Source organism: Fibrobacter sp. UBA3718 (assembly GCF_002371935.1).
GTDB lineage: Bacteria > Fibrobacterota > Fibrobacteria > Fibrobacterales > Fibrobacteraceae > Fibrobacter.
Map to the genome: position 1 here is coordinate 115,344 of NZ_DFHR01000004.1, position 48,172 is coordinate 163,515.

Below are 48,172 nucleotides of genomic sequence, written 5' to 3' on the forward strand. Positions count from 1 at the left end.
GCATCAGGCAATCGGGCTCGGGAACAGGATCACATCCTTGATTTCTTTTTTGCCGAGGGCAAGCATAAACAAGCGGTCAAGCCCGAGCGCCACGCCCGAGCAGGCCGGCATCCCGGATTCCAGGGCGGACAAGAAATTTTCATCGACAGGCGGAAGCGGTTTCCCCATCTGGCGGCGGATGTCGAGATCCGACTCAAAACGTCGACGCTGTTCGGCAGCATCGGTAAGTTCCGTATAGCCGTTGCAGAGTTCCACGTTATCCATGAAGAGTTCGAAACGGCGCGCCCAGGTGTGGCCATCTTCCCCGACAAACGTCTGCGCAAGCGCGGCCTGCGACTGCGGGTAGTCGAGGATGAATTCGGGGCCGTTTTTCGCAAGGGCAGGTTCCACCAAGAAAACCATCAGGTAATCCCACCAGTCTTCGCGGGCCATCCGTTCCGGGCCTTCGGGAACGGGCACGCCGCCGGATTCGCACGCTCCAACAAAGTTGTCCAAATCCTCGCAGAACGGGTCCACTCCCGCATAATTCTTGAACGCGTCTATCCAGCGAGTGCGATGGGCCTTGACAGGGCTTCCGACTATTTCGGACACGAGCGCTTCCACCTCGTCCATCAGTTTCTCCTGCGGCATGCCGACGCGATACCACTCCACCATGCTGAACTCGTTGTTGTGGTGGCTTCCGAATTCATCTTTGCGGAAGGACTTGGTTATCTGGAATATGTCCCCGAAACCGGATGCCAGCAGGCGCTTCATGTGGAATTCGGGACTCGTCATGAGGAAGCGCGCCGGCCGACCGTTCACCTCGAAATAATCGAGCTGGGGGTCGGTACCGCCCGCATTCGAGAGCACGGGAGTCTCGACTTCAAGCACGCCGCGGCTTTCAAAGAAGGCGCGCACCTTGCCCATCAAGGCTTGGCGCCTTATCCAGGAATCACGATTGCAAGTAGGAGCGAAGGACATGGCGAGCTCCTTCATCATCCATCAATCATCATTTATTCATCACGCAACGCACGGAAAGCCAGAAGTCCTTGTCGGCAGGCATCGACGTCACGTTCTTATCGGAGCTGAACATCGACTTCGCAAGGCCGCGGCCGTCCGCAAGCTGCTTCTCGGTCCAGAAGTAGGCCCCTTCGCCCTGGATAACGAAGTTCATGTTCTTGTTGGCATAGCCGCCGAACAGTGCGGTAAACGCATAATCGTCGCTACCGTTGCTGCGAAGTTTCTCGGCAGCCACGTCCGTGCCGCCAGCGAACGCTTCGAGGGACTTCCAGTCTTCTTCCGTCGAGAGATGGGTACCTTCGGGACAAGCGACCTTGGCGGCTCCCTGCGTATAGAGCTTGCCATAGGCCTTGCAGTTGTCTTCCTCGCGTTCATAGCAAACAGAGCTGCCTTCCATGGCGAAATTCAGGTTCTGGACAAACCACTTGGTTCCACCAATATCCTTGACCCTATATTTCTGATTGTCGCGAGGGTCTACAAATTCTTCGAACACCGGGCAGCGGGAACCATGTCCCTTCGTCGCAAGGATTGTTTCCACTTCGGACGGCCAAACCGCACAGAAGCGGAAAAGTTCGCTGCCAGGAAGCGGGGTCCCTGCAGCCTTGTGGCTTTCAACCCAGCGGCTCACGTAACCAAGACCGATAACAGCCGTATCCGGAATCGAGAGCGCCTTTGCGCTATTCTGCATAATCGTCGCAAAGCGGCCCGCTACAGATTTCGGAGATTTCCAGAAGGCTTCCGGCAATCCCTTGCGGAGCTTTTCGAACAAGGGAGACGGACGCGGAGCGTTGATAGTCGTGTCGGAAACAAAGCGTTCCGGCTTGGTTTCGCACAGGGCCTCGCGTGCGGCATCGAGCGTATTGTGAGCCTGTTCAAAACATTCTTCCATGCATTCGTTGCGGGCGCGGCCCTTCTTCGGGCACGGGACCCAGAGGGACGTATCGACAAGCATCTTGATAGGCTTCGCAAAAGCCTTGACCTTGACAGCCGCTTTTACAGCCGCTTCAAGCAGGTCAATCGCCCTGGCGTTTCCATTTTCGCCATCCAGGAGCAAGAGCGAGATGACCTCGTTACAGGCTTCCATCGCATTCGGATTGGAGCAAGTGTGCGTCCCGTAACCATAGGCAAACTGAGTCGGGCAGTTGGCAAAAGACTCGTCGGGATTCTTCTTGAAAATTTTTTCGTAGACCTGGACAGCCTCGTTCGGAGTGAGCTTTCCACAGTACACGTCCTCGACTTGGCCTTTTTTCACCATTTTCTGGGCGGTCGCCAAATCACCGGCATCGATGGCGGCATGCAATTCATCCTGGGCAAACGCACCCGTCGCAAAAACGGATGCCACAGCAAGGGCCAATATCTTACGCATATTTTTCATACTGTCCTCTCTTTCGTTTCGTTCCAATATAGCAAATCAACCTTTCGCAACCGAGTCCACCCCTAAAAAAAGCGCCGAAGAGCCGAACTTTTCTACATTTGGGCGCATGATTGATGCAAATTTTAATGCCGAAAAAATCCGTAGCGAATTTCCGATGCTTGTCGCAGGCGATAAAGATGCAAAGCCCCTGGCCTTTTTGGATAGCACGGCCACCACGCAAAAGCCTGCGTGCGTCATCGACGCGATGGACGACTTTTACCGCGAACACTACAGTTCCGTGAAGCGCGGTGTGTACCGTCTGAGCGCCCGCACCACCGAAGCGTTCGAAGCAACGCGCAAGAATGTCGCAAAATTTATTAACGCGAAAACGGAAGACGAAATCGTGTTCACCCGCGGCACCACCGAAAGCATCAATCTGGTGGCGTGGAGTTACGGCCGCAAGTTCTTCGAGGCGGGCGACGAGATTCTGATTAGCGGTCTGGAGCATCACGCCAACATCGTGAGCTGGCAGCTCGTTGCCGAAATGAAGGGCGCCAAGATCAAGGTGATTCCCGTTTTGGACAACGGCGATTTGGATTTGGCAGCACTTCCCGGGTTGTTGAATGCGCGAACCAAGATGGTGGCCGTCGCCCACGTGAGCAATTCCGTGGGCACCGTGAACCCGATTGCAGAAATTATCGCGACCGTTCGCGCCGCCGCACCCCAAGCGAAAGTTTTAATTGACGCCGCCCAGAGTTCCAGCCACATCAAGATTGACGTGCAGAAGCTGGACTGCGACTTTCTCGCCTTCAGCGGACACAAGATGTATGGTCCGACAGGTGTGGGCGTACTTTACGGCAAGTACGATGTTCTCGACAGCATGCCCCCCTGGCACGGCGGTGGCGAAATGATCAAGAACGTGACCTTCGAAAAGACGACGTTCGCCGACGTTCCCGCCCGCTTCGAGGCTGGCACGCCCATGATCGCCGAAGTCATTGGCCTCGGCAAGGCCATCGAATGGATTAATGAAGTCGGCATCGAGAACATCCGCAAGCACGAAGAAGAAATTACGAACTACGCGCTGGAACAGCTTGCGCAGATTCCGCAGGTGAAGATTTTCGGGGACCCGAAGGAACGCGGCGCCCTCATCAGCATCACGCTGGACGGCATCGCCGTCAGCGACGCCGCCATGATTCTCGACGAAGAAAATGTTGCCGTGCGTAGCGGACACCATTGTGCCCAACCTGTGATGGACCGCTTCGGTGTCGACGCCACGCTTCGTCTGAGTTTCGGTGCGTACACCCTGAAGCGCGACATCGACCGCTTTATCGCAGGCATCAAGCGCGTTCTCCGACTCTTCGGCTAACCGGGACTCGTATGGGAATCGAGAAAGGCATCTTTAACCGCACATCGCTCCTACTCGGGGACGATGTGATGGGCAACATCTACCAGAAGCGCGTCATCATCTTCGGTCTCGGCGGAGTCGGCAGCTGGTGCGCCGAAAGCCTGGTGCGTTCCGGCATCAAGGAACTCGTACTCGTTGATTCAGACCGCGTGTGCGTCACCAACGTGAACCGCCAACTGATGGCCACCACGAAAACCGTGGGGCAAGTCAAGGTGGACGTGCTGAAAAATCGCCTACTCGAAATCAACCCGCACGCCAACATCATAGCACTCCAAGACATCTACGAAGAAGCGAATACCGAGAAGTTCCAGCTAGACACCTTCGACTACATCATCGATGCCATCGACAGCCTCGAAAACAAGATGCAGCTATTGTGGCACGCCACGCGCACAAAGGCAACCGTATTCTCTTCGATGGGAGCGGCCCTCAAGATGGACCCCACACGAATCAAGGTCGCCGAATTCTGGAAAGTCGCCGGATGCCCGCTCGCCCGCGCCCTGCGCGACAAGTTCAAGAAAAAGAAAATGGCTCTCAAGAAAAAAGTGCTATGCGTCTACAGCGACGAACTCCTGAAAAACCGCGGCAAGAATTCCTCTTGCGGAACGGACGCCTGCATGTGCCCCAAGGTGCGCCACGAAAGAAGCGAAGCCGAACTCCAGAATGCAAACCTAGTCGATCACGAATGGTGCAGCAGCAAGGCGCAAATCAATGGCACCATGGCACACTCCACTGCTATTTTTGGATTCATGATTGCGGGCCTCGTGATGCAGGACATCTACAAGAAGGCCTTAGCCAGCGCGGAGTAACATGAAATTCCTAATTCAGCGAGTATTGAACGCCCAGGTGGATATTGCGGGCGAAACCGTCGGCAAGATCGGCAAGGGCTACATGATTCTCATCGGCGTGGGCGAAGACGACACGCGCGAAATCGCCGACAGGCTCATCCGCAAGATGCTTGCGCTGCGCATCTTTGCCGACGAAAACGGCAAGACGAATCTTTCCATCAAGGACGTAGGCGGCGAACTCCTGCTTGTATCGCAGTTTACGCTGTACGCGAACTGCAACAAGGGCAACCGTCCCACGTTCAACGGCGCCGGCAACCCGGCACTTGCAAACGAGCTCTACGAATACATCATTGCGGAATGCAAAAAGGAAATTCCCGTCGTGCAGACAGGGAAATTCGGCGCCGACATGCAGGTGAGCCTCACCAACGACGGCCCCTTCACGATAATGTTGGAATAAAAGCCCCTACACAATCCCCAAAAATGGCGTTTACACGTGAGTCCATTTATATGGTCGCAAGCGGTGTTTTATTTTCAGAAATAAGTTTATATTAGTATAACAATGAAAACGGTTATAAAATTTGCAATTCTCGGATGTGGCCATATCGCCACGAAGATGGCCACTGCGGTCAAGACACTTGAAAAGAACGGCATGGGCGTAGAATGTTACGCGGTAGCGTCACGCACGCTTGACAAGGCGAAAAAATTCGCCGACGATTACGGATTCGTCCGCGCCTACGGCAGTTACGAGGAACTGGCGCGTGACCCTGCCGTGGATTTGATTTATATTGCGACCCCGCATTCAGAGCACTACAGCAACATTCTGCTTTGTCTGGAACATGGCAGGAACCTGCTCGTGGAGAAGGCCTTTACCGCGAATGCGCTAATGGCATCGGAAGTACTAGCCCTTGCCGAAGAGAAAGGCGTATTTATATGCGAGGCCATGTGGACGCGATTCCTGCCTGCGGTGCAGATGGTAAAGGACTGGATTCTGGCAGGGAAGATCGGCAAGGTCGAAAGCGTGGAGGCCGACTTCTCGATGCCGCTTTCGCATATCGGGCGCCTGCACAAGCCCGAACTTGCGGGCGGTGCACTGCTGGACCTGGGCATTTATAGCCTCACGTTTGCGGATATTTTCTTGACTGACCCGAAAATTTGCAAGGGGATCCCCGCCTCCGCGGGGATGACATCGGGCGAGGAACGTGCGGGGATGACATCGGACGAGGAACGTGCGGGGATGACATCGGACGAGGAACGCGCGGGGATGACACCGGGTGGGGAATACGTTGCAAACCACATCGTAGAGACGAAGACGAAGTGCGTCAAGTTCCATACGGGCGTGGATGCGACCGACTGGATTGACCTCGTATATGCGGGCGGGCAAGTCGCACACCTCAAGACCTCGATGGTGGCCCCTCTCAAGAACGAGGGCGTCATTTACGGTTCCGAAGGCTTTATCCGCGTGCAGAACCTCAATGACATGGAAGAAATCCAGCTGTTCGATGTCGCCGGGACGCTCGTGGAATCGGTAAAGCCGCCCCGCATCGAAAACTGCTACGAATACGAAGTACTGGGCTGCAAGGCGGCCCTCGAGAAGGGACTCAAGGAATGTCCCGAGATGCCGCACGCCAAGACCATGCAGATGATGACGCAGATGGATAACCTCCGTGCCGCATGGGGAGTAAGCTACCCGTTCGAGCTCAGTCCGGGCGAAGTCTGGGATCGCAGCGGCGACAAGTCCTTCCTCGAAATTTTTGACGTCGAGACCGGCGAATCTAGACTGCTCAAGGAATTCGACAAGGTCATCGAAGCGCCCAACTGGAGCGCCGACGGCAGGTTCCTCACGTTCAACAGCGAAGGCCGCATCTACAAGATTGAAATCGAAAGCGGCAAGGTGACGGAAGTCCCGAGTTACTTTGTCAACAACTGCAACAACGACCACGTTCTCTCTCCCGACGGCGAGGGGCTCTATGTGAGCCACCACACCAAGGAAGACGGGCTTTCGCGCATCTACAAGATTTTCTTCGACGGACGCATGCCGGAACTCGTGACTCCGCTTGCCCCGAGCTACCTGCACGGCGTTACCGCCGATGGCAAGATGCTCGCCTACTGCGCCGAACGCAACGGAGAATACGACATCTACACGATTCCTGCTGCAGGCGGGAACGAGACGCAGCTCACAACCGCATTCGGACTGAACGACGGCCCCGAATATGACTGCGACGGTGAATACATCTGGTTCAATTCAGTGCGCAGCGGCCGCATGCAGGCCTGGCGCATGAAGGCCGACGGTTCCGAGCAGACGCAGATGACATTCGACGCACACTTGAACACCTGGTTTCCGCACATTTCGCCCGACCGTACAAAAGTCGTGATGCTCGCCTACCACGAGCGCGACGTACGCCCCGGCGAGCACGTTCCCAACAAGAACGTGGAAATCCGCCTGATGACAGGGTGTGACGAAACAGGCTGGAGTGAGCCCCGCACGGTTCTGCAGCTGTTCGGCGGCCAGGGAACCATCAACGTGAATTCATGGTCCCCCGATAGCCGCAGTTTCGCCTACGTGCGCTACGAGAAAAAATAGACGCCCGCAGATTACTTCTGCAAGTTGAGGCTCGCGTTCGCGGCGCCGTACAGGCTGATGCTGTAATCCTTGATGATGTACACCGGAATCTTGTTCAAGAGCGGACGGATGTTCGGGTTGTAGTTTTTCTCGAAATACTTCATGAACAGGTTGTCGCGCTCGAGCCAGCGCAGGTCCTTCTGCACCGTACCGCCGGCCAGGTAGAGGCCACCCAGGGGCAGGAACAGCGTAGAAGCGTCGCTTGCGAAGCGGGCGAGCATCTTCACGAACAAGCGCATCATCTCGGCGGCCACCGGGTCGGTGTCGCTCGCGCGGCTGATGTACTTCGGGCGATCGTTGGGTTCCGTTTCTTCAATCTTCTTGAAGGCCTCGTTATCGGGAACGCCGCGGGTTTCCTTCCACCATTCGTACATGTTACGGAGCCCCATGCCCGAGACGAGCGGTTCCACGCCAGGCACGGTGCCAATCTTCTTTTCCATGTAGTCGTGGAATTCCTGCGAATCCTTGTCGAAGGGGGCGAAGGTAGAATGCCCGCCTTCCGAAGAAGCGGGGATGTACTTCTCGCCGTCAAAGGCCAAGAAGCCGACACCCATGCCAGTACCCGGGCCGATAACCGCCTTGGTCGCCTTCTGCGGGGCGGGTTCACTGCCGTCGGTATGCGTGAGCTTGAAAATCTGCTTGGGGTCGTCCACGTCCAAGGTCGGGATACCGTAGCTGATGGCCATGAAGTCGTTGATGACAAGCGTCGGGATGCCCGTCGCCGCAGTGAGGGCATCGCCATCCACGCTCCACGGGAGGTTCGTCATGACGCACTTGTTGTTCGCCACCGGACCCGCGGCACTGATGCACACGTGGCTCGGCTTGAGGTCAGCACGGCTTTCCGCGGCAAGCTTGAGCGTCTCGCGGATAGGAGCGTCGAGCCCATCGATATCCTTGGAGGGGCACACCGTCTCGAGAATCAGCGTGAACTTGCCATCCTTGTAGCCCACAAGGCCAAGGTTCGTGTTGGTGCCGCCAATATCGCCTGCAAGAACGAGGCGGTCAAACTTTGCATCGGGATTAAGCCATTTGATTTCCATAATAAAAACTCCGGTAATTACGGAATGAATATAGGAAAAACGGCAGCGCTAAACCGACGAATCCAACATTTTAGGTATATTTTATGCAGGATGTTAAAGGAGGATGAATGAAGCATTCTGTGTTTAGACACTTGCCCGGCCTGTGCGTTCTAGCCACGACAACGATATTTTTTACCGCCTGCAGTGACGACGACAATTTCTCCCCGGTTTCGAAGAACCGCGGGTACGACTATGCGTTCAAGTCAAACAATGGATTTGCGGATTACCCGTGCAACGAGATGCGCGAGGGCCGCGAGGCGATTGTCGGACGCGACAAGGAAAGCTACTTCTGCGAGTTCGACGAGATTGACTCCGTGTATATCTGGGCTGGATACAACGATACACTCACGGCCAAGGGCAAGGAGTTTGTCCGCAAGAATGTTTCAAGCAGTTCACGCGAGTCGAGTAGTTCCGGAGACGATGACTCCAGCAGCTCGCGGTATTCGTCGAGCTACAGTTCTTCAAGCTACAGTTCGTCGAGTTCGTCGGCAAGGTCGAGTAGTTCCTCGCTGAGTTGGGAAGAACTCAAGCCACGCCTCACAAAAAAGGGCGAACAGTTCAATCCGGACATCGATTACGGCACCATGACCGACCCGCGCGACGGCAAGACGTACAAGACGGTAGATGTCGAGGGAACGATCTGGATGGCGGAAAACCTGAACTACACCGACCACGAAGTAGGTAAGTCCTATTGTTTTAAAGGTGACGAGGAAATCTGCAAACTGTATGGCCGCCTTTATAGTCGCGATGCCGCGATGAACAGTTCAAAATGCGAGTATGGAGCTAGCTGTCTATTGGGGAACGATCCTATTCAGGGCGTCTGCCCGGACGGATGGCATATCCCGACATATTCCGAGACGCAGACGCTGGTAACCCTTGCCGGCAAAAAGGCTCAACCGCTGATGTCGACGATAGGATGGGGAACCGAGGATTCGCTGTACATCAATCCTGGGATCGATACGTACGGGCTCTCCTTCGTGGGAACGGGACAATATGATACCAAGGACGGTTTCAACGACATCGGTGAATTCACATTCATGTGGGTCTATTACCAGTCGAGCAAAATGTATTACCTTCTCATAAGGGGAAAAGACAACGAGGCGTTCATCAATGATTTCGACGGCTACGAGTCGAACTTCTCCGTCCGTTGCGTGAAGGGTGACGGCGTAGTGCCGAGCTCGTCGAGCAGCGTTTCGTCCAGTTCCGTGAGCAGTTCATCGAGAACCAAGCAGGCAGGCGCCGAGCCTCTCCTGGAAGCCGCTGACGAGCAGTTCAACCCGGACATCGAATATGGCACCATGACGGACTCGCGCGACGGCAAGACATACAAGACCGTAAAAGTCGGTAGTGCAACATGGATGGCGGAGAACTTGAACTACGCCGGCAACGAAATTGGAGTATCTACCTGTTTCAACGATGACGACCGTTTCTGCGAACTATACGGTCACTTTTATAGCCGCAGCGCGGCGATGAATTCCTCCAGTTGTGCCTATAAATCTTCATGCGACCTGGGTACCGGCCACATCCAGGGAATCTGCCCTGACGGGTGGCATATCCCGACAAATAAGGAGGCGCAAGACCTTGTAAATCTTGCCAGCGGACACGCACTCCCGTTGATGTCGGCAAAGGGATGGAAAACAGGAATTACACCCGGGACTGATACATACGGGCTCTCCTTTGTGGGCACTGGATGCTATTGCAGTGATGATGGATTCCATTCTTTGGGTGAATATGGACGTCTATGGGTATATTATGCATCCTCGACCCAATACTACATTGTAATAAGGGGATCAGAAAATGAAGCGGAAGTATGGGACTATAACGACGAAGAGTGCTATAACCCAGTCCGCTGCGTGAAGGATTAAAATTTGTCCGGCTCACTCGCCGGACTTTTTAGTTCTTCTCGAATTCCAGGATGTCCGCCTGCACGGTGATATCGTCGGGGAAGTACTTCTGTGCGACTTTCAGCAGGCGGAGCGCCTCGTCGTCACGCTTTTCGGCATGGGCGTCGTAGGCCATGTTCTTGAACCCGTAGACAGATTCCGCGTTGCCCTGTTTTGCCGCAAGTTCATATGCGGATTCGGCGCGGTCAAGGAACTTCGCGTCGTAGGCGAGATTCCCGAGGAATATGGCGGCATCGCTAAAATCCGGCTTGATTTGTACCAGGTTGTTGAGCACGTCCATCGCGATAAACGGCTTGTTGTCTTCGGCGAGGACGTCTGCTAGTTTGTACATAGTGGCGGTATCATCGGGGCGGACACCCAGCGCCTCGCGGTAAGCGGCGGCACTTTCCTCGAACTGCTTGTTCAGGCGGTACACATCGCCGAGATACACGAGAAAATCCACCTCGTCGGGGTGCGCGGCATAGCCCTCGCGGATAACGGCTACGGCGCGCTCGAAATCGTTCAGCGCGATGTTCGCCTCTGAAAGCTGGTAGACGATGCTTATGTCTTCCTTGTCGAGCTGGTAGGCCTTCTCGATGGCACGCAGCGCGCCGACCGCGTCGCCGGTTTTACCGTAGGCTTCGCCGAGGTAAAGCCAGCCCGAAACGTTTTCGGGCTCCAGTTTCAACGCCCTGTGGTACGCCGCCACGCATTCGGGGTACTGCTTGAGCCTAAAGTACACGCTCGCCATGTTGAAAAGCGCAGGGGAAAACGCTCCGTTCGAGAAGTCGATAGCCTTGCGGTACGTGGCGGCGGCGTTCGGCAGGTCGTTTTGCTGGTAGTAGCTGTTCGCGATGTTGAAACTGGTGGCGACGGGGTCCGCGCCGCGGGATTCCGCCTTGCGGTAGAGCGTGATGGCCTGCTTGAATTTGCCGTCGCGGTAGAGGGCGTTCGCGCGTTCCATCAGGTCATATGCGGATTGCGCCGCGAAGGATGACACCGCAAGAAAAAGCAATGCACCTATTCCATTTTTCAAGCATCTTATGTTCAACATCTTTACCATCAAATTCCTCAGGATGACACACTTACATCACTCATCACACACTTCACACTACACATCGCATCAGTCCCTGAACTTTACCTCGAAAGGCTGTTCCATGCCGCAGAAGGGTACCGCCTTGCCCGCCTTTTCGGCAGGCGCGAATGTCATGCGCGATAGCGCCTCGCGGCCGGCGGCGGCGAGCCCGGAACCTGAGGGAGATTCCTCCAGCACCTTGATATCGTAAGCCTTGCCGTTCACGTCCACACAGAAACTGAGCCGCAGCATCGCATCGATTTCGCGGTCACGGATCTGCGGGGGCACCTGAAAGTTCGGATACGCCCTGCTTTCGGGTTTCTTGTCCACGTCGCCCTTTTCGGTCGAAAGCGCCCCGCCGCGGAAATCGGCCACCATGTCCTCGCTCACGGCGGCGCCGGCGTTACCCGATGCCGTCCCGAGATTCATCGCGAAACGCGGCCCCGCCTTCGGGGAACGCGAATTGGACTTCTGGCGGTCGGGCTTGCGCGCAGGCTTTTTCTTCTCGACCTTCTTCTCGACTTCTTCCACCTTCTTCACGGCAATTTCTGTCTTGTTGTACTTCTTTTCGTGAAAGACCTTGCCCGTCAAGAAGAGGTTCGCCATCGTCACGGAGAACACGAGCGCACAGCTCGCGAGGATAGCCGCGATGAGGATAGCAAAACGCTTCAACAATTTCTTAAAGAACTTCAACATCACAAATTCCTAGATACAGCTCCTGCAATTTCGTGCCACGCAATGCGCTCAGGATGACGCTTTGCGTCACTCCGCCTGCGCCGCGATGGAGACCTTCTTCACTCCGGCCAGGTTGCACATGTCGATTACCTGCACGAGCACGCCCGTCTCGGCACCCTTATCCGCAATCACTACGGCCTCGCGGTCGGGCGCCTTCGCGAGCGACTGCTTCAAGATATCCTGCAGGCTCGTAAGGTCCACCTGCCGCTCGTTCATGTGGATTGTCCCTTCGCGCGTAATCGCAATCAGCAGGTTTTCCTTCTCAAGCTGGCTTGCGGACTGTGCCTGAGGCTTCGTCACGTCCACGCCCGTCTCGCGGGTAAACGAGGAAGTGACCACGAAAAAGATGAGGAGGATGAACACGATGTCCATCAGCGGGCCCATCTCGATGCCCATATCCTTCTGCTTTCTTCTCGGCAAGTTGAATTCCATAATAAATCCTTCATTCCAGGATTGCCACGGCTTCTTTCGAAGCCTCGCAATGACGAATCACGGGCACTTCCTCTCTACAAAATAATTCTCTATAACGGTCGCGCCGAGTTCCATCTTCTGGCGCAGCATTTCTACGCGCTCGTCCAGGCGCTGTTTCAGGAGCGTGAGCGGGAATGCCACCAGGAGCCCGCTCTGCGTAGATATAAGCGCCTCCGAGATACCGTCGGCCATGAGCACCGGGTTCTGGTTCCCGTACAACGTAATCACCTCGAAGGTAGAAACCATTCCCGTCACCGTGCCGAGCAGGCCCAGCAACGGCGCCGCAGATGCCATCACGGATATGATGTGGTTTCCCTGCTCCATGTAGCGCACCGTCTTCATCATGCGCACCTGCATATAGTCACGGAAGCCCTCGGGATTGGTGCTCGCGACGTCAATCGCATAGCAGAGTTCCCGCGAGAGGAGCCCACCACGCTTGCGCAGCCTGCGGAGAGCCTTCTTCACGCTGGGCGGTTCCGCATTCTTCTCGTCTTCCTCGATTCCGCCGTTCAGGTCCACGCGCATGCGCTTGATGACCTTGTGGATGTCGGTGCGGAAAAAGTCGCTCCCGATGCGGAACCAGCTCGAAAACAGGTAGTAGAAACCCACGACACCCGCCAGGAGAATCGGGAGCATCACCACGCCGCCGGCATGGTACGTATTCTCGAGCGACTCGATAAGTATGTAGTGGGTGTTAGTCATGACGCGGAACTTATTCTTTCTTCCCGAAAATGCGGTTCAGGAGTGCGGTGCTCTGCACGTACATCTCGCTCGTGACCTTCTCGATTTTTTCGCTCAGGAGGCCGTGCAATATCATCACGGGGATTGCAATCACGAGGCCCGTTTCCGTTGTCACGAGAGCCTCCGAAATGCCGCCCGCAAGCACGCGAGCGTCGTTCGTGCCCACCTCGGTAATCACCGTAAAGAGCGTGATGATACCCGTAACCGTACCGAGTAGGCCGAGCAGCGGGGCAATCGAGCCCATCGCGGCAAGGAGCCCCATGCGGCGTTCCAGTTTCGGCTGCTCGCGGAGCAATGCCTCCTGCAGGGCGCGTTCCGCATCCTCGCGCTTGTCGCGGGCGCGGTTCAGCACCGCAAAAAGCACCATCGAGAGGCTCGTTTCCTTCTTGAGGCAGAGACCAGCCGCATCCTCGTAGCGGTTCTCCTTCACGAGGGCGTCGAGCTTGCGGTTGAATCGCCTGCTCAGATGCCCGCGGTAGCTGAGCACCAGGAAGCGCTCCAGGCAAAGCAGCAGCGCGAAAATAGCCACCAGCAGGAGCGGGTACATCACGATGCCGCCCTTCTTGAAGAACGCCTGGAATTCCTCGCGCCAGGTAAGTTCCTTCGTGTCGGTAATCGCGTTCTTGACCGCCTTGTTCTGCAGTACGTCCAGCGGGATAGAGACAACCGTGGAAGCCCCCGAGGCCTGCGATACGGCCTGCTTTATATTCGCGGCCATCTCCGGAGGGAGCGACGCGTTCCATTCGAATATCTTGCCCTGCAATGCACCCGAGCGGAGCAGCGCCTGCACCTCGCCGTTATCCTGCGCGACCTCGCCCAAAAAGACCGTACCCAGGCGCAAGCGGTTCACGTTCACGTCGGGGCGGTTGCCCACCTGCGAAGTCTCGCGCCCGTAGAATTGCGTGTAGGTCAGTTCATGACGCAGCAGCAGGTCGTTCATAAAATTCTGCACCGCGCCGACCGTATTCGGCACCTTCTTCTCGGCATCCTCGGAAGCCTGCTTCAGGCGGATTAGGCGTCCGTTCATGCCCACCGGGTAATCGCCCATCACGTCACCGAGAGTCTTGTCAATCGAGAGCTTCACCTGCGTGTTGAGCGCATCGTATGCCGATTCATCGGCCTGCGCCTTCTCCTCGGCATCGCCCGTCATGCTCCTGCTCGCCATGACTTCCTCGTTCACGCGGCCAAGATCCGTCGAGAGCTTGGAATAGCGGCCGTCAAGTTCACGCGATGCCGCCTGGTGCTCCTCGGTCAGTTGCGACTCGGCATAGCGCTTGCGCCAGTGTTCCGCCTCGAGTTTCTCGAGCGAGTCGGCCTTCTGCAGGCGAATGCGGGTAAGTGCCTCCACCTCGCGCTGCAAGCTGCGCACCTCTTCCATCTGCAGGGAATCCTTGATGCGCGCCTGGTCCTCGGCGGTAGACTTCTTTTCGCCCGAAGACCACGGCCATGCAAATGCAGAAGATGCAAGAAACAAGAAGGCAAATAATGCAAGCCTAGATCCTTCGACTACGCCCTGACGGGCTCCGCTCAGGATGACAAATCGTGATTTTTTCATCTTTCACCTCCCACGATAGAGAGGCTCACCAACCTTACAGTTCTTTCGTCTTTCGTCATTCGTCTTTCGTCTAATCTCATCTTTCACCTCCCACGATAGAGAGGCTTACGGGCAACTTCACAATCTGGGGCGGTTTCTTCGCCTGCTTCACGTCAAGCGCGAGCTTCACCGCCGCGCGTTCTTCCAGGTTCAATTCCTCGTTCCATTCGTAAACGACCTTCCCGTCTTCGACCTTGCGCACCAGCGCACCGAAAACCGTGCCGTTGTCATCGCTGTAGACCATCCACTGGTTCCCGATACGCAGAATCGAGGCGTTGATGAGTTCGCCGTTCTTGCGGGTGAGCGGACTGTTGATAATCGCCACCTCGTCACCGAACTTCGTCTCTTCGGCAATGAGCGACTTGAGACGCGAAAAGCCTTCCTCCTCGCTCGCGTTCCCGCTCTCGATATCGCGGGTAAGGGATTTTACGCGGTCGAGCCTGCTTTCGAGTTCCCAGGGCACCGTCTGCGCCACCTGTGACTCGAGCCTCTTGCTGATGCCCGCAAGTTCAGCGCGCAACGCCTTGCGCTTTGCGGCCACGTTGTCCGTGCGATTCTTCGCGCGGGCCTGCTTGTTGCGTTCCGTCTGGAGTTCGCCCGCAACCGCCTTTATCTTCGCGTTCAGGCTGTCGATTTCGGCACGGCGGCGTTCCGTGTCGGCCTTGTAGCGCTGTTGCAGAGTCCTGTAGCGGGAATCGTCCGCCTTGAGCATCGAATCCGTCGCCGAGATCTGGCGATTCAGCTTCTGGATTTCGGAATTCAGTTTTTCCTTCTCGAGCTTCAGGTCCTGAATTTCGGAAGCGCGGTCAGCAAGGGCCGGGCCCGAAACAAGCAGCACCATGAGCACCAAATGCACGAGGGGCAAGAATTTCAATCTTTTCATAACTTTCCAAATGAATTAGATATCAAAATTACATTATTATAACACTTGAACCCGCCAAAAGTGTCACCGCAATAGAAAAAATACCCCACAGGACAGCCTGCAGGGTTATTGACCGATTTGCCGGACTTAATTTTTTTACAAATTACTCCACGACTTCGACTTTCTTGGCGCTGAATTCCTTCGTGTCGATGCTCGAAATGGTGGAACCGTCACCAAGAGAAATCTTGCGGATTTCGCCAACGTCATACATGGCAACCCATGCAGTGCTGTTGTCGATAGCCACGATATCATAGGGATTGTCCTTGTTAAGAGCGGCCTGCCAGGCAACCGTCTTGGCGCTAGCGTTCACTTCAGCAATGCTACCCTTGTCGCCACGGTCCAGCACTATCAGCTTGCCATTCACATTTCTAATGACAGCGTCGGCAGAGAACTGAATGCGATCTTCATCATTGAATTCACCTTCTTCAAACCAGTACAGGGCACCAGAGCTATAGTCCGAAACATAGACGAACAGTTCTCCACCTGCGACGGCAATACTGTAAGGCTGATAGAGGAACTCATAGGGTTCTTCAGATGTCAACGAGGTAAACGTCGTTCCATCATAGGCGCGAACACCCATGTCACTCGCGTCAAGGGTTGTCCAATTCACGACGCCACGGTCACCAATGTAAAGGAGGTTTTTATCGGCATCAAAGAACAATCCGCCAGTCGCATCAACCTCCTTACCAACGCTCTTCACAGACTTGCTCGCCAAATCAACTTCTACAACAAAGACATCACCATAAGCCCTGTAAACAGCGACATAGGCCTTGCCTTCCTTAGCATTCACTTCCATGAGATTCACGCCACCACCGAGTTCCGCGCCGCTTACCCAAAGTTCAGACTTTTTGTTCTTTAGGTCGATTTTTTCGATACCGCGGTTATCATCGGCATCAATACCCCATGTAACAGGATTGTATTCTCCCTGAGTACCCACGTACACATTACCCTTCACGACCTTGACAGCCATCGGGTTCTTGGTCAGAAGCGGAATCGTATCAAGAAGGGTTCCATCGCTCAACTTATACATGGCGAGAAGGCCCGGATCCTGGAAATCTGCACCGCCAGTAACCGGAACATAGCGCTGGAACACGGCGAACAGCGTGTCACCGGAAACTTCTAGGTCTGCGGCGTTCGGCGTTTCAGAAAGGAAGGTCACCTTCAGTTCCACGGAGCTACTAGATTCCGGTTCTTCGGAAGAACTGCTTTCAGCTTCGGAGGAGCTAGATTCAACCTTTTCGCTGGAACTGGACTTGTCGTCCTTCGTGCTGGAGCTAGACTTATCGTCCTTCTTCGCGGAACTGCTGGACTTTTCATCCTTCGTGCTGGAGCTGGACTTGGCGTCCTTTTCGCTCGAGCTAGACTTTTCGTCTTTCTTGACAGAGCTGCTCGACTTGGTCTTCGAAGAACTGGAAGACTTCCCCTTCACGGAGCTGGAGCTCTCGTCGTCGGAAGCGCTGCTGAGATCATCGTCCAGACAGCTTTCGTTCTCGAGGCAATCCACGCCGGTGCTCGAGCTGTTGTCGTCACCGCAAGCGCTCATGAAGAACGCAAGCGACATTGAAGCAAGTAATGTGAGTATTTTCTTGTTCATGGTTTGTCCTTTCTGGCTTTACGCAATTACTTTGTCATAACCCTATGTACTCGGTAATGCGCGGGGGCTAGAACCCCTGTATGAGTGTAAACCTGTATTCTCGACCGGGCGCCGGGAAGGGCGTATAAATATTGCGATACGTCTCATCCGAAATGTTGTCTACCACGAATATAACCTGCGTCTTTTCCCACGGTTGCCATGCGAGCGAAGCGTTGTAGCGGGCAACCGGGGGCTGCCTCGTGAAATTCATGCGGTCACTGAAAATTCGCGTCCTGTAAGTCGTCTGGAAAATGGCCCTCAAATTGAGCGGCAAGAAGAACGTACCCTCGACAAAGTAACTGTGCACGGGTTCGCCCGGCAACAAGTTTCCGTTGTAGGCCCTGTTCGCGCCGTCATCACGCGGGTCCTGGATAGTCCCGCGCAGCACGGTCTGGAAAAATTTCGCCGGACGGCTTTCCAGTTCGAGTTCCACCCCACGGATAAGCGACTTGTCGACATTGAAGGCCTTCATCAAGTTGGTACTCGTAATCCAGTATATACCGTTCTCGACATGGTTCTCGAAATAGGTGGCACGCAATACCGAACGGTTCTTCGGGGTAGCAAACGAAAGGCCTGCCGCAAAACGCAAGGCCGATTCATCCTTGAGCGTGGGGCTAGAAAGGGTTCCCGGATACACGCCGTAGAGTTCCATCAGCTGCGGCTGCCTGTAGAAGCGCCCGAACGAGACGTTGCCGCCGATCCAGGAATCCTTCTTCCCGAGTTTCGCCTGCACCATTCCCGCAAGGCTCAGGTCACGATCCGTCGCCTCGTCCACCACCGCAGAGCCCGTAGTCATCAGCACCTGGCCACCACCGATATTGTCGTACGTTTTGAGGATGTTGCCTTCGGCAAACAGCGAGAACCAGTCCGTAAAGTTGTATTCCGCATTGCCCGCAATCGAACCCGCGAGGCGTTCCAGTTCAAACTTCTTGAGCGTACCGCGCGATTCCCAGAGTTCCGCGCTACCCGCAAGGCGCAGGTAAGCCTCGAACTTGTCCAGCAAGAGGTTCGCCGACATCTCGGGAATAGCCCTGTAACCCGCGAGCCCGTATTCCCTGAAATCGTTCGAGAGGAACCCTATCTTGTCGAGCGGGTAATACGACGAGGACATGTTCTTCTCGAACTTGCCGGTAAGACCCGCCGTCAGGAGCAAGATGTCGGCAACCGTCGGAAATTCCAGGCGGTAAGCCACCTGCATCATGTCGCCCGTAAATTCCGCCACGAAGGTCTGCAGATCTTCCAGGCCCGGGTTCCCCGCCTGCGTGTGCAACGCGCTTGCAGACAAAATAGAGAAGAACCCGTTTCCGTGGAGCATGCGGTACTGGAAGCTGCCGGAATATTCCGTGAACTCCGCGTTCCTGCGCCTGTCCTTGAAATCGTCCTCGTCGTTATAGAGCGTGCCGTTGCGGTTTTCAAACTCGTAGTCGTTGTCGCTATGGCGCATGGATGCCGTCGCGGAGAACTGCACGCTGTCCTTGACGCTCGCTGAAACCTGCACGGAACCCTCGAACGTGTTGTGCGAACCGTAACTCGCGATGACGCGCCCCTTCGGGTTCTTGCCGCTATGCAGCGCATCCTTCGTGACAAAGTTTATCGCGCCACCGAGACCCGCACCGCCGAACTTCGCCGGGACCCTGTCCTTGTAGACCTCAATCCTCTCGATATTGTTGAGGTCGATCGCCCCCAGATCGGCAGCACCGCCACCCGCATCGTTCAGGGGAATGCCGTCGATGCAAATCAGCACGTTACGCGCAGCAATCCCGCGGATGGATACCGTCTGGAAGCTGCCCATGCCGCCCTGCTTGTAACCCTGGATACCCGAAAGCGAAGAAATGACTTCGGAAGCCGAAAGGCCTAGGCCCTCCCATGCGGAAGGCGTAATTTCCATGTAGTCCGTTCCCGGATTTTCTGTCTCGGCGATAGCGTAGGATTCGACCTCCGAAACGCCCAGGTCCTGCACGGGCGCGGACTCATCGACAGTGGTTTCCTTGGAAGACACGGAAACTTGCGCATGGGCACTAGCCCAAGCACAGCACAAAAACACCGCATACATCGCGGCTTTGCAGAAAGATGTCGTTCGCATCGTTCCTCAACATCACGTTTCCCGCAGTTCTTCTGGCTCGGGGATCACCCTACTCCCGGCTCCTTCACATGCGATTTCTCGCACATTGGTTCATACCGGTTTCGTCCTCCCTTACAGCGGCGCGACCGCCCCCGGCTTTCACGGGGTTCTCTCCTTGCGGGCAACCGGGGCCACCTGCAAGAGCTTTTCAGGGCACAGGAAACTTTTTCGCCAAATATAAAAAAAGGGCATCGCCTTTTCAACGAATACGCATACCGAGCAACTTCCGACGCACAATTTGCGTAAAATAGACTATATTATTTGCATGCTGTTCATCCACCAATTTCCCGACTGGACGCGCTTCAGGTTCGACTCCGCGCGGGTGCTCGACGCACTCGGCAGGGCACGCTTCAGCGAGGGCAGACTCGCGGGCCTCCTCTCCTTCGCAGGCACCAAGGACCTGGAGACGGACCTCATCACCGAGGACATCGTTGCGAATTTTGCCATCGACGGGACCGAACTCGACGCCGACACCATCCGGACCGAAGTTTCGCTCCGCGCCCAGGGAAGCAGCGCCCATGTACAGAACTACATCGGCGCCATCGAAAACTACACGGTCCCCCTCTCTCAGGATCGCCTCTCCAACTGGTACGGCTCCCTGGTCGGGAACCGGGTGGCGGCATGGCGCAGCAACGTAAGCAAAATCTCGTCCGACACGGAAGGCCTGCACTTTACGGGACCGGGTCCCGAACGCCTGCCTGTCGAAATGGAAAACTTCCTGCGGTGGTTCGAGAATTCCTCCACGGACGGCACCATCAAGGCAGCCATCGCGCACTTCTGGTTCCTGACGCTGCGTCCCTTCGACAGGGCGAACGGGCGCATCGCGCGCGCCATTACGGCACTGCAGTTGAGCCGTGCACAAAAATCCGCACGCATGCACTATTCCCTGAACCGCCAAATCCTCAAGAACCGCGAAGAATACTTCCGCACGCTGAACAGAGCCCAATGCGGCAACGGGGACCTCACGGAATGGATCCTGTGGTTCCTGAAACAAATAGAGGAATCGGTACAGACAAGCGAATCGGCAATTGAATTCGAGACCAAGCGCTTTCGATTCCTGGCAAGACATTCGGGAGTGCAGACAACCGAAAGGGAGCAGCTGCTCCTGAATTCGGCCCTCACGGAAAAACTTCCCAGGAACTTCACCGCAAAGGACGTCGCCGCCCTCTTCGGCACAAGCCACGACACCGCATTACGCGAAATACAGAGCCTCATCGAGAAGGGGCTTGTTTCTGCAAACAAGAAGGGCGGACGCAGCCAGACCTACAGCGTCGTGGAATAGCCGCCGTTTTCGCGCATGCGCTTGCGGGCACGGCTGCCCGGGCGGTTGCGACGATGCTTATGGCGGGGCATACCGTTTTCAGGGCGCACGTCACCCTCGCGCCTATTACCCTCGTCACCCTCGCGTAGGCGAGGGTCTGTATGCTTCTGTTCGGCCCGACGCTCGTCTTTTTTCGGCGTTAAACCGCGGGCGGGCTTCTTCTCGCGGGACTTCTCGGCACGGGCCTGCGCTTCCCCGCGGTTCATGCGGCCGCGCGCATTGCGCATCTCGCTCTCGGCGGTCTCCTTCTGCGGGGGCGGCAGTTTCTCGTAAATCGACAAGTCGCCTTCCGGGATACGGATGCGCGTCAATTTTTCGATGGCGCGCAAGTCCTGTTCCTCGTCGGGAGCGCAGAACGAAATCGCGATGCCGTCCTTGCCCGCACGGGCCGTACGTCCGATGCGGTGAACGAACGTCTCGGGCACATCGGGCAAGTCGTAGTTGAACACGTGCGAAACGTCGTCCACGTCGATACCGCGGGCGGCAATGTCAGTCGCCACGAGCACGCGAATCTTTTCGTTCTTGAAGTTCCCCAGGGCTTCCTGCCTGCGGTTCTGACTCTTGTTCCCGTGAATCGCCGCGCACTTGACACCCGCCTTTTCAAGGACTCGCGTTATCTTGTCCGCACCGTGCTTGGTGCGGCTGAACACGAGCACCTTCGTCATCTCGGGATGGGCAAGTAAAAGTTCCTTCAGCAGGGCCCCCTTGCGGCGCTTGTCGATGCGGTAAAGTTCCTGGCGGATGCGTTCGATGGGCGTGCTCTGCGGAGCCACTTCCACACGCACCGGATCCGGGCGCAGGATTGTCGCCGCAAGCTTCGTGATGTCGTCGGGCATCGTCGCGCTGAAGAACAGGTTCTGGCGCACAGGCGGGAGCAGCGCCACCACCTTGCGGATATCATGGATAAATCCCATGTCGAGCATGCGGTCAGCCTCATCGAGCACAAAGAACTCGAGAGCCTTCAGCGACACCGCCTTCTGGCCAATCAGATCGAGCAGGCGGCCCGGAGTCGCCACGAGCACGTCTACACCGCGGACAAGGTTTCGCTTCTGGGAAGCATCGCTCACGCCGCCAAAGATGCACGCCGTCGAAATCGCGGTAAACTGCGCATATTGCTTAAAGCAATCCTCCACCTGGATGGCAAGCTCGCGGGTCGGCAGTAAAACCAACGCGCGGCAGGTCTTAGGCGCACGGAACTTTCCGGAATCGAGCAGGCGCTGCAGAATCGGGAGCGCGAACGCCGCCGTCTTCCCCGTCCCCGTCTGGGCAATACCCAGCAGGTCGCGTCCTTCGAGCAGGCTCGGGATGGAACGCTCCTGAATCGGAGTGGGTTTTTTGTAACCGACAGCGCGCACCGCGCGCTGCAGGGGATTTGCAAGGGGAAGTTCCGAAAATAGCATAACGCGCCCAAAGATAGAAATTTACGACGCACCGCCCATGCTTTTCATCTTAGTAAATAAACAACATCTCGCGATACTTCGGCAGAGGCCACATCTCGTCGGGCACAATCTTCTCGAGACCGTCCACCACCTTGCGGAGGCCAGCAACGGCAGCGATGATTCCCTCATGTTCGCCTTCGAGAGCCGTTTCAAGTGCAGCTATCGATTCGGTGAGCGAGCGGCAGCCTTCCCCGATGGACTTCACGTAGGTATCGAGTCCCGGGAAACCCTGGTTCAGTGCCATTTCGTTTGTACGCAACGACTTCTCGTAGGCTTCCACCACCTTCGGGAGAATCACGTTCTTCGCGAGGTCGCGGGCGACTTCACCCTCGATGTGGATTCTCTTGTGGAAGTCTTCCACGTTGATTTCGTAGCGCGAAAGCATCTCGCGGCGGTTCATCACACCGTACTTTTCGAACAGTTCCACGTTCTCGTCCTTCGTGAGCGCCTTGAGGGCCTCGAGAGACGTGCGGATGTTCGGGAGTCCGCGGCGTTCCGCTTCCTTCACCCATTCGTCGGTGTAGCCGTTGCCGTTGTAGAGCACGCGCTTGTGTTCCTTCACAATCTTCTGCAAAATCTTCTGCAGGCCCGTGTGGAAGTTCTTGTCGTCGAGCTTTTCGAGCTGTTCGGCAATCATGTCGAACGCCTCGGCCACAATCGTGTTGAGCACCACGTTCGGTTCGGAGCAGCTCTGGCTACTCCCCGGTGCGCGGAACTCGAACTTGTTGCCGGTGAACGCGAAAGGCGATGTACGGTTACGGTCGGTGGCGTCGCGCGGGAGCGGCGGCAGCATGTCGCTCCCGAGCTTCATCGCGCCCGCCTGCTTGCTGGACTTCGCGGAGCCCTGCTCGATCTGGTCGATAACGTCCATCAGCTGGTCGCCCAGGTAGATGGAGATGATTGCCGGAGGAGCCTCGTGCGCACCGAGACGGTGGTCGTTGCCCGCACCCGCGCAGGTCATGCGGAGCAGGTCGGCATGCGTGTCGACGGCGTAGATGATGGCACAGATCGCGGTAAGGAACACGGCGTTCTGGTGCGGGTCCTTGCCCGGATTCAGGAGGTTCCCCTTGCCGTAAGAAAGGCTCCAGTTGTTGTGCTTGCCCGAACCGTTTACGCCGGCGAACGGCTTCTCGTGCAACAGACAAACTAACCCGTAGCGGTCGGCCACATTGCGGAGCGTTTCCATAATGAGCATGTTGTGGTCGCACGCGAGGTTCACTTCCTCGAAAATCGGGGCAAGTTCAAACTGCGCGGGAGCGACTTCGTTGTGGCGAGTCTTCGCCGGAATGCCGAGCCTCCAGAGTTCCTTCTCCACGTCGTTCATGAAGTTCAGGATACGGCTCGGGATGCTCCCGAAGTAGTGGTCGTTCATCTGCTGGTGCTTTGCGGGAGTGGCACCGAAGATAGTGCGGCCGGACTGGTAGAGGTCGGGGCGCTGCAGGTAGAAGCGCTTGTCAATGAGGAAGTATTCCTGTTCGGCGCCAAGCGTGACGGTCGTCTTCTTGGGGCCCGCCTTGAAGCAGGTCATGAGGCGGCGGGTGGACTTGGAAAGCGCCTGGAGGCTACGGAGAAGCGGGGTCTTCTTGTCGAGCGCCTCGCCGGTGTAGCTACAGAACGCAGTCGGGATGCAGAGCGTGGCACCGTTGCCGTGGCGCTTGATGAATGCGGGGCTGGTCGGGTCCCAGGCAGTGTAGCCGCGGGCCTCGAACGTAGAGCGAAGGCCGCCACTCGGGAAGCTCGACGCGTCCGGTTCGCCGACGATGAGGTTCTTGCCGCTCAGCACCATGATGGCCTTGCAGCCGCTCGGTTCCAGGAAGGAATCGTGCTTTTCGGCGGTGGAACCGGTGAGCGGCTGGAACCAGTGCGTGAAGTGCGTCGCACCGCGGTCCATCGCCCACTTCTTCATGGCATGCGCGACATCGCCCGCGATGTTCGGGTCGAGCGGTGCGCCCTCGTCGATGGTCGCCAGGAGCTTTTCGCAGATATCCTTCGGGAGGTAGCTGCGCATGGCGTCGGCATTGAACACGTCCTCGCCGTAAAAATCGACATTGACGGGTTCGGCGGGTTTCGCGGGGGCCGGGGTGGCGGTCGCGATATCGTAGATGGCTTTTGTGCGCGTAGTGGACATTTTCACGTTCCTTTTCTTTATTACGCGGCAAAATTAGAAAGAGCGGGCACGCATTGCACGGAATTTTTCGCCTTTTTCAGCCCCGTTTTATTACATTTTTGTAAAATTAGACCATTTTATTACGTTTTTGTAAAGCGCAAACAAGAAAACCGGCGACAAACCCGTGGAAACAACGTATATTTTGGGCATGGAAACCGAACGCATCGAAAAGGAAGCCCTCGAAAAAATCAAGCGTGAACTGCACGGACGCTCCGCGCGGGCCCTTTCCGCGCACATCCACGACGTTCTCGACAAGGCATTCGCCGACCTGCGCGCCGCACACGAGGCGGAATGCGAAAAGATCCGCGGCATCGTGGAAGGCCGCGCGGGCGACATCATCGGCAACACCCGCGAAATGCAGGAGGTCGCGCGGCAGGCAAGGCACATCGCCCCCACCGAGGGAGTCGTTCTCGTCCGCGGCGGCGCGGGCACCGGCAAGGAACACGTGGCCCGCTACATCCACGAACTTTCAGACCGCAAGGCAAGGCCGTTCACCATCCTCAACTGCGACACGCTCGAAGGCAACACCACCAGCGCGTTCGAGGCGGAACTGTTCGGCTACGAGCGCGGCGCGTTCACCGGCGCCACCAGCAGGCACATCGGCAAGGCCGAGCAGGCAAGCGGCGGCACGCTATTCCTGGACGAAGTCGCGGAACTCTCCCCCGCAAGCCAGGCGCGGCTCCTGGAGTTCATGCAGGGGCGCACCTTCAAGAGGCTCGGGAGCAACATCGAGCAGCGCTCCGACATCCGCATCGTCGCAAGCACCGGCAAGAACCTCGAGGCCCTCGTGCAGCAGGGGCTTTTCCGCGAAGACCTCTACTACCGCCTCAACATATTCCAGATAAACTTGCCCGACCTCTCGCAGAGAAAGACCGACATCCTTTTGCTCGCCGACCACTTTATCGAGAAGATGAACCTCAAGTACGGCAAGAACATCGCGCGACTCAGCACCCCCGCCATCGACATGCTCATGAGCTACCACTGGCCGGGCAACGTGCGCGAACTCGAGAACTGCATCGAGCACGCCTGCCTCGCCACGACCGACGTCGCCATCAACGCCTACGACCTGCCGCCCACGCTCCAGACCGACATCACGAGCGGCACGGCGCTTATCCCCGAAGGCACCGCGTCGCTTACGGCACTCCTCGAAAGCTACGAGAAGGAAATCCTCACCGAGGCGCTCCGCCGCAACAACGGGAACCTGAGCGCCGCCGGCCGCGACATTTCCGTGAGCCCCCGCATGATGCACTACAAGGTGAAGAAGTTCGGATTATAAAAAGTCCCTTCCCGAAGGAAGGGACCCTCTCGACTAACCCCGGAAGAATCACCCATTAACTTTCGTTAATTCCGACAGAGACTTCGCTAGTTTTATTCTCTCCCACAATTCATCTTTGTGGCTTTTTATTGTAGCTAGAGCCCTCTCATTTTTTACAATATCCTCGCAGAGGGCACAAACACATGTATATTTATTCTTGAACTCGATATCAGGATCAATAGACGCCAAACAATCTTTCAACTGCAATGGGCCAAGGTATTTGATCGCTTGTATTACAATGTTCTTTTCGGCTTTTTTCACTATCGAGTTCATCGTCGCCTTAGACAAATCCCCTATATCCAAAGCGCTTCCGTCTCCACATTCGAATCCACAACAGGCCCACACGTGATTAGACGGAGAAACAATTACCGAACTCATGATTGTCGGGCACTTTCCGAGGAAAAAGTTTGTATTGCGCTTAAACTTGAACGACTTGTCACTAAGTTCCTCTGCAGCACGCCCTGATTTGGTAACCCATGTATTTGAAATCGCGTAAATCGTTCCGTCCTTATCCCTTTTATCAAGAGGAAGCTCTCTCTCCTTGCTATTGAATCTGCGCTGCAACTTTTCATTAAATTGCGCTTCAACAAATTCAGGAGTTATTTTAGATTCCTTGGAGTAGGACACTCCCACAATTACGGCATGAAATCCTTTTCCATGGCAAGCCTTCCAAGCGTTTTTCACATTTGAAAAAGGAACATATTTCACGTGATAATCATCAGTACTTATGTTGATTTCACTCAGCCCACATTCAGCCAGGGTCTGGACCATCCTTTCCGCATCTTGGCGGGTTTTTGCCCAATGCGCATTTGTGACGATTCGAGAAGGAATTCCCAAGCTGTCAGCATACGCAATGGACTCAAACAAATCCTCACCTAGAAGGGTCGGCTCGCCACCCGTAAAAATAAGCACGAAGGGGCCCCTCGAAACTTTTTTCATTTGATCAATGTTGTTCTTGATTTGGTCAAATGTCAAAATCTCTTTTCGGCCTTTCCCGGAACACATGATGCAATGAGAACACGCCGCATTGCACCTGTTTGTCGTTATTATGGTTAATTGAGCAGGTCTTGCTATCGATTGCTCCATCCTATTTCACCTCGACAGACGAAATCGTACATACGCGATCCTTGAGCCGTATCGTTGCACGAATCCGTACCCCTTCCCTTACATACTCGACCTTGCGGGTTATAACTTCGTTTGTTTTTTTCTCTTCAAGAATCGAAGTGGGATTAAGCACAGCTCTTCTAAGCATAGCCTCGGTTCTTAATTCAGTAAGGTCCAAATCCTTCATTCTTTTCAAGTCTTCATGGAACTGCGCATATATCGCAGTCGAGACATTGAATTGCACCCTCGAACTGAGATCTCTTGGCACGGATATACTCGTTGTTTTTGTCCAAAAATGTACATACGTCCACAAAAAAGTCGTATTATACAAGAATGCATTGATCGAGGCAGAAGCATAATTCGACAAGAAGCTGTTGACAAACTGTTTCGCCTTAGCCTTTGTTAAAGGAGAAGCAAAATCTTCCACGCTCAAGTAGACACCCTTCTTCTCCGTAGGGAATTTCAAGAATCCCATATATTTGGAAATGAATTTATGCGGGTCAGAATCAATCAGGGCAGCGACCTTCGCATTCTTTTTAACGGTCGCTATGAGCGACGTGATATTGTCCTGCAAGGACGCCAACTCTTTCTTGGTATAGAAGGAAACTGCATTTTGCAGACAGGCTTCTTCTTTTTGCCTACTTGCAGATTTAGTCAGCTTTACATCTCGAGCCGTAGCAGTCCGCGAATTTTTAAAAGTTGCAGTTGTTCTTGTTGCCATAGTAATCCTTTTTTTGAGTGGTTTTTGAGATAACTTATTTCCAGAATTCCTTTTCATCTTTACAGCATTGGCATTTTGTCGAGATGCGTTTTGCAAAATTGGCCTTAGTCAGATCGCCAAATTTTTCTGCCTGTTCAGGGTATTTCACCTTAATGATTCTACTCAGCAGCGAACCATTCTCCTTGAAAAAGATTCTGTAATTGTCACTATTTTCTATTTTCGACACAACTCCAGCAAGCTTAGGACGTTTTTTCGTTTTTGCCAATTTCTTTAACTTCGCAATCGAATTCAGGGCCATTTGCGTAAACGACTTTCCAGAATCATTCGCAAAGAGTTTATCAATATTCGTCTCGAAGATTTCATCTGCATTTAATGTAATCTCAACTTTGTTGTTGGTACTGATATTCCTTTTTCGAGCAAAATGCCCACAGCATTCGTGCTGCTTATTTTGTAAATGAAGTGTTGAATCTTCGAAATTCAAATACAGCGTTACAGGCGGCTTGTAGCGACCAAAACTGTGGCTCCGTTTACTGACGAATTCTTTTCTGTCCTTGTATTTTTTTCGCCATGCGTCATTAACATAGATAACCTTCTTTACCTTTTGCACTTTTTTATAGAAGTCTATATCAACATCGTAATAATGCGGTTTTTTGGAGCTACACGTAACCGTATAATGCGTATCACTAGGAATATCTTTTGTATTGATTGTATAATTTATAGTCCCCAAGGATTCAGAATCCCTTATTTTTGTAAGCCAAAGGTCAACATCATCATTGTCCGAGGCATGAGACCAGTAATTTAAATTGATATTTTCGCCGGCGCGAAGGAAAGAATTCCAACATATTCCCTTTGCAGCCAAGGAGACAGTCTCCCCTGTATCCGCCTTTATTCGGCCTGTCGGAGGAGCCTTACGACCATTAATTGAATTTTCCATATAAATTTCACCAGCACCACACGGATCGGTATCATCTAGGACGTGCATCTGCTTTACCTTTACTTCCAAATCGGCAGCTCCCGGTTCCGTAGTCTCGATTTTCTCATCTACTTTATCGAAGAAATGCATGATCAAACCAGCAGTGTGCGAAATCGTCTCTGGAATCAAGTCGCTTGCAATTTCCACACAGGCGGAGTTTCTCAAATCTCCATTCCATTCCCTTTCTAACTTATATGTATACGGATCAAGCGGATTAAAATGTTCCCAATGATACGGATGTCCCTTGCTTTTTCCATCTACATCATCACTGTCATAACATCTAGATTTTTTCCCGAGATCCTTGAAGTAATCTATCATTTCCCATTCTCGCTTGTATGTTGCAAGATCAGTCGACGCCACGTTCCAACGAACAGGCAAAGCTTTTTCATACGCCGTATCATTCTCTTTGGCCAACACTTTAAGATTATCTTCAATAACAAGACCGGTATAATACTCATATTGGTCATCATCAATACCGGTTCCATCCTTCGTATCTATCAAGCCACCCAGCCCTATCTTTTCTAGAATCATCGCAACCGGATAAAATCCGGCATGCGGATCACCATGCATATGGCAAGGCGTTCCAACATCGGCCAGCAAGTGACAAACTCTTCCAAGGTTCAAATACGCCCTTTCTTTTTCCCCTTCTTTATATTGTTTTATCAAAAGCTTCCAATATTCCCTCGCACGTACCGGTGCAGAGCGGAATTCATCCAACGTGAGCGTTCCAGCCTTACACAAGGCAGTAATTGGAGCGGCGACAAGCTCAATTATTTCTGAATTTATCTCGGACAGCAATTCGCCCCAAAGATGACCTCCCAAACATTCTGCAATAACATCACATATGTAATCAATATCCAACACCAGCCCACGACTTTCGTCCATACGATCATTCCAAAAATGTTCCATCCAATGTTGGTATTTGCCTGGTGCAGCCTTTTCGAAAGCAGCCTTAACAAGAGGATCACGTATTGTCGGCTCACTAATTTCTGATGGAATTTTGGGTTTGTCTTCTAAATACGCGCCCAGCATGACAAGATCAAAATAAGTTTCTTGTTTCAATCCACCGACATCATCCACACCATTTATACCGAGTTCACTTTTTATTTGATTCCATTTCGTTTGCCGGATCTTTTCTCCCAGCAATTTCAATGACATATCACCAAGGAGTTGGGCGGCAGCCTTTACAATCACGTAATGAACTTTGGTATTCATTTCAACCTCTTTTTTAATTTATATTAATAATACATTCTACTACCACGTCATAGTCGTCTACAACGAGTAAAAATTGAATTACAGGAAATTGTTTACAAAATAAGCAGGATGTTTCTTTTTACAAGCAAGTTAATCTAAAACAACATAACATTCACACACGCCACAACAAACTCATCAACAATGTAGTACTTAAGCCATACAACAAAAGAAAGCGATTTGTTAGCAATCCTGCTCTACGTCAGAAGCAAGCCAGAGTAAAATTTTACATTTCGAATGAAGCCTAAGAGAACGAGTTACTATGGGAATAGATTGTATTCATCCGTCCACTCAGCGCTCCCTATTTTTTAAAATGTATCTCTAGCAACAAATCACACACAATACTTTGTATGGCGATTGTAATACAACAAGTATATAAAGTACAATTTAATCGAAGCCCAAGATTCCTTACTGCTTCGGGAACCGTTTCACATCGAACGGCAGACGGTTTTCTTGAATGGTCATGCGAGCAAACATGTTGACCGCGGCAGAAACGGTAATACCCACCGATTTGCAGAAATCCGTGAACTTTTCCTTTGTTTCCTTGTCCATTCTTACGGAAATTATGCCCATATTCATCTTATAAATCAATCCCACAGTTTGTTTTTACGTATAAATTCAACCTCATCAAACAAACCCGATTCAAATAATAAAAAATTTCAACCAAAAAATAGCTTGTCCATAGTAAAAAATGTGAATTTTTACTTCTTTCGTTTTCATCCGATTTAATAAAATATTCTTAATTTATATATATTTTTACATATATGAAAGACCAGAGCAAACTCCTTACCTCTCGCCAAAAAGAAATTCTTTCCCTGCTCCGCAAAGGCCTCACAAACAGTGAAATCTGCAGGGCACTGAATATCTCGGCCAATACCGTCAAAGTCCATCTCGCCAACATCTACAAGGCGCTCGAAGTCACAAACAGGACAGAAGCGGTTTCAACGGATATCACCAAAAGCGCAAGAAGGCAAACAACGGACGACGACATCCACATCACCATTACGGGATGCGACGGCTTAACCGCCACGCCTCTGGCGAAGGGGCTCTCCCTCGCTATCGTCGAAGCCCTGCACCATTACCACCTATTCCGAATCAACGGCAGCATCGCGCCACAATCCCCGCCGACCTACCAGATCCAGGTAACGGGAACGCCCGAGAAAGACGAGAACCTGTTCGTCACGCTATACAGGGGCGACACATCCGAGATCCTGTGGTCGGTCTCGCAAAAGATCGGGGACGGGGACGACATCCAGTTCCTTGCCTCGCAGATTACCATCCAGCTGTTCAGCCACATGGTCTCTTCCGCAGCGCACGCCTACGAGACCGACAGGGAAAAGTTCCCGCAATGGTGGTTCGCCTCCTGCTACGCCAATATCCAGACCGATAGCGGCAACAGGGATGCCTTTGACGAAATCGTTTCGACTCTAGAAGCGCTGCACGGTGAAGAAAACCACCACACCTACGTGGCCTACTCGCTCGTTTCGGCCTACTACGTGGCAATCAACGAATCCTGGGTAGATGCCGAATGCTACGGCGCCAAGATAGGGGAAATCGCATGTTCCGAAATGCGCAAGAACCCCTACTCCATCTATTCGCAGTTCATGATGGCGCTCTACAACATCGTCATCGGAAACAAGAGCGAGGCCATCGCCTATTTCCTGCAGATTTTGGACGCAAACCCGAACGATTTCAGGGTCAGGCGCATGCTGGCGCAAATCTACATGCTCGTCGGGAAAGAGGACAAGGCCCTGGCCCTCCTCAACGAGAACGAGCGGTTCTTCCCGGAATCGTCCGGTCAACCGTTCCAGTCCACGCCAAGGGCGTTCATCTACTTTTTGCAAGGGAGATTCGCCGAGAGCGAGGAAGCCGCAAGGCAGGTCCTGCTATTCCACCCCGAGACGCCCCTCGCACGCCTAATCCTCATCGCCTGCAACAACAAGAAGGGCGACTTCGAACAAAGCGACAAGCACATCCGGAAATTTTTCGAATACCACCCGCACTTTAAAAAATCGGACCTGGAGCACCTTCTCTCAGGGATTGCCCCCTCAAAGAAGGACATCATTCTTGACAGCGTCAAGAATGTCTTTCCGTAAAGATTAGCCTCAAAAATAGTCCATTCGGGTTATGGACAAATAGTACTTTTGCAGTTTATCTTTAAAACCACAAACAAAGGAAACTGCGAAATGAAAACAGAACCCAAGAATCCAGACGATTTTTACAAACAGAAACTCACCCTTTTGAATCTGAAGGCAGGGGATATCCTCACCTTCGAAGGCGAAGACAACGACCTCATTTCGAGCCTCATCATGAAGCTCACGAATTCCAAGGTGACGCACGGGGCGCTCTACTTCCAGGACAGTCCCGTCCAAGCCCTTGCCGATGCGGGCACGACCGGCCTGCACGCCCATGAAATCGCAGACAAGGAAACCTCCAGACGCGCCTACGTCTGCCGGCTCACGCAACCCGGAAGCAGCGATTTCTTCTCCGATGCCGAAATCCTGCCCGTGATGCAGGCCGCCAAGATTTACCTCGACGAAAACCTGCCCTACCCCTATTCCGACCTCCTGTTGCTCGCCATGATTCTCGTCTACAAGGACATTTCCGGCGTAAGCATCAAGCAGCACGTCATTATTGGGATACTCAAGATTGTCTCCGCCGAAATCAAGAAGCTGATCGACGAGAAGGTGCACGAAGGCAAGCATACGATGGTCTGTTCCTCGTTTGTCTACCAGTGCTATCTGGACGCATCGAAAAAAGACGGCCGCCTGAAGATTGACCTCGACAATGCAGACATCCGGGGCATCCGGCAGGCGAACAATGTCAAGACGCTCTTCGATCTTTACGCCGAACACGCCGCGGAATACAACTTCAGCGAGAACGCCTTCTCGGTCCAGGAGAACTCCGGCAAGGAAGAAAAGCTGGAAGACCTTCTTAAGGAAGCGCTGCAGGATACCGACAGCGAACACGTGATGTTGCTGAAGAACAACTTCCTCAGCAACGCAATCGAGGATTTCCTCAAGACCCTCCTGAAATTTTTCGGATACACGTTCTCTTCCATCAAAGAACTCATCGAGAACGCCCGCGAGCTGCAGTCGATGTTTGTCACGCCGAACGACCTGTGCTTCAATATCGAAAACGCACAGAAGATCGGTTTTGTCAACCTGGACCGCACCAGCGAAAATCTCCCCAGCGACAAGATTACAACCAAATACAACATCAACCTCTAACTATCAAAAAGGAGCATTATCATGGCTGAAGAAATCAAGACAGTCAAGGCATTCACCCTGCACAACGACGGAGCGTTCGTCGCCCGCATCAGGGTCCACTGGATCAACCCGAAGGACGGTTCGAGCGGCGATTACGAGTCCTCCGGCTACCACGACATCTGCGCCGCCGCCGAACGGACCCTCAACCTGAGCGAAGCGGGATTCGCCGAAGGCACCCTCGTCCGCCTGCACGCGGTGGTCGTGCTCGGCAAGGACCAGGACGCCGACCGCTACTTCGTCTACAGCGCAACCGGTGGCATCGCCGACTACACCATCTCGGGGACGACGCTCATCAATTCGCTCAAATTCAACGGCCTGAACTAATTTCCGGCACGCGAAAAGCTCTCCCTATGGCGATTTTGATTCAAAATCGCCATTTTTGGCGTTGAAGAAAGAGCAACGGAAACTTGATCCGACACGCCCTCCCCCGGGACGCTCGCGCCCTTATTTAGGTAAATTTTGGATATGGTTGACGTACTCGAATACCTTGAATACCGCGATTTCCTGAAGGACTGGTTTGCCGAAAGCAAGAAGGACAACCCGTTCACCAGCTATCGTTACCTGAGCCAGAAGACCGGCGTGGACCCGGCCTGGCTCGTGCGAGTATTCCAGAAGGGCGGGCACCTCAACGAGGACTCGCTCCCGGTATTCATTCGCCTCTGCAAGCTCGACGACCGCAGGGCGGAGTACTTCAAGACGCTCTACCGCTTCAACAAGACAAAAGCCAAGCAGGCGCTCAGCGAACTTTACTACAAGCTCATGGAACTGCGCGAGATGGAAACGCGCGTGCTCACCGAGCCCGAACTCGCCTATTTCGGGAGCTGGAGCTGTTCTGCGCTCCGCGCCCTCATCGGCATCACGAAGGACACGAGCGACATTCCGGAACTCGCGACCCACCTGAACCCGCCCATCTCGCACGACGAGGCACGCAGCGCTCTCGAGATCCTGAAAAAGCTCGGGCTTGTCGCTCCCGACGGCAACGGCGGCTGGAACATCACCGACCAGATCCTTTCTACCGGCGGCGAGGTCAAGAGCCAGGCCGTACGAAATTTCCACAGGCATACCATCGAACTTGCCCAGGAATCCATCGACCGCCACAAGCCCGAAGAACGCGACATTTCGAGCGTGGTGTTCACCGCGGCAGAGGACGACCTGCCCGAAATCAAGCACCGCATCGAGGAATTCCGCCGCGGACTCCTGCAGTTTGCCCGCAAGAGCGAGCGCGCCGACCGCGTGTACGCCATGAATATCGCGATGTTCCCGCTCTCCGACAGGGTCGAAGACCCGGCTACCGCAGACGACGGCAACCCCAGCCCGAAAAAGGAGGGCTAGGCGATGCGCGGACTTTTCAAAAAAATGTATTTTTCCAAGGTGCAGCGGAACATTTCGACATTCGGCCTGGGACTGATCGCGCTTTCGACGGCGGCGGTCCTTTCGGCATGTTCCGACACCGACAAGACGGCAGGCGGCGGCCCGAGCGGCACCGATGCCGGCAACGCCATCATGGCACAGCTTACGGTCGACGGGCAGCCCGCCGCTTTCGCGAGGGTCAAGCTCAGCGAGAGCGAAAGCCTTGACGCGGCCGACAACGAATTTACCAAGGCCGACAAGAACGGCAAGGTCGTATTCGAAAACGTGGCCGAAGGTACATACACCCTTGAAGCTAGACTCGACGGCAAGGCCCTCCAGAAGGAAGTCTCCGTCGAAGGTTCCGATGTCGACCTGGGCAAGGAAGCGCTCGAAGAGACGGTCTCCATCGCGGGTTCCGTAGGCGATGGCGCCGAAGGCACGGTGAAAGTCCGCGGCATGGCGCATTCGGCCAAGGTAAAGGACGGCAAGTTCTCCATGGACTCCCTCCCGGCAGGGCCGATTAGCCTGGTGTTCATCCCGAACAAGAAAGGCGCCGACACGAGCAGCACCTACATGAAGGTCATCGCAGGCGAAAGTTCCACCGCGAGCACGTTCGCCGAAGAGAGCCGCGCGCTTCTGCTCGACGACTTCCAGGACTCCAACTACCAGAACCGATTCATGCCCGCACGCACTTACGACGGCGGCTGGTGGTATTTCGACTACAACGAAGAAACGGTAACGCCCAAATTTACCGACAACGGATCCAGCCACAGGTTCAGCCTCGAAAGCGAGGATGGCAATATCGTCGCGCATGTGGCGGCGACATTCGGTGAAGCGGTCAAGGATTCCTCCGGCGAGACGCAGTGGCCCTGGGCGACGGTCGGCATCGAGCTCGGCAAGAGCGACAAGAGCCTCTGCAACGACATATCCTCCGTGGATTCCATCGCGTTCCGCGCTAAAGGCGAGGGCGCCATCGTATTCGGACTCATCGACGAGACGCAAAGCAGCCAGATTATCGCGCAATCCGAATTCACGCTCGGCGATAAGTGGGAACGCATTTCCATACCGCTGGCCGACATCCTGGATCCGCAATTCTCCTACACCTGCGTGAACCAGCTCGTGTGGAGCTTCAAGCCCAACAACGAAGAAAAGACCGTCAACTTCTGGCTCGACGACATCGAGCTTACCGGCGGCAAGCGCCTGAGCATCTGGAAGCGGTAATGTCCGGAGCCCGCGCGGTCACCACCAACCAGACCGATATATACGACAAGCTCGAAGAGGCCGTACGCAAGTACGCCTCTACGGAGTATTTGCGCCCGATTGCGGACCATACACGCGCGGCATTCGCGGAAGCGGAGAAGTTTGTTTTAAACTTTTATGAGAGCGCGAGCCACACCACATATAAAGTAATTCTCGATTCGGGTTGCGGCACCGGCGAAAGCACGTTAAACATCGCATTAACAAATCCGGGCATTCCCGTCATAGGCATCGACAAGTCCGCGGCCCGGCTCACGAAGGCCGGCGGTGCAGGGAACGGGACGGCAACCTTCCCGCAGAACGCATTCTTCGTGCGCGCGGAACTGCTCGACTTCTGGCGGCTCGCCCTCGGGAAGGTCAAGGCAGGCCAGTGGCACATCCCCTACCATGCGCTCTACTACCCGAACCCATGGCCCAAGCAGAGCGAAGCCACGAGGCGTTTCCACCTGCACCCGATTTTCCCGACGCTCCTCCAGCTCGGCGATGCCATCGAGCTGCGCACCAACTGGGAAATCTACGCTAGGGAATTTGCAGAAGCCGCACCCATTGCCGCTCCCGAGCGGACCATCGCCCGCGAGCCTTTTGACCCCGAGCGCCCCATCACCGCGTTCGAGCGCAAGTACAAAGAAGCCCGCCAGCAGCTGTGGCGGGTCATCGTCTCACGCGATTGAAGCTACCCTAGTCGCGGTCGGCAAGCCACTTCAGGTAAGCCTTGAATTCCCTCGTCGACTGCACATGCACCTCGGTTCCATTCATAATCATGAATTCCGAAAGGCCATACCTGTCGCCCTTCGAGCCCCAGTCATAAGTGTATCCCAGACGCGTCCACGGATAGCCATGGGCCTTGTAGTTCTTCGCCCAGGCATCGTCGAACCAGTTCCTGAGCCACATGCCGAGGCTATCCAGCTGCGAATCGTCTTCTTCGTTGAACCGGCAGGTCATCTCGGCGCTCGCGATGTCGGGAATGTAGGCGGGACGGATCATGTCCTTGGGATTCACCCAGACCGTCGTGAAGTGCGTCAGTTTCTCCCCGCGCGGGAGCCCAAGGAGCTGACGGATGCGAAGCGGCCAGTTACGGACCGACTTGCGGTTCGTCTTGAACCATTCCAGCATTTCCTTGTCCGAGAACACGCGCACTTCGTTGTCGAACGTGACCTTCTGGACATCCTTGAACATATCGGGATTGGCATGCGCCACCACCATCAGCACCATGTTCCTGTCACCGTTCCACGTTACTTTGTTTGAATTTTCGTCAATGGAGATCAACGGGCGGATATCCTCGCACGAACCGTCGCGGGCAGATTCGATCGCGGCCTCGTATTGGACATCCAGCAGGGAATCCTTGTTCGCGAAGCTCTGTACGGAACCGTCGGTACTTACGACTTCGCAATAGGGTATATCCGACGCAGCCACTGCGACCTTTTCCTTCTTGAAAAGCTCATCGATCAGGGCGTCATTGTGGTCGAACAGTTTGTCTCCCTGGACAAAAGAAATCACGATCTTGCAGAATCCGCTATCGGGGATAACGATTCCCGAAGAGCCCTTGTTCGCAGAAGTCGTGTCCAGGACGAACTTATTGTCGTTATCGCCACAGCTGTAGCTATAGCTATAGAGGGTCGCGCGGCCCGGCTTAAGGTGGGTATAGAACAGGTTATCCTGCTCCTCGCTCCACGCGGGCTTCACGACAACCGTGGAGTCTCCAATCTTTGCATAGTGGGGATTCGCCTCGCTGCAATAAAAGGCCGGCTGGCGGAACACACCAATGACCCCGGATTTCCCCTTGAAGGTAGCGCCATCGCGGACGAGCAACCCGTGGGTACATGCGGAAACAAGGACCAAGCCCAAAAGGGCGGCAAAGAGCCTGAGAAGACCCAATCTTTTCATCTTTTTACCTTCCTAAACGCCTAAAAGGCATTTTACCGATAAATTCCCTATAAATATAACTCCCTTTTGCAAAAAAACAATGTAAATTTCATGAGGGGATTCTTGGAAGGAGTTTCCAAAGAAGGTGTCCGGATTTATGAAAAACTTTCTTTTGGCCAAATCACACAGTCCAGCGGCCTACTGGGCCTGCGCCATAGCGCTTATCGCATTCGGGCTGTTGCTCAACATTGTCCCTGCCAAGCTAGCCCTATACTTCGAACTCCCCGTATTCCTTGATTCTATCGGCACAATCCTTGTCGCCATGCTGGGCGGCACGCTTCCCGCCGTCATCGTCGGCTTTTTCTCCAACGCCTTCAACGGCATCTCCGACATCACGACCCTCTACTACGGCATCATCAGCATCCTGATCGGCGTCGCGGCGGCCCTTTTCCAGCAACGGAAATTTTTCCTCCATGTCCCGAAAATCATCGCAAGCGTCCTCGTTTTCTCGCTTATCGGCGGCGGGCTCGGTTCGATTCTCACCTACTTCCTCTATGGCTACGACTTCGGCGAAGGCATCTCGGCCCCGTTCGCAAACGCCATCTACAGTACCCTCGGTTTTTCCAAGTTCTTCTCGCAGCTCTCGGCAGACATCGTCATCGACATTTTCGACAAGGCTATCGTCGTCGCGGCGGCCATCATCGGCTACAGGTTCATCAACGACCACTTCAAGCGCCTCTTTGCAAAGGTGTTCCTCTTCGAGCCCTACATCAACCACCAGAACAAGCTCTTCAAGCATTCCCTGCTCAGCAAGGTCGTCATCATCGTCATCGCGGCCGAAATCCTGCTCGGCGCGCTAGCAAGTATCACCGGATTTATCCTCTACAGGCAAGTTTCCATCGGCAAGTTTACCGATATCGCCAATGGCCTCTCCGAGGCGGCATCCGTCGTCATCGACGCCGACCGTGTCGACGAATTCATCGAACAGGGGCACAACGCCGAAGGCTACGACGCGATAGAGAAGCTCCTGTACAGGATCCGTGACGGGTTCCCCCAGGCACAGTACCTCTACGTCTACAAGATTCTCGAGGACGGCTGCCACGTCGTATTCGACCTCGTGTCCAGGGACGGCGAAGCGGGAAGCAGCCCCGGAGATCTCGTCGCATTCGATCCGAGTTTCAAGCCATACCTTTCCAACCTACTCAAGGGCGAACCCATCGAGCCCATCATTTCCGACGACCAGTACGGATGGCTGCTTACCGTCTACAGGCCCCTGAAGAACAGCGCCGGCAAGACGGTCGCTTATGTCGCGGCAGACATTTCCATGGGCGAAATCGTCTATGACCAGGCAAAGTTCTTCATCAAGCTGCTCTCGATGTTCTTCGGGCTTTCCATTATCATCATGAGCATCGTGCTGGAATTCGCAAAGCGCGGAATCGTGCATCCGGTGAACAGGATCGCCTCGGCGGCCATCCACTTCGCCTACAACTTGGAACAGGGTCGCGAAAACAGCCTCAGCGAACTCAACACCCTGAATATCGGCACCTCCGACGAAATAGAGCACCTCTACAAGGCCATCAACAAGATGGGCATCGACTCCGTCGAATTCATCCACCGGTTCGAGGCGGCAGCCGATCGCATCGCGAAGATGCAGGACGAAATTATTATCAACTTCGCAGAAATGGTCGAAGCGCGCGACACAAGTACCGGAAGCCACATCAAGAAGACAGCCTTCTACGTGGAGGCCATCGCGAAGGAACTGCAGCGCGAAGGCAAGCTCCCGGACATCATCGACGACGCCTACATCGCAAAGCTCAAGCGCTCGGCGCCGCTCCACGACATCGGGAAAATCGCCGTGTCGGACCTCATCCTGAACAAGCCGGGAAAACTCACCGACGAAGAATTCGCCATCATGAAGAGCCACACGATCGAAGGGTTCCATATTCTCGCGAAGATTGTCGACAATACCAACGATTCGCTGGACGACGACTATCTAAAGGAAGCCATCGAGATGGCGCATTACCACCACGAAAAATGGGACGGCACCGGCTACCCCACGGGAATCAAGGGAGATGCGATTCCGCTTTCGGCAAGAATCATGGCTGTCGCGGACGTGTTCGACGCCCTCGTGGCCGAACGCATCTACAAGAAGCCCTTCACCTACGAAAAGGCCATGTCCATCATTACCGAAGGTTCCGGCAAGCATTTCGACCCCATGGTCGTCGATGCCTTCTGCAAGATTTCGGAAAAGCTCTACAACGAGCGCACCAAGCTTAACGAGGACGGCAAGCCCGCATAGCACCACACAGCAGGGTTATTCCCTGTGCTCATGCAGATATAGGTTCGCCTCGGGTACTGCGAGGTCGGAGCCCTTTATTTTCCATTCGTCGTCAGTTCCGGTGCGGTACTTCACCACCACGCGGTAGCGGCTGTCCGTCTGCAATACGGCCTGCGGGACCGTCCAGAAGTTTTCCGTACCCACGACCATCTCGAGCTCGCGTGACTCGCCGCCCTCGCCAAGAATCATGATGGACTTGACCATGTCCTTCGGGTTGCGTACCTGGATAATGCTCCAGAATTCGCTTGCGCCTTCCTTGACCCAGAGCGACGTTGAATCGCCCCACACGCCGTCGACGCCCTCGCAGCTCACGAACCCCCATTCGCCCGAATAACGGCCCACGCGATTGCCCATGATGTCAGCGGCAGGGGCACCGCCCAGATCCACCCCGCAGTTCGCGTCGGGGCAGCGGTCGGTAATGCGCACGGTCACCTCTTTCCAGCCTTCGGGCGTCCTCGCCCTCACATGCACGCAACCGCCACAGGCCGCACCGCCATCCCAAGGGCCCTTGTCATCGCCCGGAGAAACATTCACGTGAATCGCCGCATAGTACTGGATATTCGTTTGTCCATAGTTGCAGGCTCCACCGAGACTCGTTTCTTTTGCCGTGACGCTTCCGTAGGTAGTGACAGAACCCTTGCCGCCGTTCTCGGTGAGTTCGGGGTCGGCCGCAGTGTAGCTATCGCAATCGGTGCACTTTCCGTCGTCGCCGGAGGAAGTCGGCGTCTCCGAACTCGACGACTCGACCTCAGCAGAACTCGAACTCAATTTTTCTTCGGCTGAACTCGATACCGGCGCGACACTCGAAGACGAACGTTCAGGCGACTGCACGGAACTCGACAGAGCCTGCTCCGAAGAACTTTCCGTAACTGAGGCATCCGTACCGGAACTGGAATCGTCACCGCAAGAGGCAAGGGATGCCACCAGGAAGGCTGCCAGAACAAGAACTTTATAGTTTTTCATACACATAAACCTAACATCTTATTTCATCGGCATAAGCACGAAGTCATTAAGTTCCTTGCGGACTTCTTGCCAGAAGGGCATGTACTTGTCGAGCAGCGCGATGTAATCTTTGTTGTGATGGCGGACTTTCAGGTGCAGGAGTTCGTGCAGTATCACGTAATCCAGGCAGCGGATAGGCGTATGCGCCAAATGCAGATTGAACCAAAGTTTCCCTGCGGGGTTGCAACTGCCCCACTTATTCTGCATAATTTTTGTCTGCCAACCGTTGCATTTTAAGTGCGTTTTCTTTTCCCATGCGGGCAAGCGCTTTTCTATTTCGGCGACAAGCATTTCACGGAGTTTTTCGTTCACGTAGTTTTCGCGCTGTTGTGCGGTACTTGCTTCGCGAACAGTCAGAACCACATTTTGCCCGTCTATTACAAATCCATTTGCACGGTCATGTTCTACACGCAAATAATACTGGCGGCCGAAAATAAAAATGGATTCGCCGGAAACATATTCACGTTCGCTCAAGCGAGCCTGATTTGCAAATTTCTCTTGTTGGCGCTTAATCCAGGCAACCTTGGTACGCACGAAAATCTTGATGGATTCATCAGAAAGGTTCAGCGGTGCAGAAATTCGCACAGAGCCATCGGGCGGCATCACCGAGAGGTGAATGTTCTTGATATCCTTTTTTGTAACGGCAACTGTAATGCCCGACACTTGCATCCGCATTAGAACTCACTCTGCTTGCTGATGAGTTCATAAACGCGATCAACTTCCGCATCATCGTCCAAGACCTCGGAAAGAGCGCGCTTAATCTTGTTGATTTTCACCGGGCTGTTGCGGAAATCGGCCTGCATGCTACTCATGACGGCGTCATAAATTGCATTCGTCAATTTCTCATCATTTCCGCAGTTATCGTAAATCGCACGCTTTGCGGCACTTCCCTTGACAGAGGCCGGATAATCTTCGCTTGCTGCCGATGAATTCACCTTCTTGGCAAGCTCAATATAGCGTTCCAGCAACTTCTTGTATTCAATCAAGCCGTTCTTGCGTTCTTCAATCAACTGGTCAAGAATTTCTGACATTTTGTTGTAGTACGCAGGGTTGACATTTATCTGGTCAACGATTTTGCGACGGATGTTGTTCTCGATTTTTTCGGCAGCGCTTTCGCGGACCTTCTTCTTGCCAGCCGTCAAATCAAACTTGCAAAGTTCAATGATATCCAGCAAAGTCGTGTCGTCAAATTCAATAATCTTTGTCGAATCGCCAGCGGCAATGTAATTGTCAATAAGGTGGCGCATGTCGGGTTCACAAGCTTTCAAATCAACAAAGTCGCCACTCGCCTGCATAATCACCTGACGCAAATTCACGTAATCATTGGTGCGCTTTTCTTTATCGTTCCATTCGGCTTCGGTATAGGGCAGCGACAAAATCTGCGATTTCAACTCGGCAAACGCGCGAGCCAAACTACTCGCCAGCGAGTAGAAACGTTCACGCAGGCGGGCAAGTGCCTCAAATTCTTCTGGATTGTTCAACCAACTGATATTTTCGCCACAAAAAAAGTGAATGTAATCCGATTCATCTTTAGGTGGTATCACATCTTCACAAAGCGTCTCGATTTCTTCAAGAATCTTGTTAAAATATTTCTCGGCTTCAGTCGCACGGTCCTTAATCAAGCCATCGACATCGCTGTCATCGTAGTCTTCAAATGCACCCGATGTGTATTTGTTCATACTGTCGGTCACATCGTCGAAAAGTTCCTTGTAGTCGATAATGATACCGAAGGGCTTCGTCTCGTCATCCAAACGGTTCACGCGGCAAATCGCCTGGAACAGGCCATGGTCTTGCATCTTTTTGTCGATATATAGATATGTGCAATGAGGAGCATCAAAACCAGTCAACAGTTTATCGACTACAATGAGCAGTTTCATGTTAGCCGGTTCTTCAACGAACTTGCGTTTGGCTTCCTTTTCAAAAGCTTCCACCTTCTTGTCGATGCGGGAAGTATCGTCGCCTTCTTCGACTCCGACCATCTTCAGGTAAATCTGGTATTTCCTGAAAGTTTCGGTATCCTCATCGAGGCTCACCGTATCGGTACGCAGGTCGCCCGGATTCGGCGTGTAAGAAGAAATGATAGCGCATTTCTTAAAACCCAATGCCTGAAAAATTTCGTAGAAGCGGCAAGCCGTAAAAATGGAATCCGCGACAAGGATAGCGTTTCCGCGTCCTTCTGCCAAACGGGCATCCTTCGCAAAATCAAGGATGATGTCGTTCGCAATCGCTTTCAGACGGTCGTAAGACGAATAAACCGTGCGCATATTCGCCCAGCGGGCTTTCAGTTTCGCTTTAGCGACAGGCGTCATGCCACGCGTTTTCAAGTCAAACCATTCATCAATCTTTTCACGGGAGCGCAAATCTTGCGGGACATCGCGACCTTCGTAACGCAAGTCAAGAATCACGTGGTCGCGCACGCCTTCATCAAATTTGTATGTATGAATGTAGCTTCCGAAAACTTCCAGACTCGTCTTCTTGTCTTTCTTCAAAAGTGGCGTGCCGGTAAAGCCCACGAAAATCGCCTTAGGCATCAAAGCCGTCATCGCCTTGTGCAACTTGCCCGATTGCGTGCGGTGGCACTCATCCACGAATACAACGAAATCGCCTTTCACGCTAAAGTTCGGCGGCAACGAATCCTTGATTTCTTTCAAGAACTTCTCGTAATCGCCGTCGGTAACTTCACCGCCACGGCGACCGAACTTGTGAACTAGCGAACAAATGATAGAACCTTCGGTAGAATTCAAGCGGTCCAACAAATCGCGACCGCTCTTGGTGCGAATAATCTTTTCTTCCACACCCTTGAACAACTGCTCTATTTGGTCATCTAGTTCGTCGCGGTCAGTGACAATCAAAATTCTGCGACTCGGATTGTTCAGCAGCAGACGCTTGGCAAGCCAGACCATCGTGAGAGATTTGCCCGAACCCTGCGTGTGCCATACAATACCGCCCTTCTTTTGCGTGGTAATCCTGTTGTACGTGCGGTGAATTGCGTAATACTGATTGTAGCGGCAGACCTTCTTTACACCATTATCAAAAATGATAAAGTTATGGATCAAATCAAGAAAACGGACCTTGTTGAACAGCGAATAAAGACTTTCAAAAAGAACGCCTCCGAACGACGAACTCTTATCATCGATAATCAAATCGTTGTCGTCCAGTTCCTGCAAGCGTTCGCGGAACGCCTCCTGTTTCCAGGTCAAGTACTTCTTCTCTGGCGTGGCGATTGTCCCGTAGCGGACACCTTCGCTTTCGTTTGCCGCCAGGCAATACTGAATCGTAGTAAAGAACGACTCGATGAATTCCTGCTTCTGGTTCGTCAGGTTCTGGCGAATGCCATCGGCAACAGAAACGGAGCTCTTCTTGAGTTCAATCACCGCAACCGCAATGCCGTTTATATAAACGACAAGGTCCGGGCGCTTGGAACCGAAAGAACTGCTAACCGTCACCTCTTCGGCAATGGCAAAATGGTTGTTGGCCGGATTTTTAAAATCAATGTAATAGACGCTGATATTTTCGCCATCCGCATCAGAAACAGGGTGCGAATACTTCAGCAAACTGTAAACCGTCTTGTTCGCAGAATATAAACCTTGCTGTAAGTCGCCCGCCGCATGTTGCAAATCGGCGATGGCCTTGCGTGCGACCGTTTCCGAATAATGCTGCTGGCCCACCAAGAATGCAAGCAGGTCATCATCGCGAATGTTCTTGTTCGCCACTTCGCACAAATTGCCCAGGTAATCGTAATGCAATTCGTCCTTGAAGAACTTGATTACCTTCGCCTGCGTCTTGCGTTCGGGAATGTTGATATTCGGTTCGGCCATTGTCTAATTCCAATTTTACCATAATATATATTTTCGACTACTTGGCAACGCACATTCAACAAAAGGCGACGACAGAATTGCCCGAATTTCACAAAAAATGCGCATTTCGGCCTGAAAGCATCCGAAAATATTTAATTTTCTACGGCATATTTGCAAAATTGCCGTAATTTTATTATATTAGAGACATGCCCAAATACGACGGAAAAAAAATTGGCAATACCGAAGGCTTCATGGTCCGCGAAAACATGAGCGCTTACCAGTATCACCAGGCCCTGCAAAAAGTCCAGTCCGGCGAACTACTCCGCCTTCGCCCCGGAGTGTTTGCGGAGCCCGCCACGCTTGCAGATACCATGCTCGACATAGATGTTCTTGTGCCCGGCGGGGTACTGTGCATGTATTCCGCATGGGAGCATTACGAGCTGACAACGCAAATTCCCTCAGCATTTTGCATCGCCATCCCGCGCAAACGCAAACTCGTATTGCCCGAATTCCCTCCAGTAACGCTTTACTACTGGTCAGATCATCTGCTAGAGTTCGGAACCACAGCGGCGGAAGTCCATGGCCACAAGGTACGCGTCACCGACTTGGAGCGCTCTGTCTGCGACGCCATCAAATACCGCAACAAAATTGGCTTGGATGTATGCGCCGAAATTCTCAAGACATACCTGCATCGCACCGACAGGAACATCGCGAAACTCATAGAATATGCAAAAAAACTTAGAGTTGCCGCAACCCTGAAAACATATTTGGAGATTGGACTATGAAGTTCCCTAACATAAGTAACCGCTTTGATGCAGAAGACATTCGCAAACTGCGCGAATACAATTCCCTAAGGCATTCCAAGATGTCGCACAAGGAAATCCTGGACGACATTCGACAGGGGGCCGAATCCTTTATGATGGAATTCACTAATTGTAGGTAAAAATTCAATTTTTACCTAAATAACCATTTTACCGATGTCGGCAAAATGGCATTCAAATTCGTTATATCCAAAATTCAGCAGCTGTTGAGCATTTTACGTACTAACAACAATTCGCTTTAATCATACAGATGATTGTAATTATGACGGCTAATAACGGGCCATACACAAGTAATACAGACCAGGATTTTAAAGCCTTAAGAAAACCACAGAAACCTTTTTCATAAGACTTCATGGGCATTGTATACACAGTGGGCTTACAATCTTTACCACTTATATAATCGTTATATATCCCAACGAACTTATGTTCTTGTTGCAGATACAAAGTGTCTAAAATACAGAATAGAACCGTCGGTATTAAACATATCCAGACGAATAATTCATTTTTCGTTTCCGAAAAAATTGCCAAGAGGGCTGCAACTACCGCGATACACCATCCTTTCGCTTGAGCCGAGTTACTATTCATTCTTGCGATATTATTTTGCAGAAACTGCAAATACAATCGTTCATCTTCTTTTTCAATTTCCATCGTCAATTCCTCTTTTTACTAAAATAAAGATTTCCATCGAAAAAATTCAACATCCGTGCAAATATTATAGCGAGAAATATTTTCTTTTCGTTTCACGGCGCAATCTATATATGCCATCGGATGTTGAATAAAATCATCCCACTTGACACTTGGAATATACGATGAATCACCCATCGAAATGGGATAAAAACCATTGTGGGAAAATGCAGAAAGTCTGCCCCATCTATTATTATTCATATTCTTCCGAATTATTGGAAATACCGGATCCTGTTCATTAAGTTGACCATCTAAACGTTGATAAGAATGAGGCTCAGTAAAGTAATTGTATCGATAATGATAATCAGGAAGAACAACGGCTAAAACAGCATTGGAGTTGCTAGTTCTGTCGCCTCTTGTCGTTTCACGCAAAGAATAGGAAATTTCCCATGGAATCCATTGAGACCTTTCTGAACGATGCGGTTCTCTCATATTGGGAGAAACCATCACAATGGTAACAGAACTATCAAAAATTCTATCCTTTAACTTTTCCCAAATTGCATCATCAGAATAGTTTGACAAATCTTCGTCATCCGATTCGCCTTTATAGATATTACTCGTATGGTCAAAATATGCTTCCAATTTATCCACATAGTCGCGAACCGTAGTGTTATTTCCATATGGGAAAGGAAATCCACTCCGAGACGAGCTCAAAGGGTAGACGCTATTGTCTTTATACTTGTATGAAACGAATATTTTGTAGCCCATCGATCTTACCTAGAAAACCATTCGCTCAAAGGTGTTATTTCTTCTTGAAATTTAACATAATATTGATTGTCCTTAGAAATAATATGAGGGTATATTTCTAAGTATTCATTTCCTTTGTATGAACTTGATTTGGGAACATCTTCCATAGGGAATAAAGCTAAATTATTGTATTCGTTCTTTTGCGCATCACCATAACCTAATTCCCAATTACACCAATTTGATTCTATTGCAGCATTTGTTGCTAGTAAAATAAATTTGTCACACTCTTTGATCCTATTTTTTATTCTGTCTGCAGTTTGACCCGAAGTTACTTCAGGCATCTTTTTATCCCGACTATCAATGTACACTTTAACATCAAATTCTTTCTCTAACATGCCAATAACGCCCTTTAAATCATTAAGATCGTCGTGTTTGTGCGAGAGAAAAACGGTTGTTTTTATCTTTTTAGGAAAAGAGCCCTGAGAAACTGGGTTTTCAACGCACTCAAAAGCCGACTTTAAATCAGGCACCTTGTATTCATCAAATTGTCCACGATAAAAAAAAGAACTCATTTACGCATCTCCATTTATTTGGTTGACGTTTTGTTGGTGCAATCTGTCGTAAAACCGTTTTTCCATTTTTTTTACAATTTGTTCGCCTTTTTCAATATCCTCAGGAGATAATTTCATACTACTGAGCCTTCTTTCCCAATCGGAAATCGCGTCAAATAAAGTTTTTTCACTAAACTCAAAATGATCAATGGTGTGTTTTACAATGTAAGAATATAATTTATATTTATTTGATTCGTAATTAGGATTTTGTAGCTGATGTATCAAAACATACAAGCATACATCAGCAATTTGAATTCCATAACTATTTTTAGAATTTTTCATTTCAAAACAGTCGCTTGGAATTTGCGTAAAATCAAAGTTTCCATTTTCTTTTAAGCTTAGAGGTATTCCGTTTACCCCTTGTGCAGCTGCATCATTGTATATTTCCATCAAAGCATGATGAACTTGTCCCTGTTCGTCATGCAGTATTTTTTGAACTTTGATATCATGTTCTTTAGCATATAACGAAATAGCATTTAGCATTGGTCCAAAACTTACAATATGAGGTAGATGTCTCCATCGGTTCTGCTTATCAGCCTCAAAAATTGAAATATTTGAACCGTAGTATTTAGCGCCATTGATGGCGTCTTCTATTATTTGTCGGCATCTATCGTCAGGTAATTTGTAAGTCACTGCAAGAATTTGCTTGCATATTTTTCTTAAGCACTCGTCTGCTTGCTGCTGAGAACTCGCCATTAAACAGTTTTTATAAAAATCAACCGCAATTTTCTCGTCTAAATACTGAATAAAGTTCCAAAAAAGGTAACGTATATTTTCTTTCGCA

General features: G+C 52.7%; 41 protein-coding genes and 1 riboswitch. Of the genes, 16 read left to right on the forward strand and 25 right to left on the reverse strand.

The features are described from left to right. Window positions 1-3: 3 nt before the first annotated feature. Both epmA and B4A77_RS01195 read right to left on the reverse strand, forming a co-directional pair. Window positions 4-960, reverse strand: a complete 957-nt coding sequence (gene epmA, locus B4A77_RS01190) for an EF-P lysine aminoacylase EpmA (RefSeq protein ID WP_290737537.1) — start codon at window positions 958-960, stop codon at window positions 4-6. Between the two features lie 28 nt (window positions 961-988). After that, on the reverse strand, window positions 989-2,365 hold the full coding sequence (locus B4A77_RS01195; protein WP_290725622.1) for an FISUMP domain-containing protein: 1,377 nt from the start codon (window positions 2,363-2,365) through the stop codon (window positions 989-991). Between the two features lie 115 nt (window positions 2,366-2,480). Between B4A77_RS01195 and B4A77_RS01200 the strand changes: the two genes are divergently transcribed. From B4A77_RS01200 to B4A77_RS01215, 4 genes are all read left to right on the forward strand, one after another. Then, window positions 2,481-3,719, forward strand: coding sequence for an aminotransferase class V-fold PLP-dependent enzyme (locus tag B4A77_RS01200; protein WP_290737540.1), 1,239 nt, complete (start codon window positions 2,481-2,483; stop codon window positions 3,717-3,719). An 11-nt stretch (window positions 3,720-3,730) separates the two neighbouring features. Next, window positions 3,731-4,564 carry a tRNA threonylcarbamoyladenosine dehydratase gene (locus tag B4A77_RS01205; protein WP_290737543.1) on the forward strand — a complete coding sequence of 278 codons (834 nt, stop codon included), beginning with the start codon at window positions 3,731-3,733 and terminating at the stop codon, window positions 4,562-4,564. Window position 4,565: 1 nt separating this feature from the next. Beyond that, entirely contained in the window at window positions 4,566-5,000 is a 435-nt protein-coding gene (gene dtd / locus B4A77_RS01210; protein ID WP_290737546.1) for a D-aminoacyl-tRNA deacylase, read from the forward strand. Between the two features lie 102 nt (window positions 5,001-5,102). Further along, window positions 5,103-7,124: a Gfo/Idh/MocA family oxidoreductase gene (locus B4A77_RS01215; RefSeq protein ID WP_290737549.1), complete on the forward strand. Its 2,022-nt coding sequence runs from the start codon at window positions 5,103-5,105 to the stop codon at window positions 7,122-7,124. 11 nt (window positions 7,125-7,135) lie between these two features. On the opposite strand, the gene B4A77_RS01220 is transcribed toward B4A77_RS01215, so the two are convergent. Continuing rightward, entirely contained in the window at window positions 7,136-8,203 is a 1,068-nt protein-coding gene (locus B4A77_RS01220) for a glucokinase (RefSeq protein ID WP_290737552.1), read from the reverse strand. Window positions 8,204-8,310: 107 nt separating this feature from the next. Here B4A77_RS01220 and B4A77_RS01225 point away from each other — a divergent pair, with 107 nt between their 5' ends. Further along, window positions 8,311-10,107, forward strand: coding sequence for an FISUMP domain-containing protein (locus tag B4A77_RS01225; protein WP_290737555.1), 1,797 nt, complete (start codon window positions 8,311-8,313; stop codon window positions 10,105-10,107). A 28-nt stretch (window positions 10,108-10,135) separates the two neighbouring features. Here B4A77_RS01225 and B4A77_RS01230 read toward each other — a convergent pair whose 3' ends face one another. The 8 genes from B4A77_RS01230 to B4A77_RS01265 form a co-directional block, all read right to left on the reverse strand. Beyond that, window positions 10,136-11,125, reverse strand: a complete 990-nt coding sequence (locus B4A77_RS01230) for a tetratricopeptide repeat protein (RefSeq protein ID WP_290737558.1) — start codon at window positions 11,123-11,125, stop codon at window positions 10,136-10,138. A 123-nt stretch (window positions 11,126-11,248) separates the two neighbouring features. Then, window positions 11,249-11,896, reverse strand: coding sequence for an energy transducer TonB (locus tag B4A77_RS01235; RefSeq protein WP_290725605.1), 648 nt, complete (start codon window positions 11,894-11,896; stop codon window positions 11,249-11,251). A gap of 66 nt (window positions 11,897-11,962) precedes the next feature. Beyond that, window positions 11,963-12,367, reverse strand: coding sequence for an ExbD/TolR family protein (locus tag B4A77_RS01240; RefSeq protein WP_290737561.1), 405 nt, complete (start codon window positions 12,365-12,367; stop codon window positions 11,963-11,965). 57 nt (window positions 12,368-12,424) lie between these two features. After that, the gene (locus tag B4A77_RS01245; RefSeq protein ID WP_290737564.1) at window positions 12,425-13,108 is read right to left on the reverse strand and encodes a MotA/TolQ/ExbB proton channel family protein; all 684 of its coding nucleotides are present in this window, start codon (window positions 13,106-13,108) and stop codon (window positions 12,425-12,427) included. 10 nt (window positions 13,109-13,118) lie between these two features. Then, window positions 13,119-14,702, reverse strand: a complete 1,584-nt coding sequence (locus B4A77_RS01250) for a MotA/TolQ/ExbB proton channel family protein (RefSeq protein WP_290737567.1) — start codon at window positions 14,700-14,702, stop codon at window positions 13,119-13,121. 76 nt (window positions 14,703-14,778) lie between these two features. Beyond that, complete coding sequence (locus tag B4A77_RS01255; protein WP_290737571.1) at window positions 14,779-15,624, reverse strand: DUF3450 family protein; 846 nt, start codon at window positions 15,622-15,624, stop codon at window positions 14,779-14,781. Between the two features lie 142 nt (window positions 15,625-15,766). Then, on the reverse strand, window positions 15,767-17,257 hold the full coding sequence (locus B4A77_RS01260; RefSeq protein WP_290737574.1) for a YncE family protein: 1,491 nt from the start codon (window positions 17,255-17,257) through the stop codon (window positions 15,767-15,769). Between the two features lie 67 nt (window positions 17,258-17,324). Beyond that, entirely contained in the window at window positions 17,325-19,379 is a 2,055-nt protein-coding gene (locus tag B4A77_RS01265; protein ID WP_290737577.1) for a TonB-dependent receptor, read from the reverse strand. 5 nt (window positions 19,380-19,384) lie between these two features. Continuing rightward, window positions 19,385-19,576: riboswitch (cobalamin riboswitch) on the reverse strand. Window positions 19,577-19,683: 107 nt separating this feature from the next. Here B4A77_RS01265 and B4A77_RS01270 point away from each other — a divergent pair. Next, window positions 19,684-20,700, forward strand: a complete 1,017-nt coding sequence (locus tag B4A77_RS01270; protein ID WP_290737580.1) for a Fic family protein — start codon at window positions 19,684-19,686, stop codon at window positions 20,698-20,700. Here B4A77_RS01270 and B4A77_RS01275 read toward each other — a convergent pair. Together B4A77_RS01275 and B4A77_RS01280 are read right to left on the reverse strand one after the other, a co-directional pair. Next, window positions 20,682-22,139: a DEAD/DEAH box helicase gene (locus B4A77_RS01275; protein ID WP_290737583.1), complete on the reverse strand. Its 1,458-nt coding sequence runs from the start codon at window positions 22,137-22,139 to the stop codon at window positions 20,682-20,684. The two genes, B4A77_RS01270 and B4A77_RS01275, sit on opposite strands and share 19 nt — an antisense overlap. A 49-nt stretch (window positions 22,140-22,188) precedes the next feature. Next, the gene (locus B4A77_RS01280) at window positions 22,189-24,306 is read right to left on the reverse strand and encodes a glutamine synthetase III (protein ID WP_290737586.1); all 2,118 of its coding nucleotides are present in this window, start codon (window positions 24,304-24,306) and stop codon (window positions 22,189-22,191) included. Window positions 24,307-24,493: 187 nt separating this feature from the next. On the opposite strand from B4A77_RS01280, the gene B4A77_RS01285 reads away from it, so the two are divergent. Further along, a complete protein-coding gene (locus tag B4A77_RS01285) occupies window positions 24,494-25,621 on the forward strand; it encodes a sigma-54 interaction domain-containing protein (protein ID WP_290737588.1) in 1,128 nt (375 codons plus the stop codon). Between the two features lie 48 nt (window positions 25,622-25,669). On the opposite strand, the gene B4A77_RS01290 is transcribed toward B4A77_RS01285, so the two are convergent. The 4 genes from B4A77_RS01290 to B4A77_RS01305 all read right to left on the reverse strand — a co-directional run bounded on the left by B4A77_RS01290 (window position 25,670) and on the right by B4A77_RS01305 (window position 30,288). Beyond that, complete coding sequence (locus B4A77_RS01290; RefSeq protein ID WP_290737591.1) at window positions 25,670-26,746, reverse strand: radical SAM protein; 1,077 nt, start codon at window positions 26,744-26,746, stop codon at window positions 25,670-25,672. 1 nt (window position 26,747) lies between these two features. After that, the gene (locus B4A77_RS01295) at window positions 26,748-27,485 is read right to left on the reverse strand and encodes a hypothetical protein (RefSeq protein WP_290729412.1); all 738 of its coding nucleotides are present in this window, start codon (window positions 27,483-27,485) and stop codon (window positions 26,748-26,750) included. A gap of 34 nt (window positions 27,486-27,519) precedes the next feature. Continuing rightward, on the reverse strand, window positions 27,520-29,673 hold the full coding sequence (locus tag B4A77_RS01300; protein ID WP_290737594.1) for a hypothetical protein: 2,154 nt from the start codon (window positions 29,671-29,673) through the stop codon (window positions 27,520-27,522). A gap of 444 nt (window positions 29,674-30,117) precedes the next feature. Continuing rightward, window positions 30,118-30,288, reverse strand: a complete 171-nt coding sequence (locus tag B4A77_RS01305; RefSeq protein ID WP_349678361.1) for a type II toxin-antitoxin system RelB/DinJ family antitoxin — start codon at window positions 30,286-30,288, stop codon at window positions 30,118-30,120. 185 nt (window positions 30,289-30,473) lie between these two features. Between B4A77_RS01305 and B4A77_RS01310 the strand changes: the two genes are divergently transcribed. The 6 genes from B4A77_RS01310 to B4A77_RS01335 all read left to right on the forward strand — a co-directional run bounded on the left by B4A77_RS01310 (window position 30,474) and on the right by B4A77_RS01335 (window position 36,256). Beyond that, window positions 30,474-31,805 (forward strand): LuxR C-terminal-related transcriptional regulator, encoded by a 1,332-nt coding sequence (locus tag B4A77_RS01310; RefSeq protein WP_290729418.1) that lies wholly within the window; start codon window positions 30,474-30,476, stop codon window positions 31,803-31,805. A gap of 90 nt (window positions 31,806-31,895) precedes the next feature. Next, the gene (locus tag B4A77_RS01315) at window positions 31,896-32,939 is read left to right on the forward strand and encodes a hypothetical protein (RefSeq protein WP_290729421.1); all 1,044 of its coding nucleotides are present in this window, start codon (window positions 31,896-31,898) and stop codon (window positions 32,937-32,939) included. A gap of 21 nt (window positions 32,940-32,960) precedes the next feature. Then, window positions 32,961-33,302: a hypothetical protein gene (locus B4A77_RS01320; protein ID WP_290729424.1), complete on the forward strand. Its 342-nt coding sequence runs from the start codon at window positions 32,961-32,963 to the stop codon at window positions 33,300-33,302. 141 nt (window positions 33,303-33,443) lie between these two features. Further along, the gene (locus tag B4A77_RS01325) at window positions 33,444-34,310 is read left to right on the forward strand and encodes a TIGR02147 family protein (protein WP_290725559.1); all 867 of its coding nucleotides are present in this window, start codon (window positions 33,444-33,446) and stop codon (window positions 34,308-34,310) included. 24 nt (window positions 34,311-34,334) lie between these two features. Continuing rightward, window positions 34,335-35,549, forward strand: a complete 1,215-nt coding sequence (locus B4A77_RS01330) for a hypothetical protein (protein WP_290737597.1) — start codon at window positions 34,335-34,337, stop codon at window positions 35,547-35,549. Next, window positions 35,549-36,256 carry a methyltransferase domain-containing protein gene (locus B4A77_RS01335; protein WP_290737600.1) on the forward strand — a complete coding sequence of 236 codons (708 nt, stop codon included), beginning with the start codon at window positions 35,549-35,551 and terminating at the stop codon, window positions 36,254-36,256. The genes B4A77_RS01330 and B4A77_RS01335 overlap by 1 nt, the downstream gene beginning before the upstream one ends. A gap of 7 nt (window positions 36,257-36,263) precedes the next feature. On the opposite strand, the gene B4A77_RS01340 is transcribed toward B4A77_RS01335, so the two are convergent. Continuing rightward, window positions 36,264-37,469: a hypothetical protein gene (locus tag B4A77_RS01340; protein ID WP_173381038.1), complete on the reverse strand. Its 1,206-nt coding sequence runs from the start codon at window positions 37,467-37,469 to the stop codon at window positions 36,264-36,266. Between the two features lie 136 nt (window positions 37,470-37,605). Between B4A77_RS01340 and B4A77_RS01345 the strand changes: the two genes are divergently transcribed. Then, the gene (locus tag B4A77_RS01345) at window positions 37,606-39,747 is read left to right on the forward strand and encodes an HD domain-containing phosphohydrolase (protein WP_290735366.1); all 2,142 of its coding nucleotides are present in this window, start codon (window positions 37,606-37,608) and stop codon (window positions 39,745-39,747) included. 15 nt (window positions 39,748-39,762) lie between these two features. Here the strand turns inward: B4A77_RS01345 and B4A77_RS01350 are convergent, their stop codons facing one another. The 3 genes from B4A77_RS01350 to B4A77_RS01360 are packed head-to-tail and all read right to left on the reverse strand — an operon-like array spanning window position 39,763 to window position 44,606. Further along, window positions 39,763-40,749, reverse strand: a complete 987-nt coding sequence (locus B4A77_RS01350; protein ID WP_290737603.1) for a hypothetical protein — start codon at window positions 40,747-40,749, stop codon at window positions 39,763-39,765. Between the two features lie 18 nt (window positions 40,750-40,767). Then, a complete protein-coding gene (locus tag B4A77_RS01355; RefSeq protein WP_290737606.1) occupies window positions 40,768-41,463 on the reverse strand; it encodes a M48 family metallopeptidase in 696 nt (231 codons plus the stop codon). Continuing rightward, entirely contained in the window at window positions 41,463-44,606 is a 3,144-nt protein-coding gene (locus B4A77_RS01360) for a type I restriction endonuclease subunit R (RefSeq protein WP_290737609.1), read from the reverse strand. The genes B4A77_RS01355 and B4A77_RS01360 overlap by 1 nt, the downstream gene beginning before the upstream one ends. Before the next feature lie 185 nt (window positions 44,607-44,791). Between B4A77_RS01360 and B4A77_RS01365 the strand changes: the two genes are divergently transcribed. Beyond that, complete coding sequence (locus B4A77_RS01365) at window positions 44,792-45,370, forward strand: type IV toxin-antitoxin system AbiEi family antitoxin domain-containing protein (RefSeq protein ID WP_290737613.1); 579 nt, start codon at window positions 44,792-44,794, stop codon at window positions 45,368-45,370. Next, window positions 45,367-45,528, forward strand: a complete 162-nt coding sequence (locus tag B4A77_RS01370) for a hypothetical protein (protein ID WP_290737616.1) — start codon at window positions 45,367-45,369, stop codon at window positions 45,526-45,528. Before B4A77_RS01365 ends, B4A77_RS01370 begins: the two co-directional genes overlap by 4 nt. Before the next feature lie 100 nt (window positions 45,529-45,628). Here the strand turns inward: B4A77_RS01370 and B4A77_RS01375 are convergent, their stop codons facing one another. The 4 genes from B4A77_RS01375 to B4A77_RS01390 all read right to left on the reverse strand — a co-directional run. Then, entirely contained in the window at window positions 45,629-46,054 is a 426-nt protein-coding gene (locus tag B4A77_RS01375; protein ID WP_290737618.1) for a hypothetical protein, read from the reverse strand. 18 nt (window positions 46,055-46,072) lie between these two features. Then, entirely contained in the window at window positions 46,073-46,681 is a 609-nt protein-coding gene (locus B4A77_RS01380; RefSeq protein WP_349678362.1) for a TIR domain-containing protein, read from the reverse strand. Between the two features lie 122 nt (window positions 46,682-46,803). Then, the gene (locus B4A77_RS01385; RefSeq protein WP_290737624.1) at window positions 46,804-47,349 is read right to left on the reverse strand and encodes a toll/interleukin-1 receptor domain-containing protein; all 546 of its coding nucleotides are present in this window, start codon (window positions 47,347-47,349) and stop codon (window positions 46,804-46,806) included. Then, window positions 47,350-48,172: DUF3800 domain-containing protein (locus B4A77_RS01390; RefSeq protein ID WP_290737627.1), on the reverse strand; the 823-nt coding region annotated here is incomplete at its 5' end.

Excerpts from the sequence above, each read along its gene's own strand:
- epmA (WP_290737537.1), bottom strand. The coding sequence starts at position 960 with ATGTCCTTCGCTCCTACTTGCAATCGTGATTCCTGGATAAGGCGCCAA.
- B4A77_RS01195 (WP_290725622.1), bottom strand. The coding sequence starts at position 2,365 with ATGCGTAAGATATTGGCCCTTGCTGTGGCATCCGTTTTTGCGACGGGT.
- B4A77_RS01200 (WP_290737540.1), top strand. The coding sequence starts at position 2,481 with ATGATTGATGCAAATTTTAATGCCGAAAAAATCCGTAGCGAATTTCCG.
- B4A77_RS01205 (WP_290737543.1), top strand. The coding sequence starts at position 3,731 with ATGGGAATCGAGAAAGGCATCTTTAACCGCACATCGCTCCTACTCGGG.
- dtd (WP_290737546.1), top strand. The coding sequence starts at position 4,566 with ATGAAATTCCTAATTCAGCGAGTATTGAACGCCCAGGTGGATATTGCG.
- B4A77_RS01215 (WP_290737549.1), top strand. The coding sequence starts at position 5,103 with ATGAAAACGGTTATAAAATTTGCAATTCTCGGATGTGGCCATATCGCC.
- B4A77_RS01220 (WP_290737552.1), bottom strand. The coding sequence starts at position 8,203 with ATGGAAATCAAATGGCTTAATCCCGATGCAAAGTTTGACCGCCTCGTT.
- B4A77_RS01225 (WP_290737555.1), top strand. The coding sequence starts at position 8,311 with ATGAAGCATTCTGTGTTTAGACACTTGCCCGGCCTGTGCGTTCTAGCC.
- B4A77_RS01235 (WP_290725605.1), bottom strand. The coding sequence starts at position 11,896 with ATGTTGAAGTTCTTTAAGAAATTGTTGAAGCGTTTTGCTATCCTCATC.
- B4A77_RS01240 (WP_290737561.1), bottom strand. The coding sequence starts at position 12,367 with ATGGAATTCAACTTGCCGAGAAGAAAGCAGAAGGATATGGGCATCGAG.
- B4A77_RS01245 (WP_290737564.1), bottom strand. The coding sequence starts at position 13,108 with ATGACTAACACCCACTACATACTTATCGAGTCGCTCGAGAATACGTAC.
- B4A77_RS01250 (WP_290737567.1), bottom strand. The coding sequence starts at position 14,702 with ATGAAAAAATCACGATTTGTCATCCTGAGCGGAGCCCGTCAGGGCGTA.
- B4A77_RS01255 (WP_290737571.1), bottom strand. The coding sequence starts at position 15,624 with ATGAAAAGATTGAAATTCTTGCCCCTCGTGCATTTGGTGCTCATGGTG.
- B4A77_RS01260 (WP_290737574.1), bottom strand. The coding sequence starts at position 17,257 with ATGAACAAGAAAATACTCACATTACTTGCTTCAATGTCGCTTGCGTTC.
- B4A77_RS01265 (WP_290737577.1), bottom strand. The coding sequence starts at position 19,379 with ATGCGAACGACATCTTTCTGCAAAGCCGCGATGTATGCGGTGTTTTTG.
- B4A77_RS01270 (WP_290737580.1), top strand. The coding sequence starts at position 19,684 with ATGCTGTTCATCCACCAATTTCCCGACTGGACGCGCTTCAGGTTCGAC.
- B4A77_RS01275 (WP_290737583.1), bottom strand. The coding sequence starts at position 22,139 with ATGCTATTTTCGGAACTTCCCCTTGCAAATCCCCTGCAGCGCGCGGTG.
- B4A77_RS01280 (WP_290737586.1), bottom strand. The coding sequence starts at position 24,306 with ATGTCCACTACGCGCACAAAAGCCATCTACGATATCGCGACCGCCACC.
- B4A77_RS01285 (WP_290737588.1), top strand. The coding sequence starts at position 24,494 with ATGGAAACCGAACGCATCGAAAAGGAAGCCCTCGAAAAAATCAAGCGT.
- B4A77_RS01290 (WP_290737591.1), bottom strand. The coding sequence starts at position 26,746 with ATGGAGCAATCGATAGCAAGACCTGCTCAATTAACCATAATAACGACA.
- B4A77_RS01295 (WP_290729412.1), bottom strand. The coding sequence starts at position 27,485 with ATGGCAACAAGAACAACTGCAACTTTTAAAAATTCGCGGACTGCTACG.
- B4A77_RS01300 (WP_290737594.1), bottom strand. The coding sequence starts at position 29,673 with ATGAATACCAAAGTTCATTACGTGATTGTAAAGGCTGCCGCCCAACTC.
- B4A77_RS01305 (WP_349678361.1), bottom strand. The coding sequence starts at position 30,288 with ATGAATATGGGCATAATTTCCGTAAGAATGGACAAGGAAACAAAGGAA.
- B4A77_RS01310 (WP_290729418.1), top strand. The coding sequence starts at position 30,474 with ATGAAAGACCAGAGCAAACTCCTTACCTCTCGCCAAAAAGAAATTCTT.
- B4A77_RS01315 (WP_290729421.1), top strand. The coding sequence starts at position 31,896 with ATGAAAACAGAACCCAAGAATCCAGACGATTTTTACAAACAGAAACTC.
- B4A77_RS01320 (WP_290729424.1), top strand. The coding sequence starts at position 32,961 with ATGGCTGAAGAAATCAAGACAGTCAAGGCATTCACCCTGCACAACGAC.
- B4A77_RS01325 (WP_290725559.1), top strand. The coding sequence starts at position 33,444 with ATGGTTGACGTACTCGAATACCTTGAATACCGCGATTTCCTGAAGGAC.
- B4A77_RS01330 (WP_290737597.1), top strand. The coding sequence starts at position 34,335 with ATGTATTTTTCCAAGGTGCAGCGGAACATTTCGACATTCGGCCTGGGA.
- B4A77_RS01335 (WP_290737600.1), top strand. The coding sequence starts at position 35,549 with ATGTCCGGAGCCCGCGCGGTCACCACCAACCAGACCGATATATACGAC.
- B4A77_RS01340 (WP_173381038.1), bottom strand. The coding sequence starts at position 37,469 with ATGAAAAGATTGGGTCTTCTCAGGCTCTTTGCCGCCCTTTTGGGCTTG.
- B4A77_RS01345 (WP_290735366.1), top strand. The coding sequence starts at position 37,606 with ATGAAAAACTTTCTTTTGGCCAAATCACACAGTCCAGCGGCCTACTGG.
- B4A77_RS01350 (WP_290737603.1), bottom strand. The coding sequence starts at position 40,749 with ATGAAAAACTATAAAGTTCTTGTTCTGGCAGCCTTCCTGGTGGCATCC.
- B4A77_RS01355 (WP_290737606.1), bottom strand. The coding sequence starts at position 41,463 with ATGCGGATGCAAGTGTCGGGCATTACAGTTGCCGTTACAAAAAAGGAT.
- B4A77_RS01360 (WP_290737609.1), bottom strand. The coding sequence starts at position 44,606 with ATGGCCGAACCGAATATCAACATTCCCGAACGCAAGACGCAGGCGAAG.
- B4A77_RS01365 (WP_290737613.1), top strand. The coding sequence starts at position 44,792 with ATGCCCAAATACGACGGAAAAAAAATTGGCAATACCGAAGGCTTCATG.
- B4A77_RS01370 (WP_290737616.1), top strand. The coding sequence starts at position 45,367 with ATGAAGTTCCCTAACATAAGTAACCGCTTTGATGCAGAAGACATTCGC.
- B4A77_RS01375 (WP_290737618.1), bottom strand. The coding sequence starts at position 46,054 with ATGGAAATTGAAAAAGAAGATGAACGATTGTATTTGCAGTTTCTGCAA.
- B4A77_RS01385 (WP_290737624.1), bottom strand. The coding sequence starts at position 47,349 with ATGAGTTCTTTTTTTTATCGTGGACAATTTGATGAATACAAGGTGCCT.